This window comes from Cronobacter turicensis, assembly GCF_041222865.1.
Lineage (GTDB): Bacteria > Pseudomonadota > Gammaproteobacteria > Enterobacterales > Enterobacteriaceae > Cronobacter > Cronobacter turicensis.
In genome coordinates this window covers 798605-856275 of sequence record NZ_CP165997.1, presented here as the reverse complement: position 1 = coordinate 856275, position 57671 = coordinate 798605, and the positions used below count along the sequence as shown (strand labels likewise).

Annotated in this window: 50 protein-coding genes and 2 tRNA genes (2 of these 52 running past the window's edge); 17 read left to right on the top strand and 35 right to left on the bottom strand. The window is 57.0% G+C overall.

Translation table 11 applies throughout. The features are described from left to right. Positions 1-260: the 3' portion of a cysteine desulfurase sulfur acceptor subunit CsdE gene (csdE, locus tag AB8W27_RS04130; RefSeq protein ID WP_015742320.1), read on the top strand. It extends 184 nt beyond the left edge of the window; only the last 260 of its 444 coding nucleotides appear in the window; its start codon lies beyond the left edge, outside the window; its stop codon occupies positions 258-260. Here the strand turns inward: csdE and tcdA are convergent, their stop codons facing one another. Both tcdA and mltA read right to left on the bottom strand, forming a co-directional pair. Continuing rightward, positions 261-1070, bottom strand: a complete 810-nt coding sequence (gene tcdA, locus AB8W27_RS04125) for a tRNA cyclic N6-threonylcarbamoyladenosine(37) synthase TcdA (protein ID WP_041923880.1) — start codon at positions 1068-1070, stop codon at positions 261-263. A gap of 109 nt (positions 1071-1179) precedes the next feature. Then, positions 1180-2277 (bottom strand): murein transglycosylase A, encoded by a 1098-nt coding sequence (gene mltA, locus AB8W27_RS04120; RefSeq protein WP_015742322.1) that lies wholly within the window; start codon positions 2275-2277, stop codon positions 1180-1182. Positions 2278-2480: 203 nt separating this feature from the next. Between mltA and AB8W27_RS04115 the strand changes: the two genes are divergently transcribed. After that, positions 2481-2557, top strand: a tRNA-Met gene (locus AB8W27_RS04115). Positions 2558-2598: 41 nt separating this feature from the next. Continuing rightward, positions 2599-2675 (top strand) — tRNA-Met (locus AB8W27_RS04110). Positions 2676-2765: 90 nt separating this feature from the next. On the opposite strand, the gene amiC is transcribed toward AB8W27_RS04110, so the two are convergent. Then, complete coding sequence (amiC, locus tag AB8W27_RS04105) at positions 2766-4019, bottom strand: N-acetylmuramoyl-L-alanine amidase AmiC (RefSeq protein WP_015742323.1); 1254 nt, start codon at positions 4017-4019, stop codon at positions 2766-2768. A 236-nt stretch (positions 4020-4255) separates the two neighbouring features. On the opposite strand from amiC, the gene argA reads away from it, so the two are divergent. Continuing rightward, positions 4256-5587, top strand: coding sequence for an amino-acid N-acetyltransferase (argA, locus tag AB8W27_RS04100; protein WP_007763759.1), 1332 nt, complete (start codon positions 4256-4258; stop codon positions 5585-5587). Between the two features lie 39 nt (positions 5588-5626). Here argA and recD read toward each other — a convergent pair whose 3' ends face one another. The 12 genes from recD to rppH form a co-directional block, all read right to left on the bottom strand. Beyond that, entirely contained in the window at positions 5627-7462 is a 1836-nt protein-coding gene (gene recD, locus AB8W27_RS04095; protein ID WP_015742326.1) for an exodeoxyribonuclease V subunit alpha, read from the bottom strand. Then, a complete protein-coding gene (recB, locus tag AB8W27_RS04090; protein ID WP_015742327.1) occupies positions 7459-11001 on the bottom strand; it encodes an exodeoxyribonuclease V subunit beta in 3543 nt (1180 codons plus the stop codon). The genes recD and recB overlap by 4 nt, the downstream gene beginning before the upstream one ends. After that, on the bottom strand, positions 10998-13886 hold the full coding sequence (ptrA, locus tag AB8W27_RS04085; protein ID WP_041923881.1) for a pitrilysin: 2889 nt from the start codon (positions 13884-13886) through the stop codon (positions 10998-11000). The genes recB and ptrA overlap by 4 nt, the downstream gene beginning before the upstream one ends. Positions 13887-13988: 102 nt before the next feature. Then, positions 13989-17360 (bottom strand): exodeoxyribonuclease V subunit gamma, encoded by a 3372-nt coding sequence (gene recC, locus AB8W27_RS04080; RefSeq protein WP_015742329.1) that lies wholly within the window; start codon positions 17358-17360, stop codon positions 13989-13991. A gap of 12 nt (positions 17361-17372) precedes the next feature. Continuing rightward, positions 17373-17705, bottom strand: a complete 333-nt coding sequence (locus AB8W27_RS04075) for a prepilin-type N-terminal cleavage/methylation domain-containing protein (protein ID WP_015742330.1) — start codon at positions 17703-17705, stop codon at positions 17373-17375. Beyond that, complete coding sequence (locus AB8W27_RS04070) at positions 17690-18091, bottom strand: DUF2509 family protein (RefSeq protein ID WP_015742331.1); 402 nt, start codon at positions 18089-18091, stop codon at positions 17690-17692. The genes AB8W27_RS04075 and AB8W27_RS04070 overlap by 16 nt, the downstream gene beginning before the upstream one ends. Before the next feature lie 17 nt (positions 18092-18108). Next, positions 18109-18672, bottom strand: coding sequence for a prepilin peptidase-dependent protein (locus tag AB8W27_RS04065; protein WP_015742332.1), 564 nt, complete (start codon positions 18670-18672; stop codon positions 18109-18111). Continuing rightward, the gene (locus AB8W27_RS04060) at positions 18663-19136 is read right to left on the bottom strand and encodes a prepilin peptidase-dependent protein (RefSeq protein ID WP_015742333.1); all 474 of its coding nucleotides are present in this window, start codon (positions 19134-19136) and stop codon (positions 18663-18665) included. Before AB8W27_RS04060 ends, AB8W27_RS04065 begins: the two co-directional genes overlap by 10 nt. 180 nt (positions 19137-19316) lie before the next feature. Beyond that, positions 19317-20111 (bottom strand): thymidylate synthase, encoded by a 795-nt coding sequence (gene thyA, locus AB8W27_RS04055; RefSeq protein WP_015742334.1) that lies wholly within the window; start codon positions 20109-20111, stop codon positions 19317-19319. Between the two features lie 6 nt (positions 20112-20117). Continuing rightward, positions 20118-20993, bottom strand: a complete 876-nt coding sequence (gene lgt / locus AB8W27_RS04050; RefSeq protein WP_007763790.1) for a prolipoprotein diacylglyceryl transferase — start codon at positions 20991-20993, stop codon at positions 20118-20120. Between the two features lie 164 nt (positions 20994-21157). After that, positions 21158-23404, bottom strand: coding sequence for a phosphoenolpyruvate--protein phosphotransferase (ptsP, locus tag AB8W27_RS04045; protein WP_041923882.1), 2247 nt, complete (start codon positions 23402-23404; stop codon positions 21158-21160). 12 nt (positions 23405-23416) lie between these two features. Further along, complete coding sequence (rppH, locus tag AB8W27_RS04040; RefSeq protein WP_007724422.1) at positions 23417-23950, bottom strand: RNA pyrophosphohydrolase; 534 nt, start codon at positions 23948-23950, stop codon at positions 23417-23419. A gap of 683 nt (positions 23951-24633) precedes the next feature. Here rppH and mutH point away from each other — a divergent pair. The 4 genes from mutH (at position 24634) to AB8W27_RS04020 (ending at position 27635) form a co-directional block, all read left to right on the top strand. After that, on the top strand, positions 24634-25320 hold the full coding sequence (gene mutH, locus AB8W27_RS04035; RefSeq protein ID WP_041923883.1) for a DNA mismatch repair endonuclease MutH: 687 nt from the start codon (positions 24634-24636) through the stop codon (positions 25318-25320). 77 nt (positions 25321-25397) lie between these two features. Beyond that, positions 25398-26111 (top strand): TerC family protein, encoded by a 714-nt coding sequence (locus AB8W27_RS04030; protein WP_015742338.1) that lies wholly within the window; start codon positions 25398-25400, stop codon positions 26109-26111. A gap of 128 nt (positions 26112-26239) precedes the next feature. Then, positions 26240-26458 (top strand): YgdI/YgdR family lipoprotein, encoded by a 219-nt coding sequence (locus AB8W27_RS04025; protein ID WP_007763807.1) that lies wholly within the window; start codon positions 26240-26242, stop codon positions 26456-26458. 136 nt (positions 26459-26594) lie between these two features. After that, positions 26595-27635, top strand: coding sequence for an NADP(H)-dependent aldo-keto reductase (locus AB8W27_RS04020; protein WP_015742339.1), 1041 nt, complete (start codon positions 26595-26597; stop codon positions 27633-27635). A gap of 56 nt (positions 27636-27691) precedes the next feature. Here AB8W27_RS04020 and lplT read toward each other — a convergent pair whose 3' ends face one another. Both lplT and aas read right to left on the bottom strand, forming a co-directional pair. Next, a complete protein-coding gene (lplT, locus tag AB8W27_RS04015; protein WP_015742340.1) occupies positions 27692-28885 on the bottom strand; it encodes a lysophospholipid transporter LplT in 1194 nt (397 codons plus the stop codon). Continuing rightward, positions 28878-31037 carry a bifunctional acyl-ACP--phospholipid O-acyltransferase/long-chain-fatty-acid--ACP ligase gene (gene aas / locus AB8W27_RS04010; protein ID WP_041923884.1) on the bottom strand — a complete coding sequence of 720 codons (2160 nt, stop codon included), beginning with the start codon at positions 31035-31037 and terminating at the stop codon, positions 28878-28880. Before aas ends, lplT begins: the two co-directional genes overlap by 8 nt. A 496-nt stretch (positions 31038-31533) precedes the next feature. Here aas and galR point away from each other — a divergent pair, with 496 nt between their 5' ends. Continuing rightward, positions 31534-32550 (top strand): HTH-type transcriptional regulator GalR, encoded by a 1017-nt coding sequence (gene galR, locus AB8W27_RS04005; protein ID WP_007700864.1) that lies wholly within the window; start codon positions 31534-31536, stop codon positions 32548-32550. Here the strand turns inward: galR and AB8W27_RS04000 are convergent. The 5 genes from AB8W27_RS04000 to AB8W27_RS03980 all read right to left on the bottom strand — a co-directional run bounded on the left by AB8W27_RS04000 (position 32511) and on the right by AB8W27_RS03980 (position 36919). Next, a complete protein-coding gene (locus tag AB8W27_RS04000; RefSeq protein ID WP_015742342.1) occupies positions 32511-32987 on the bottom strand; it encodes a GNAT family N-acetyltransferase in 477 nt (158 codons plus the stop codon). The genes galR and AB8W27_RS04000 overlap by 40 nt on opposite strands. After that, positions 32984-33757, bottom strand: a complete 774-nt coding sequence (locus AB8W27_RS03995) for an FCD domain-containing protein (protein WP_004385941.1) — start codon at positions 33755-33757, stop codon at positions 32984-32986. Before AB8W27_RS03995 ends, AB8W27_RS04000 begins: the two co-directional genes overlap by 4 nt. A 61-nt stretch (positions 33758-33818) precedes the next feature. After that, complete coding sequence (locus AB8W27_RS03990; protein ID WP_041923885.1) at positions 33819-34136, bottom strand: PTS sugar transporter subunit IIB; 318 nt, start codon at positions 34134-34136, stop codon at positions 33819-33821. Positions 34137-34146: 10 nt separating this feature from the next. Then, positions 34147-35574, bottom strand: coding sequence for a glycoside hydrolase family 1 protein (locus AB8W27_RS03985; RefSeq protein WP_041924201.1), 1428 nt, complete (start codon positions 35572-35574; stop codon positions 34147-34149). A 7-nt stretch (positions 35575-35581) separates the two neighbouring features. After that, positions 35582-36919: a PTS sugar transporter subunit IIC gene (locus AB8W27_RS03980; RefSeq protein ID WP_041923886.1), complete on the bottom strand. Its 1338-nt coding sequence runs from the start codon at positions 36917-36919 to the stop codon at positions 35582-35584. Between the two features lie 274 nt (positions 36920-37193). Between AB8W27_RS03980 and AB8W27_RS03975 the strand changes: the two genes are divergently transcribed. Then, entirely contained in the window at positions 37194-38231 is a 1038-nt protein-coding gene (locus tag AB8W27_RS03975) for a LacI family DNA-binding transcriptional regulator (RefSeq protein ID WP_032806772.1), read from the top strand. On the opposite strand, the gene lysA is transcribed toward AB8W27_RS03975, so the two are convergent. After that, positions 38208-39470, bottom strand: coding sequence for a diaminopimelate decarboxylase (gene lysA / locus AB8W27_RS03970; RefSeq protein WP_015742348.1), 1263 nt, complete (start codon positions 39468-39470; stop codon positions 38208-38210). The genes AB8W27_RS03975 and lysA overlap by 24 nt on opposite strands. Positions 39471-39760: 290 nt before the next feature. Between lysA and AB8W27_RS03965 the strand changes: the two genes are divergently transcribed. Beyond that, positions 39761-40699, top strand: coding sequence for a LysR family transcriptional regulator (locus tag AB8W27_RS03965; protein ID WP_041923887.1), 939 nt, complete (start codon positions 39761-39763; stop codon positions 40697-40699). Here AB8W27_RS03965 and AB8W27_RS03960 read toward each other — a convergent pair. Continuing rightward, positions 40668-41378: an aspartate/glutamate racemase gene (locus tag AB8W27_RS03960; protein WP_015742350.1), complete on the bottom strand. Its 711-nt coding sequence runs from the start codon at positions 41376-41378 to the stop codon at positions 40668-40670. The two genes, AB8W27_RS03965 and AB8W27_RS03960, sit on opposite strands and share 32 nt — an antisense overlap. 151 nt (positions 41379-41529) lie before the next feature. On the opposite strand from AB8W27_RS03960, the gene AB8W27_RS03955 reads away from it, so the two are divergent. Next, positions 41530-41853, top strand: a complete 324-nt coding sequence (locus tag AB8W27_RS03955) for a cupin domain-containing protein (RefSeq protein WP_015742351.1) — start codon at positions 41530-41532, stop codon at positions 41851-41853. Between the two features lie 56 nt (positions 41854-41909). Here the strand turns inward: AB8W27_RS03955 and wzz(fepE) are convergent, their stop codons facing one another. After that, positions 41910-43043, bottom strand: a complete 1134-nt coding sequence (gene wzz(fepE), locus AB8W27_RS03950) for an LPS O-antigen length regulator Wzz(fepE) (RefSeq protein WP_015742352.1) — start codon at positions 43041-43043, stop codon at positions 41910-41912. Between the two features lie 609 nt (positions 43044-43652). On the opposite strand from wzz(fepE), the gene AB8W27_RS03945 reads away from it, so the two are divergent. Genes AB8W27_RS03945 through AB8W27_RS03930 form a run of 4 tightly spaced genes read left to right on the top strand, consistent with a single transcriptional unit; the run spans position 43653 to position 47893 of the window. Next, positions 43653-44543, top strand: coding sequence for a carbohydrate ABC transporter permease (locus AB8W27_RS03945; RefSeq protein WP_007700813.1), 891 nt, complete (start codon positions 43653-43655; stop codon positions 44541-44543). Continuing rightward, the gene (locus tag AB8W27_RS03940; RefSeq protein WP_007763840.1) at positions 44536-45450 is read left to right on the top strand and encodes a carbohydrate ABC transporter permease; all 915 of its coding nucleotides are present in this window, start codon (positions 44536-44538) and stop codon (positions 45448-45450) included. Before AB8W27_RS03945 ends, AB8W27_RS03940 begins: the two co-directional genes overlap by 8 nt. Positions 45451-45462: 12 nt before the next feature. After that, the gene (locus AB8W27_RS03935; RefSeq protein WP_015742354.1) at positions 45463-46590 is read left to right on the top strand and encodes an ABC transporter ATP-binding protein; all 1128 of its coding nucleotides are present in this window, start codon (positions 45463-45465) and stop codon (positions 46588-46590) included. 13 nt (positions 46591-46603) lie between these two features. Then, positions 46604-47893, top strand: a complete 1290-nt coding sequence (locus AB8W27_RS03930; protein WP_041923888.1) for an ABC transporter substrate-binding protein — start codon at positions 46604-46606, stop codon at positions 47891-47893. 188 nt (positions 47894-48081) lie between these two features. Here AB8W27_RS03930 and kduD read toward each other — a convergent pair whose 3' ends face one another. Further along, a complete protein-coding gene (gene kduD, locus AB8W27_RS03925) occupies positions 48082-48843 on the bottom strand; it encodes a 2-dehydro-3-deoxy-D-gluconate 5-dehydrogenase KduD (protein WP_041923889.1) in 762 nt (253 codons plus the stop codon). 607 nt (positions 48844-49450) lie between these two features. Between kduD and AB8W27_RS03920 the strand changes: the two genes are divergently transcribed. Then, entirely contained in the window at positions 49451-50629 is a 1179-nt protein-coding gene (locus AB8W27_RS03920; RefSeq protein ID WP_015742357.1) for an oligogalacturonate lyase family protein, read from the top strand. 258 nt (positions 50630-50887) lie between these two features. On the opposite strand, the gene AB8W27_RS03915 is transcribed toward AB8W27_RS03920, so the two are convergent. The 9 genes from AB8W27_RS03915 to AB8W27_RS03875 all read right to left on the bottom strand — a co-directional run. Beyond that, positions 50888-51568: an oligogalacturonate-specific porin KdgM family protein gene (locus AB8W27_RS03915; protein ID WP_015742358.1), complete on the bottom strand. Its 681-nt coding sequence runs from the start codon at positions 51566-51568 to the stop codon at positions 50888-50890. 386 nt (positions 51569-51954) lie between these two features. Continuing rightward, a complete protein-coding gene (locus AB8W27_RS03910; protein ID WP_041923890.1) occupies positions 51955-53133 on the bottom strand; it encodes an acetyl-CoA C-acetyltransferase in 1179 nt (392 codons plus the stop codon). Positions 53134-53281: 148 nt separating this feature from the next. Then, positions 53282-53941, bottom strand: coding sequence for a helix-turn-helix domain-containing protein (locus tag AB8W27_RS03905; protein ID WP_015742362.1), 660 nt, complete (start codon positions 53939-53941; stop codon positions 53282-53284). Between the two features lie 122 nt (positions 53942-54063). Then, positions 54064-54684 (bottom strand): LysE family translocator, encoded by a 621-nt coding sequence (locus AB8W27_RS03900; protein ID WP_007763859.1) that lies wholly within the window; start codon positions 54682-54684, stop codon positions 54064-54066. A 199-nt stretch (positions 54685-54883) separates the two neighbouring features. After that, positions 54884-55081: a hypothetical protein gene (locus tag AB8W27_RS03895; protein ID WP_071820314.1), complete on the bottom strand. Its 198-nt coding sequence runs from the start codon at positions 55079-55081 to the stop codon at positions 54884-54886. Then, positions 55068-55751 carry a hypothetical protein gene (locus AB8W27_RS03890; protein ID WP_015742364.1) on the bottom strand — a complete coding sequence of 228 codons (684 nt, stop codon included), beginning with the start codon at positions 55749-55751 and terminating at the stop codon, positions 55068-55070. Before AB8W27_RS03890 ends, AB8W27_RS03895 begins: the two co-directional genes overlap by 14 nt. After that, positions 55751-56416, bottom strand: coding sequence for a DUF2612 domain-containing protein (locus AB8W27_RS03885; RefSeq protein ID WP_015742365.1), 666 nt, complete (start codon positions 56414-56416; stop codon positions 55751-55753). The genes AB8W27_RS03890 and AB8W27_RS03885 overlap by 1 nt, the downstream gene beginning before the upstream one ends. Then, positions 56413-57612 carry a baseplate J/gp47 family protein gene (locus tag AB8W27_RS03880; protein WP_041923891.1) on the bottom strand — a complete coding sequence of 400 codons (1200 nt, stop codon included), beginning with the start codon at positions 57610-57612 and terminating at the stop codon, positions 56413-56415. Before AB8W27_RS03880 ends, AB8W27_RS03885 begins: the two co-directional genes overlap by 4 nt. After that, a protein-coding gene (locus tag AB8W27_RS03875) for a hypothetical protein (RefSeq protein ID WP_015742367.1) crosses the window boundary here: on the bottom strand, positions 57612-57671 show its 3' portion. 294 nt of this gene lie beyond the right edge of the window; the window shows 60 of its 354 coding nt (coding positions 295-354); its start codon lies beyond the right edge, outside the window; the stop codon is at positions 57612-57614. The genes AB8W27_RS03880 and AB8W27_RS03875 overlap by 1 nt, the downstream gene beginning before the upstream one ends.

Here is a 57671-nt window from a genome sequence, read left to right as displayed (position 1 = left end):
AAAACCGGGTCTGGCTCGGGTATGAAAAACGCCCCGACGGCGGATTGCACTTCTATGGCGACAGCGAGGGGCGTATCGTGCGCGGGTTGCTGGCGGTATTACTCACCGCCGTGGAAGGCAAAACGCCGCAGGAGCTTCAGGAGAGCTCGCCGCTGGCGTTATTTGACGAGTTAGGGCTGCGCGCCCAGCTTAGCGCATCGCGCAGCCAGGGCCTGGCGGCGCTGGCGCAGGCGGTACAGGACGCCGCCCGCAACGCCTGATTACACGGCGCTGCGCGCCGCTTTCGCCATCATTTTCTTCAGCGCATGCGACACCGCCACAAAACCAAACGTGGCGGTCACCATTGTTGCCGCGCCAAAGCCTGAGGCGCAATCCATGCGTTTCGGCCCTTCCGCCGTGCTTTTCATCGCGCATACCGAACCGTCAGCCTGGGGATACACCAGCGCCTCGGTGGAGAAAACGCAATCCACCCCAAGCTTCCCTTTGCTGTTTTTCACCACGCCAAAATCGCTTTTCAGCCGCTCGCGCAGTTTCGCAGCCAGCGGGTCCTGAATCGTTTTGGCGAGATCGACCACCTGAATCTGCGTCGGATCGGTCTGCCCGCCCGCGCCGCCGGTAGTCACCAGCGGGATTTTGTTGCGGCGGCAGTAAGCAATCAGCGCCGCTTTTGGCCGCACGCTGTCGATAGCGTCGATGACATAGCTAAACCCGGCGTTCATGTATTGCGCCACATTTTCGATAGTGACGAAATCATCTACCACGGTAATGCGGCACTCCGGGTTGATCTGGCGAATACGTTCGGCCATCACCTCCGATTTCGCCTGCCCTACCGTGTCGCGCAGCGCATGGATCTGACGATTGGTATTGGTGACGCACACGTCATCCATATCGATAAGCGTAATCGCGCCGATACCGGTGCGCGCCAGCGCTTCCGCGGCCCATGAGCCGACGCCGCCAATGCCCACCACGCAGACATGCGCGTCGGCAAAGAGCTGCAACGCCGCTTCGCCATATAAACGAGCCGTGCCGCCAAAGCGGCTGCGCCAGGCGTCTGTGATAACTACAGCCATAAAACCTCAGATGTAAAAAGGGTGAGAGTTCTCCCTCACCCTTGCTCAGTAATCCGCAGGCCCGGCTGGCGTAACGCCGCCGGGCGACAGGATGCTCAGAATAGCATAATCAGCCGCTGAACACGTTGCCGGCGCCCGGCGCGGTTTTCAGCACCCAGACGCGGCCATAGTGATTATACCAGCCTGCGCGGTGACCGGCGTCCGCCCCGATCCCCTGATAAATATCGAAATGCTGGCCTTTAATCGCGCCGCCGACATCCAGCGCCACCATCAGCCTGAGCTCATATTGTCCGTTGAACTTACCGTTATTGTCCAGCAGCGGCACTTCCGCCAGCAGCGTGGTGCCGGCCGGAATAATCGAGCGGTCAGACGCCACCGACGCGCGGCCAATCAGCGGCACGCCGCTTGCACCTTTCACCGGCGCGTAGTTTTGCGGTTTAAAGAAGACAAAAGACGGGTTCTCTTCCAGCAGCGCGCGCACGTCCTGCTCGCTGTGAGTTTCGCCCCAGTGGCGAATCGCCTGCATCGACATATCTTCACGCTTCACTTCGCCGCGATCGATAAGCACCTTGCCGATGCTGCGGTACGGATGACCGTTTTTCCCGGAATAAGCGAAGAAGTTCAGCGGACGACCGTCGCCGAAATCGATATAGCCGCTGCCCTGCACATCCATAATGAAGTTATCCATCAGCGAATTGCTGTACGCGAGCACATAGCTGTCGCTGAGCGCGCCGGAATAAATCTCGGCGCGCGACGGCAGACGCCCGCGTTTGGGCGGCATGCGGTAAATCGGGTACTGGAACTCGCCCTGACGGGTATAGCGCGCCTGCACCACCGGCGTGTAATAGCCAGTGAACTGGACGTTACCGTAATTATCCGCCCCTTCCATCTGCCAGGCGTCAATGCCGAACTGACGCAGCGAGCGGGTATCGCCACCAGCGCGCAGCCACTCCTGCACGGCGTTATACACGTTGCTTTGAGAGCTAAAAAGACGTGGCGAGGCGCTGCGAATAGCCGCGACTTGTTCGGAGAAATCTCCGGCGTTAATCGGCGCGCCAACGGCGTCCGGCTGGTTTACCAACGAAAACGGCTGCGTAAACTTGCCGTCTTTATATTGCTGACCGCGATCGGTCGGTTTGGAGGAACAGGCGGAAAGCAGAGCGATCATCGCCCCTGCCGCCAGATATTTTGCCCAACGTCCTTTCATGACTCTCTCCGCAATTGCGCTGTCCGCAGGCGAAGATAGCAAACCGGCGGGCGCAAGGAAACGCATAAGCCCCTTCAGACAGGCATCGGGATTAAAGAATCATCAAGGCGGATAATATTTCGACAAGCTGACGCCGATTCAGCTTATTGTTTTAAAAAAAGGTTGCATCGAAAGCTCAGCAGAGTATAGTGCGCTTCCACGGACGCGGGGTGGAGCAGCCTGGTAGCTCGTCGGGCTCATAACCCGAAGGTCGTCGGTTCAAATCCGGCCCCCGCAACCAATTAACGCGCACGGCGCGACAATGTGAAGAAGTAAGACGGACGCGGGGTGGAGCAGCCTGGTAGCTCGTCGGGCTCATAACCCGAAGGTCGTCGGTTCAAATCCGGCCCCCGCAACCAATAAAATGAACACCCTGACGGGTGTTTTTTTATGTCCGCTATTCAGCCATTCCCCTGTACTATTCTGTCCCGGCAAGGCAAAAAGGCGCGTTATCCGCGCCTTGCCAGCGTCCCGCCATCGGCGAAGTAAGCTTTGATCCCTGCGAGAATCGACTCCGCCACTTCCTGCTGGAATGTCGCGGTGCGAAGCTTACGCTCTTCCTCTTCATTACTGATAAACGCGGTTTCCACCAGAATGGACGGAATATCCGGCGCTTTCAGCACGGCGAAGCCCGCCTGATCCACTTTATTCTTATGCAGCTTGTTTACCCGTCCAAGACGCCCTAACACCTCTTTGCCGAATTTCAGGCTGTCAGAGATAGTCAGCGACTGCACCATATCAAACATGGTGTGATCGAGGTAAACGTCCCCGCTTTTACTCACGCCTCCCATCAGGTCAGCGGCGTTCTGGGTTTGCGCCAGATATTTCGCAGCCGTACTGGTTGCGCCTTTGGTCGAGAGCGCAAAGACGGAAGAACCGCGCGCGGCGCGGCTGGTAAAGGCATCCGCGTGAATAGACACAAACAGATCGGCGCGCTGCTTCTGCGCCTTGGCCACGCGCACTTTAAGCGGAATAAAGATATCTTCGTTGCGCGTCATGAACGCCTTCATATTGGCTTCACGTTCAATCAGCGCGCGCAGGCGGCGAGCGATTTGCAGCACCACATCTTTCTCACGCGTCTTATTTTTGCCAATCGCGCCAGGGTCTTCGCCGCCGTGGCCGGGGTCAATCATAATGACAATCGGACGATCGCGCCCCGCTTTGCCCGGCTGCGGCCCGCTGGTGGCGGGCGGCACCTGTTTATCCAGCTCGCCCTTGTTGTAATCCTCAAGCAGCGCCAGCAGCGGATCCTGATCGTTTGTCCCGTTGGCCGGGTAGAGATCGATAACCAGACGTTCGCGGAACTCGGCGACCGGCGCCAGCGCAAACAGATGCGGCGTGACGTTTTTCTTCAGCTCAAACACCATGCGCACGGTTTTTGGATCAAACTGACCGACGCGGGCGGATTTAATAAAGGGATCGTCGACGCGGATCTGGTTGCCCACGCCTTTCAGGACCGCGTTCAGGTTGACGCCTTCGAGATCCACCACGATGCGTTCCGGGTTGCTCAGCGCAAACTGGCGATACTTCAGCACACGGTTAGATTCCAGCGTCACGCGGGTATAGGCGGAAGCCGGCCAGACGCGCACCGCGATAACCTGGCCCGACGCAGCCAGGCCCGCCTGACTGACGCTCAATAACCACATCGCCCCCGCGCCCTGTAACAGCTGGCGACGACTAAAAAGATGACTGGAACCTGACATGCCACTCCCGAGCTTTAATGCGAATAACTCAACATACGACCAAAATGGCCAAAATGGCCAAAAACTTTAGCGAATGGTATCGAAACTGTCATCTATAAAAGGGTAAACAAATACCTTTGGCGGCGTACGTTCGCGGTAATGACGCGCCGCCGCCATAAAATTGCCACTTGCGCATGGGATAATAAAAGAATAAAAATACACAAATTACGAATAATCATTCACTGAGAGGTTTTGCCGTGGTGAAGGAGCGTCGAACTGAACTGGTCCAGGGATTCCGCCATTCTGTTCCCTATATTAATGCCCATCGGGGCAAAACGTTTGTCATCATGCTTGGCGGCGAAGCCATTGAGCATGAAAATTTTTCCAGTATCGTCAACGATATAGGCCTTCTTCACAGCCTCGGCATCCGCCTGGTGGTCGTCTATGGCGCGCGTCCGCAAATCGACGCCAACCTTGCCGAACACCACCATGAGCCGATTTATCACAAGCACACCCGCGTCACCGACGCTAAAACGCTGGAGCTGGTAAAACAGGCGGCAGGCCTGTTGCAGCTGGACATCACGGCCCGTTTGTCGATGAGCCTTGGCAATACGCCGTTGCAGGGCGCGCATATTAATGTGGTAAGCGGCAACTTTATCATCGCGCAGCCGCTTGGCGTGGATGACGGCGTCGATTACTGCCACAGCGGGCGTATTCGCCGCATTGATGAAGACGCCATTCACCGCCAGCTCGACAGCGGCGCTATCGTGCTGCTCGGGCCGGTGGCGGTCTCGGTGACAGGCGAAAGCTTTAACCTGACCTCAGAAGAAGTCGCCACCCAGCTTGCCATTAAGCTCAAGGCCGAGAAAATGATCGGTTTCTGCTCGTCGCAGGGCGTAATGAGCGATGACGGCGATATTATTTCCGAGCTGTTTCCGAACGAGGCGCAGGCGCGTCTCGACACGCTGGAAGCCGTCGGCGACTACCACTCCGGCACCGTGCGCTTTCTGCGCGGCGCAGTCAAAGCCTGTCGCAGCGGCGTGCGTCGTTGCCACCTCATCAGCTACCAGGAAGATGGCGCGCTGTTGCAGGAACTGTTCTCCCGCGACGGTATCGGTACGCAGATCGTGATGGAAAGCGCCGAGCAGATCCGCCGCGCCACCATTAATGATATCGGCGGTATTCTGGAACTTATCCGCCCGCTTGAGCAACAGGGTATCCTGGTACGCCGCTCGCGCGAACAGCTGGAAATGGAAATTGATAAGTTTACGATTATCCAGCGCGATAACCTGACCATCGCCTGCGCCGCGCTCTACCCGTTCCCGGAAGAGAAAATCGGTGAAATGGCCTGTGTAGCGGTGCATCCGGATTACCGCAGCTCGGCGCGCGGCGAAGTGCTGTTGCAGCGCATCGCAACCCAGGCCAAACAGATGGGCTTATCCAAACTCTTTGTGCTCACCACGCGCAGCATTCACTGGTTCCAGGAGCGCGGTTTCGCGCCGGTGGATATCGACCTGCTGCCCGAAAGTAAAAAGCAGATGTACAACTACCAGCGTCGCTCTAAGGTGTTGATGGCCGATTTAACCTGATATTCCTCACCGTGCGGTCGGGCCGTTGCCGGGCCGCGCTTACTGCTCAAAACAGGCCATCAGGCCGCTGCGCCGTTCCGTTCGGGTCGCGATAGCCATCTCCAGCACCCGTTCATCCGCATACAGCGACAACCGCCGCCGCGCGCGGGTAATCGCCGTATAGACCAGCTCACGCGTCACTACCGGCGCAAACTGCCCCGGCAGGAGCAGCGCCGCATGGTCGAATTCCGAGCCCTGCGACTTATGCACCGTCATCGCCCACGCGGTATCGTTATCCGGCAAACGGCTCGGCACCACGGGCTTTAACTTACCGCCGGGCATCGGGAACCAGACGCGCAGGCCGTCGCCCCGATCCAGCGCCACGCCGATATCGCCGTTAAACAGCCCCAGCGCGCTGTCGTTGCGTGAAATCATCACCGGACGTCCTTCATACCAGCGCGATAGCGGCGTGCGGCGGATCAGTCGCCGCTGCGCCAGCGCATGCTCCACGCGCTCGTTAAGCCCGGCGACGCCGAATGGCCCTTCGCGCAGCGCACAGAGCATCTGAAATTCGCTGAAGGCCGCAAGAATGGCCTCCGGCTCGGCGCGCTCGCGCACCAGCGTTAAAAACCGCTCATAGCCCGCCAGGGTTTCGTCGATCATCTGCGCGTAGTCGTCGTTGCCTGCCAGCGTTTTGCAGGCGATATCCTCAAAGCCGCGACTGAACGTCGCGCTGGCGGCGCGATGATCGCTGCGGTTGACGGCAAACGCGAGCTGCCCGATGCCGGAATCGCTGCCAAAGCGATAGCTTTTCTGCAGCAGGCACAGGCAGTCGCGCAGCGCCCCTGCCGGATGCGGCTCGCCGCCGCCAATGTTACACCCCGTGATGCGGCCAAGCTCGGCGGCGCGTTCCGCAGTGAAACCGTGGTTCACGTAGTGGCAGATATCGCCAAGCACTGCGCCCGCCTCTACGGAGGCCAGCTGATCGCGATCGCCTAAAAAAATCACCCGCGCGTGTTCCGGCAGCGCCGCGATAAGCCGCGCCATCATCGGCAGGTCTATCATCGAGGCTTCATCCACCACCAGGACATCCAGATGCAGCGGATTGCCCTCATGATAGCGCAGCCGCTGACTGCCCGGCTGTGCGCCCAGCAGGCGGTGCAGCGTGCTGGCTTCTTCCGGCAGCGCGTTTTTCTGCGCGTCGCTCAGCGGCAAACGGCGCAGCGCGGCGCCAAGCGATTCCGTCAGGCGCGCCGCCGCTTTACCGGTAGGCGCCGCCAGACGAATACGCGGCAGCTTTTCATCGCAGAGTTGAACCATGGCCGCCAGTAGTTTCGCCACCGTAGTGGTTTTCCCGGTTCCCGGCCCGCCAGAAATCACCGCGATGCGTCGGGTCAGCGCGACCGCCGCCGCGACTTTCTGCCAGTCCACTTCATCGCCTGGCGGGCCAAAAAGCGCCGCCAGCACGCTGCTCAGGCGCGCCTCTTCCAGTTCAATACGGTGGTTGCACTCACGGAAAAACGACGCGACCGCCATCTCATGACGCCACATACGGTTCAGGTACAGACGATCGCCGATAAGCTTCAGCGGCGTCGGCGCATCGTCCTCGCTGACCGCGGGCGAATTCAGCAGCAGAGAGCGCCAGTCGTCCGGGTTGCCCGCGGCCTCAAACAGCCTCTGCGCCATTTCATCGTGACGCCCGGCGAAGCAGTGCGCCACACACAGCCGGGAGACCGGCAGGCAGACATGCCCTTCCCCGGCGTCGCGGCTGACCAGCGCGGCGGCGAGCATCACCGCGGGTTCTTCATCGCTTGCCACCATCATCGCAAACTGGGCATCCAGCGGGCGCAGGAGCTTTTGCACGACGGCCTGCTGGATCAGTTGATGCATTTTCATGACGCTTTCTCCTCCGCGCCGGCAAACAGCGCATCCATCGCGGTGACCAGCGCCTGCGCAGGGCGCGTGGTAAAGATGCCCTGACGGGCGTCCTCTTTCGTTACGCCGCGCAAAAACAGGTAAATCACGCCACCGAAGTGGCGCTGATAATCATAATCCGGCAGGCGATGGCGCAAATATCGGTGCAGCGCCAGTGTGTACAGCTGATATTGCAGATCGTAGCGGTGCGTCTGCATCGCCTGCGACATCGCCTCAAAGGTATAAGCCTGAGGGCTGTCGCCCAGCCAGTTGGATTTATAATCCAGCAGGTAGTAACGCCCCTGCCAGCGGAAAACCAGATCGATAAAGCCTTTCAGCATGCCGCGCACCTGACGGAAATCGAGCGGCGGGCATTGTGCGGAAAGCGGGTCATGCTCGCGGATTAACGCATCCAGCGCATCAGGACGCAGCGCGGCGTCAATCGGTACGTAAAACTCCAGTTCGACCTGTTTGTCTCTGGCGCCAAGCTGATTCAGCGACACGCCGGTCTCGTTGAGCGGCACGCTCAGCACGTCATCAATCCAGCGGCTCAGTACCGGCTGCCAGGCGTCATCGAAGCCACCCAGTTGCAACTGCTGCGACATCCACTCCGGCGACACCGGCTGGGTGAAGTCGAGCGTTTCAAAGAGACTGTGCAGAAAGGTGCCGGGCGACGCGCCGCGCGGAAATGTATGCGGCGACATTACCGGCTCGTCGGGCACGTCCCGCGCGCCTGCGCCGTCCAGATCCAGCTTCGGCAGCAGATCCAGCGCGCGAGCCGCGCCGTGTTGCTGCAAGCCTGAATAACTGGTGACGCGCCATTCATCGACGATGCGTCGTTGCAGTTCGCGCGCGGCAAGCATCGGCGGAGCCGACTCCGGCGCCATCCACGGCGTATTGTCCGGCTCGCCGGGGATCGCCAGCGCCAGATGTTCATCGCACAATGCCTCGATACAGCGACGCAGGCCGTTCGCATCCAGCGCTTCGCCTTTTTGAATCAGTCTGCCGAGCGCGCTGCGGTGCAGATCGGTTTCTCCCTCTTTCGCGCCGCGACGGCGAAACAGCGGCGCTACGCCGAGGCTGCAATGCCAGATGGAGCGCGTCAGCGCCACATAGAGCAGGCGTAAATCCTCCGCCAGCCGCTCCATCTCCGCCAGTTCCAGACTCTCTTCGGCATTGCTGAGATCAAGCATCGGCGCGAACGTCTCGCGATCGTGATAAAAGGCCTGCCGCTGCTCGCGGAAGTCAGCGATAAAGGGCAGCCAGACCAGTGGATATTCCAGACCTTTCGATTTATGAATGGTCACCACCTGAACCAGATGTTTGTCGCTTTCCAGACGCAACTGCTGACTGGAGGCGCTGGCGTCCGGCTCGGCGATATGCTGGGCTAACCAGCGCACCAGCGCGTATTCGCTGTCGGCTTGCGCGGAAGCCTCCTGAAGCAATTCGCTCAGGTGGAGAATATCCGTCAGCCTGCGCTCGCCGCCGGGCGTGGCGAGCAGGTTTTCCGCCACCTGCCGGTGCGTCATCAGGGCGCGCAGCATCGGCATGACGCCGCGCCGCAGCCAGATCTGCCGGTAGCCGTCGAACTCTTCTACCAGCGCGTCCCAGGCGTTTTCATTTTCATTGAGCGCCTCAATCGCAGGCGCATCCAGCCCCAGCATACTTGCCGCCAGCGCGCTGCGAAGTCTCGTCTCCACCTCCGGCGCCAGTACGGCCTGCAACAGCCAGAGCATCTCCAGCGCCTCCTGAGTGGCGAAGACGCTGTCGCGGTTAGAGAGATAAACAGAGGGAATGTTGAGCGCGTTCAGCGCCTCGCGGACCAGATTCGCTTCGATGCGGTTACGTACCAGCACCGTGATGTCTGACGCCTGAACCGGCCTTGCCCGGTCTTCGCGCCACAACAGCGCTTCACCTTTCATGCCCGCGCTTAACCAGTCGCGGATCTGCCCGGCGCAGACGCGCGCCATGGTTTGTTGGTAATCACTTACTCCTGCGCCATCGCCTTCCATGAGCCAAAGCGTCATGGCGGGCTGGGTTTTCCCGGCGAAAGTAAAACGCAGCGACTGGTTACGCGCGGCAGGCTTTACCGCGAGGAACGGGATATCGCGAAACATAAACGCGTTATCCATCTGGCTGAACATGCGGTTCACGCTCTCTACCATGCCCGGCGCCGAACGCCAGTTAGTATCAAGCGTGTAGTGAGCGTTTACTTCGCCGCGGGCTCGCATGTAGGTAAAGATATCCGCGCCGCGAAACGCGTAAATCGCCTGTTTCGGATCGCCGATAAGCAGCAACGTGGTCTCATGCTGGCCCAGCCAGATACGGCGGAAAATACGGTACTGCTGCGGGTCGGTATCCTGAAATTCATCGATCATCGCCGCCGGATAACGCGCGCGGATCGCCGTCGCCAGCGCCTCTCCGCCAGGCTGATTCAGCGCCTCGTCGAGGCGGCTTAGCATGTCGTCAAAGCCCAGCTCGCCACGGCGACGCTTCTCCTGCGCGACGGTGTAGCGGATTTCCGCCATCGCTCTGGCGATCAGTAAATCGCGAATGGTAAATGGCTCCGCCAGCAGGGCATCGATAGCATCAAACACCGCATGGCGCGGCGCATCGCCTTTTTTGGTCTTCTCAAGCAGCGTGCTCTGGGCAAATTTTTCAAGCGCGGACGGCAGTTGCCAGGAAGTAGTTTCTTCCTGCGCCCAGGCGGCTACCTGGTCAAGCCATGCAGGCAGGTAACGGCTGCTGTAGCTGCGCTTATCGACGCCCGAATTTTGAATCAGCGCCGCCAGGTCAGCGGCATTTTCACGCCACTGCGCTTTAACCTCGTCAATACGCGCAATCGCGTTTTCATAGCGCGACTCAATCGTTTCGTCATCCGGCGGCGGGGTTTTTATCTTCGGCGCTTCGCCATGCAAAAAACTGTTTACATCACGCAGCAGCGACTCTGGACCATCCCACTGCTCACAGACCACGCGCGCCAGCGGCTTGGCCAGCGGGTAACAGTGACGACGCCAGAAATCGGCGCAGGCCTGATAACGGAGCAGCGATTCGTCTTCGATTAACTGCTGCTCGAATGGCATCCCGGATTCAAACGCGTTCAGGCTCAGCATCCGCTGGCAGAAACCGTGAATGGTAAAGATGGCCGCCTCGTCTATCTGTCGCTCCGCCAGCATCAGCGTGCGGGCCGCCAGTGCTTTATCCGGAATTTCGTCCAGCAGCCGCTGGTAGAGCGGATCGTCGGTTCGCTCTCGCAGGCAGGCCACACGTAGCTCGTGAATATTGCTGCGGATACGTCCGCGCAGCTCTTCCGTCGCGGCCTCGGTAAAGGTCACGACCAGTAGCTCTTCGACGGTTAACGGGCGCGGGTGAGCCGCCTCGCCGCCCAGCCCTAACAGCAGACGCAGATACAGCGCTGCGATGGTATAGGTTTTCCCGGTGCCGGCAGAGGCTTCTATCAACCGCTCGCCCGTTAAGGGCAAGCGGAGGGGATCAAGGGACGCTGCGGGCTCATCGGTCATTGCGTATCACTCAGAAGCGGTAAAGATTGTTGCAGGTCGCTGACGCTTTGATATACAGGCCATCCTTCAGGCGCCGCATAATGCGCCTGCGGGTTCTGGCTGCCGGAGACCTGCGAGAGGATCGTCATGCCCTGTCGGGCAAGCACAGCCTGATGGAAAAAGTCGGCCAGTTTTTGCGGCGTCAGCTGTCTGATTTCGGCCACAACTTTATCACGAGAATCGAAATTTAAATTATCCCGATCGAAGTCTTTACTGACCTGCGAGGCTTCTTCGCCCAGCGTCTGCGGGGCCTGTTGCATGTCGTTGATGATACTTTGCTGAATATGCGCAAAATCCTGCGCGTTCAGCGTGCGAAGCCGCGACTCGACCTCCGGGAAGAAAGCCTGATAGCGCTTCCAGAGGAAATTCGGCTGCTTTTCACTGCTTTGCAGCAGGAACCCAATTCCCCACTGACGCCCTACCGGCATCGGGAAGGCGAAGACCGCGTAACCTAACTGTTCCTGCGTGCGCAGTTGGTTATAAAACCAGGGCGAAACAATCTGCCCAAGCATGGCGCTACAGGCGGAGCTGGTCGCCTCGTTATAGCCGACAGGCACAAACAGCGCGGCCAGCGCGGAATCGGTGCTGCTGCCTGCTTTGTTAAAAATGGCCTGCTGCGTTTTCTCAACGCTGACATCCCGGGTGCGCGTCCAGCTTTTCCCTTTAAGCCCCAGCTGGCGTACCGCATCCTGGGTGAAATTTTTCACCTGCTCGGGGGCCAGGTTGCCGACCACGAGAAACTCCGCGCGAGCATGGGTTTTCAGGCTCTCGCGATAAGCGAGGATGTCCTTAAGCGTTATTTCCGGCAACAAGGCGCGGCGCGCTTCACGCTGGAAATACGGCACCTGTGACACCATTTGTACCGGCATGATGGCCTGATCGTAAGCTTTGCCCTGTTCCGCCGACGCCAGCATCTGCTTATACCAGGATTTCGCCTGCGCCAGTTGATCCTCGGTGGGCTCATAGCTGAAATAGCCGTCCAGCAGGGTCAGGAACAGCTTACGTAAATGCTGGGTGTAGCCATTCGCGCTAATCATCAGCCCGCTGTTGGCGCTGCTGGAGAAACTAATGCCGCCGACGGACGCCTGATTACTCAATTGATCAAGCGCAATCCCGGCCAGGTAATCGTTCAGCGCGAACAACACCTGGTTTTTCGCGCTATTCATCGCCTGCTCATTACGCAGCACCAGCGTGATATCCGCTCTCGGCTCGTTGGCGAAATAGCGGCTTGGCATATAGAGCACGCGCAGTTCAGGATCCTGAACCAGCAGTTTAGGGTGCGCATACGGCTTCTGCGGTTTAATCAGGCTGAAATCACTCGGAATATAGGGGTTTGGCTCAGGCAGCGTGAGCGCAATCTTCTGCCCAAGGGTCTGCCACTGTTTTAGCGTTGCCGCCGGGATTTTCTCAACCTGATAAGGCGCGCCAACAAAGTAAGCCGTTTTGTTGTGAGGCTCGTCAGGGCTGATATACCAGATACGCGCGTTTTCTGGCGTCATCATGGCAAGGCGCGCTTTCACCGCCTCAGGATCAAACCGGTCGGCAATATTCACGACATCAAGCGTATGCTCAACGGGCACGCGCAGCATGCTGTCCGCCAGCCACTCGACATAGTTCATGTCCCGCGTGATAGAGGGATAGCGGAAATCGAGATCCAGCACATGAGACAGCTCGGTGAAATAGCGTTTGTCGATGCCGTTGTCGCGCAGCATCTGGAGATAACGGAAGATGGCCGCCACGACGTTGTCGCGATGCGCGAGTCCTTTATCCGTCAGCGAGACGGAAATAACCATCACGCCGCTGTTCCCGGCGACAACCGGATCGGAATCTGCCCTGACGCTTTCGGCAAGTCCTTCTTTTTGCAGCCAGTCTGATAACGTGCCAGGGCTGCGGCTGCCTATCATATAGCCGATGAGTTCGTCGGTTTTGCTACGGAATTTATCGCTGTTGTTATCAATGCGAAACTCCACGCGCAGCGCCTTAAGCGGCTGTACCGGGACATAGTGAATAAAAATCCCCTGCTGTGCTGGCGTAACGACAGGCGTGGTGATCTCTGGCGCCGTCAGATTTTTATTCGGCACGCGCCCCCAGGTGTCGGCAGCCATGCGGGCTAGTTCCGGCAACGGGCGATTGCTGTACACCACCGCTTTCATGATGTTGGCGGAGTAATACTTATCCCGGAACCCCACCAGCGCCTGATGCAGCGGGCTGCCCGGTTTGTCACGCAGCGTCTCCAGATTGCCGCCAGAGAAACGCGCGCCCGGATGCGCCGGGTTCAGCGTTTCGGCGCTTACCTGCGCCATACGCATGCCATCACGCGCCCGCGCCATGGTTAATTCGGCATTCACAGCGTTACGTTCACGTTCAGCGTAGGTTTTATCCAGCTTTGGCGCGGCTATCGCATCCGCGAGCCTGTCCATCGCCCCGTCGAGCGCATCATTCTCTACTTCAAGATACCAGGCGGTGCGGTAAGGCGCCGTGCTGGCGTTATGGCTGCCGCCGTGGAGCTTCAGGTATTCCGCCAGGCTGTCGGGCTCGGGGTATTTTTGCGAGCCCATGAGCGTCATGTGCTCAAGATAGTGCGCGAGCCCCAGATGATCGTCGGGATCTTCCAGCGACCCCACCGGCAGCACCAGCGCGGAGAGCGACTTTACGGCTTGAGGATCGCAGACCAGTAAAACCACCATCCCGTTGTCGAGACGGATAGCCTGGTATTCCCGGTTATCACGATCGCTTTTGCGGATCGTTTCTTTCAGCGGTTGCCAGCCAGTGTCGGCCTGAGACAAGGGGGCCCAGAAGGCCATGCAGATCAACAGCGCTTTGTACCAGTTACGACATCCAGGCATCAATAAACCTCTCATGACTGCTTCTACTATTCATCATTAACAAGCGGCGCGCGACCACGTCCTTCTCATGAGAACGTTGGATTAGCCGTCGCGCTTAATGGATCAGGACTGGTGATGGCGGAACAGCGGCAACAAATAACGCTGCGCCTCGCGGATGATGGCCTCGTAATACTCAGGCTCAAGGTTGCGCCACAGACGCTGATACCAGATATCCATCCCTTCGCCTTCCACCATCTGGTTACCCGTCCAGGCCTGAATCAACTTATTACGCGCTTTCTGCTGGGTTTCTTCATCCCACAGAATGGCGTCGTTCTTCACGTCATAGCACGCTTTCAACCACTCGCCGCCGCTCTGGGGCAATAAAATCAACGGCTCGCGCATACCCTGCTGATAGCCTTCGACAAGCTCACGCAAATAGTGTTCCGCCTGTTCACGCGGCACAGGCGGAAAGCGCCAGCAGCTGTCTTTTCGACCAAAAAGACGGCTGGTTCCTTCACCACCGCAGGCACAGTAGACCAGATGCTCAAGCCAAAGTTGCATTCCATGTTCAACACGCAGTATGGAAGGCCGCCAGCGTAACAGGCCATCCTGCTGAACATGCTGCAGCCAGCCGGTCATTTCGACATTCCCAAGCGCAAGCGCAATCTCCCGGCTTTCGCCGCTGTCGCGCTCGGCGAGCACGCGCTCGGCCAGGGTCTGCATTTCCTGCAACTGGCTTTCCCAGAACAGCTCGCCAAACGCGCCGTAGGGTAGCTCCCCTGCCGCACGGTATCGGCGGTAGAGCGCCTCAGGATCTTGCTGTTCCACCAGCGTATTCAGTAGCTGCTGGTTCATGTGGTAGCGGCCAAGGCTGTCCAGTGTAAAAGGCTCGGCGTCCGGTAGTTCGCTTTCTTCCGTTCGGAAGTTGACCTTCAGCCGTAACTGGAAAAATGCCCGCACCGGGTGGCGCCAGAAGCGCTGAAACTGCTCAAATGGCAACTCCTCAAGCGTGACGGGGGCAAGCGGTTTGATAAATTCCGGGTGCGCCTCACCCTGCTCGCTGGCCGCAGGCAGCCACTCGCGGGCGTAGCTCTGGATTTCTCTGTCGGGCTGGAAGTTTTCCGCATCGAAAGGCGTACGTGGGTACAGCTGCATCAGATGGGCTTTCACCCTTCGCGCGCTCTCATCGCAGTTAAGCGCCTCGTCGCCCGGCAGGTAATGGCTCTGGGCAAGATAATCCACCAGCTCCTGTACCAGCACTGAGGGATACTTTTCACTGTTATCCTGTACCGAGCGGCCGATATAGCTGATATAGAGTTGTTGCTGAGCGGAAATCAGGGCTTCCAGGAAGAGATAGCGATCGTCGTCGCGTCGGCTGCGATCTCCGCGCTGCGGCTTCTGGCTCATCAGGTCGAACCCTAACGGCGCCAGCGTACGCGGATAAACGCCGTCGTTCATGCCGAGCAAGCATACAACCTTAAAAGGAATAGAACGCATCGGCATTAGCGTACAGAAGTTCACCGGCCCGGCGAGGAAACGCTGGCTAATGCGCTCCTGGTCGAGCATTTTCGCCAGTTCATCACGCAATAAATTGAGCGGTACTTCATCTTCATAGTGGGCGCCAATGCCCTGCTCAATAATGGCCTGCCACTGCTGTTCAATCAGCGCCAGCGCAGCTTCGGTTTCGGCATCGGGTGCGAAGAAGCTGTCCAGCATCTCCCGACAGACCGGCAGCCATTCCGCCAGCGGCCGCGACTGTGACAGCCCTTTGCGCCACAGATTAAGCTGCATTAAAAGTTCAGCAAGATGGCCGACCAGCTCGGCAATCAGCCCGCTGGATTCATCATACGGCAGCACCGACTGCCATTCGCCAAGATGGCTTTCCATGGCGTAGCCCAGCAGCATACGGGTGAGGCCGAACTGCCAGGTGTGCTGACCGGTTGCCGGCAGCGCCAGTTCACGCACGTTGTCATCATCAATGCCCCAACGCACGCCGGACTCATTGACCCACTGGCGCAGAAAACGCAGCCCCTCTTCGCTGATGTTGAAGCGAGCGGAAAGCGACGGCACTTCCAGCAGCGCCAGAACGTCTTCCGAGACAAAACGGCTGTCTGGCAGCGAGAGTAACGTAATGAAGGCCTGGAGTGCGGGGTGCGCCTGGCGGGCTCGCCGGTCAGAGATGGCGAACGGCAGGTAACGCTCCTGGCTCGCGCTGCCAAACACGGCCTGAATAAACGGACTATAGCTGTCGATATCCGCTACCATCACGATAATATCGCGCGGTGTTAGTTGTGAGTCCGCCTCAAGCATTTGCAGAAGCTGGTCATGAAGGATTTCGACTTCGCGCTGCGGGCTGTGGCAGACGTGTACGCTTATGCTGCGATCGTTCGGATCCAGTTCGCGTTTCCCGTCGCTGCGCTCAAACTCTTCAAGCGTCACGCCCGCCAGCGCCTGATTGCGCAGCTCCAGCAGGTCAAATTGCAGACTGTGCAACAGGTTATCGGGTTCGAGCTCGACAAACACATCCATTTCTTCAAAGCGTTCAAGGCCCGAAAGCAGGTAAGTGTAGTCACGGCCTAATTTGCCCCAGGACGCGAGCAGCGGGTTACCCACCTCCTGCTCGCCGTCATCATTAAACAGAGCGGAGGCTGTTTCGCTGTCTTTAAAGAGCGGTGCCGTCCCCTCTCGCGCATGCAGTTTACGCTTACGACTTAACAGCCGCGCCAGGAAAGCCGGATCTTGTATATCGCCCCAGTAATAGCGGCACGGGTTAGTAAAGAGAAGATGCACATCAATATGTTTACCCAGCGCCTGTAACGCCTGTAAATAGACGGGCGGCAGCGCCGAGATCCCGCAAATAAACACGCGGGCGGGCAACCCTTCCGGGCAGCTTTGCGCATTCTCAAGCGTGCGAATAAAGCGCTGATAAAGATTAGCGCGATGCCACTGCGGCTGCCCCAGCTCAGCGGTGTGTTCAACCAGCGCCCGCCAGAGCGGCGCCTGCCAGCGCTGCGGATCGCCAAGACCATCGACAACATCTCCGGCCTCCCAGCGTGTTAACCATTCAGGGCGATACACCAGATATTGATCGTAGAGATCCGCCACGCGCGAGGCGAGCTGGAACAGCTTACGTTTGTCCTCATCATCGTGAAGATAGTGACGCAGCATGTCGAAGTCAGGCGAAGCGAGCATGCCAGGCAGAAGCTTCATGAGTTTCCAGCTCATGTTCTGTTTGGTAAACGCGCTCTCCTGAGGGATATCACGCAGCACACGCACAAACATGTCCCAGATGAAGCTTGCCGGAAGCGGAAATTCAATATTCGCGGCGATGCCGAATTTCTGTGCCAGGCTCATCTGCAACCATTGCGCCATACCGGTGCTCTGCACCAGGACGATTTCAGGCTCAAAAGGATCGGGAAGCGGCTGTTGTTCAACAATGAACTCCATAATCGCCTCCAGCACATCAAGCCGGTTGGAGTGATAAACCCGTAACATAGTGACTCCTGACTACTGCTCTTCTGAGGGGCAATGTAAACGTTTTAACTGCCCTTGCCTGCCCCCGGGGCTCGACACAATAACCGAAATGCTGACACATCCCGCCCCGGAAGTCTCCACCCGCGTCGCTTTCCAGCCGTCAGGCAAGGGCGGCGGGCTGATTTCTGCCTGCTGGCTCGCAAAACGCCAGAGCTGTCGATAATGCCACTGGTTAAGAAACCCTTGCGCCAGTACCTGGTAGTACCCTGTTAACGCCCCGATGATGATGATGAACAACACCAGCGAAACCAGCACTTCCGGCAGGCTAAACCCAGCCTGACGCTGACGGATTACGGAAGCTGGCATTGCTTCGCCTCCGCGAGCGGACAAAAGTCGCTCCAGCCATGCGGCATAAAACGTAGCCGCTCTCCGTCAGCCTGCGCCCAGCGCCAGAGCGTGAGAGAGGACGTGTTTTCCTGCACGCCCTGCGCTGCGACCAGCAGATACGATTGCATTTGCCTGACGCAGGCGCGACCGTTCACCTCAGGCAGCGTCTGGCATTGCCACTGCGGCGTAAACTGCCAGTGCTGGCGTTGCAACAGCGCCAGCGCTGAGAGCGCGTCGTTAAACGCTTTGATAGCCGCGCTCTCGTTTGCCGCGCGACCAAAACGACTGTCCAGTTGCTGCTGCAATCCCCCCAGCATCAGACTACCTAACAGCAGCAGAGCCAGAACCATAGCAATGGTCGACATGCCTTTCTCCCTGGCATTCATAAATTAAACCCGCTGACGCTATGTTCAACGGCCACTGGGTCCCCGTGATAGCGAAGCATCGTTGCACGTAATGCCACGGTAAACAGTGGGGCAAAACCGGGCCGCCGTTTTTCCTGAATCTGAAACCTGTCGATACGCACCATGGCGGGGTTAGTCATTTTTTCCCATCCTTTACCCTCACAGGACGTGGCGCCCCGTTGCGTCTCCAGGCTGCCGTCGCGTAAGCGATACCCGGTCTGCTCCGCCTCCGAAGAAGGCGCGCCTTCAAAGCGTCCATTGCTGTTCGCATCCCACTGCACCAGCAAGCAGTTCCCTTCGCTATTGAGTTCCAGCGCGAGGCTCTGGCAACCGCCGTAGCAATATCCAGCCCGCTGTATCTGTTTTCCTATCGTAAATGCCAGTTGCCACAGCTCCTCCTGGAGCAAGGTTTGTTGCGCCTGACGCAGTACGCCGAGCTGCAACGCAGGGAGCAGTCTGGCCGCGCCGATTAACAACACGCTGCTTATGCCAAGCGCAATCAGCACCTCAAGCAGAGAAAATCCTTTCTCTTTTACACGCATGATGTTCCTTCCCCCGGCTCGCATAACCGGATACGTCCCCAGACCGAAATAATGATCCGCCACTCAGCTGCCTGGCTTTTCAAAATGATATGCCCGGGCCAGGCCGTATTACGTAGGCCAAAAAAGGCCAGCCCTGGCGTCATCTCGCCAATCTCCACCTCTGACCAGGGTGGTGAAAACTGATCCTTAGCGCCTTTCCGGCACGCCTGCTCAACATTCGTCTGCGTTCCGAGGCACCAGCCCTCAGGGCCGCGCTGTAACCAGAGTTTGTGATCGACGTTACGCCAGTTAGCGTCCTCCCTGAGCTGCTCAAGAAAATCCCGCGTTTGCTGCGCGGTCTGCCATAAACGTTGCTGGTTTTGCCAGCGCTGCCAGCCATAAACGCCTGCTGCGCTCATGCTGATAACGATGACCAGCACTACCATGACTTCAATCAGGCTATAGCCCTGCTGTTTTCTTTTCATGGCGCAAGTGTGCCACTGCCGGTAAACGTGACCAGCGCCTGTCAGCGAAACCGGAAGACATCTCGAAAGAAATAGGCATATTTGCATGGGCTTGCAGAAAGGCTGGAAGACGTGCCGAAGAATGAATAACGGGCATAAAAAAACCGACGCGGAGAAGCGTCGGTTATGGCAGGGTAAGCGTTAAATCGCGACGGGCGCTTTAATGGCCGGATGGGGATCGTAACCTTCGATTTCGAAATCTTCGAAGCGGTAATCGAAGAGCGAATCCGGCTTACGCTTGATAATCAGCTTCGGTAACGGACGCGGCTCGCGAGTGAGCTGCAAACGAGCCTGCTCCAGGTGATTGCTGTAGAGGTGCGTATCACCGCCGGTCCAGACGAAATCGCCAGGTTCGAGGTCACACTGCTGCGCCATCATATGCACCAGAAGCGCGTAGCTTGCGATGTTAAACGGCAGGCCGAGGAACACGTCGCAGGAACGCTGGTAGAGCTGGCAAGAAAGCTTGCCGTTCGCTACGTAGAACTGGAAAAACGCGTGGCAAGGCGCCAGCGCCATTTTATCCAGCTCGCCGACGTTCCAGGCGGAAACAATGATACGGCGCGAGTCCGGATCGTTTTTTAGCTGGTTAATGACGGTTTCAAGCTGGTCGATATGACGGCCATCGGGGGCCGTCCAGGAGCGCCACTGCTTGCCGTAAACCGGGCCCAGATCGCCGTTCTCATCTGCCCATTCGTCCCAAATGGTGACGTTGTTTTCATGTAAATAAGCGACATTGGTATCGCCTTTCAGAAACCAGAGCAGCTCATGGATGATGGAGCGTAAATGACAACGTTTAGTGGTAACCAGCGGGAAGCCTTCCTGCAAGTTAAAACGCATCTGGTGGCCGAAAATAGAGAGCGTCCCGGTGCCGGTACGGTCATCTTTTTGTGCTCCCTCATGGAGCACTTTGTTCATCAGTTCAAGATACTGTTTCATGGCGTCTCACGAAAGTTGCTGCTGTGGGCGGCGGCGATAAGCCCAGACCATCATGGCTGCGCCCGCGACGATCATCGGAATGGAGAGGATTTGCCCCATGCTGATGTACTGCACCCACTCGCCGGTAAACTGCGCGTCCGGCTGGCGGAAAAATTCAACGATGATACGGAATGCGCCGTAACCAATCAGGAACAGGCCGGAGACAGCGCCCATCGGCCGCGGTTTACGGATAAACAGGTTCAGAATGATAAACAGCACGATGCCTTCCAGGAACAGCTCATAAAGCTGCGACGGATGGCGAGGCAGTACGCCGTAGGTATTAAACAGAGACTGCCATTCCGGGTGCGAGGCCAGCAGGCTGATATCTTCGCTACGCGAGCCCGGGAAAAGCATAGCGTACGGAAAGCTCGGATCTACGCGCCCCCACAGCTCACCATTAATAAAGTTACCCAGACGGCCAGCGCCAAGCCCGAACGGGATCAACGGCGCGATAAAATCCGACACCTGGAAGAAGTTACGTTTAGTGCGTTTCGCAAACCAGATCATCACGCAGATAACGCCGATGAGCCCGCCGTGGAAAGACATCCCGCCATCCCAGACGCGGAACAGGTAGAGCGGATTTTCGAGGAACAGCGGCAGGTTGTAAAACAGGACATAACCGATGCGGCCGCCAAGGAAGACGCCGAGGAAGCCCGCATAGAGCAGGTTTTCAACTTCGTTTTTCGTCCAGCCGCTGCCGGGGCGATTAGCGCGACGAACGGCGAGCCACATGGCGAATACAAAGCCCACAAGATACATCAGCCCGTACCAGTGAAGCGAAACCGGCCCAAGGGAGAAGATTACCGGATCAAAATCGGGAAAATGCAGATAGCCACTATTCATCTGTCACCAAAACCTGTTGTTATCCCGCTGAAAGTGGACAGCGGGTGAGATGCTGCGCCCTTTTCCGGACGCTCCTGAGGCAGCGGATCATAGCATAAAGCCCAGCGTGGGCGAGGACACGAAGTTGTAAAAGATATGTAAGAGCACGACCTGTTATCGCCGCGCTACAGGCCGCCGCGAATCAGGCCGCCCATGCCGCGGCGCTCCATAAATGCCGCGACCTGATGGCGTACTTCGGTGGCGGATTGCGATTCGAGGCTGCGTCCGCTGAGCGTTTCGGCTTCTTCCAGCGTGATATGTCGCAGCAGATACTTCACGCGCGCGACCGAGCGGCCGTTCATTGAGAGATGGTGATAGCCCATGCCGACCAGCAGCGCGACGCACATCGGGTCGCCTGCCATTTCGCCGCACAGGCAGAGGTCGATGCCGAGCCGTTGCGCCTCAAGGGCGATCATTTTCAGCGCGCGCAGCATAGCCGGGTGGAGACTGTCATAGAGGCTGGCGACGCGCGTGTTATTGCGATCTACCGCCAGCAGGTATTGGGTAAGGTCGTTGGTGCCGACGGAAATAAAATCAACGCGGCTTGCCAGGTGAGGCAGCATGAAGAGCATTGACGGAACTTCCACCATCACGCCGAGCCGGGGTTTAGGGATCTCGTAGCCAAGCATCTCTTCCATTTCGCGGCCGGCGCGATCGATAAGCCGACGCGCCTCATCCACTTCATCGATGCTCGTGATCATCGGCAACAGAATGCTGAGATTACCGGTCGCGGCATTGGCGCGTAGCATGGCGCGCACCTGGATCAAAAAGATCTCCGGCTGATCGAGCGTAATGCGGATACCGCGCCAGCCGAGACACGGGTTTTCTTCGCTGATGGGCATATAGGGCAGTTGTTTATCCGCACCGACATCGAGCGTACGCAGCGTCACCGGCTTGTCGTTAAACATCTGCAACATGCCCTGGTACTGCGCCACCTGCTCTTCTTCGGAGGGAAAACCGCTTTGCAGCATAAACGGGATTTCGGTGCGGTAGAGGCCGATACCGTCGATACGGCTGCCCAGTTTCTCTTCATGCTCCGGGCTCAGGCCCGCATTCAGCATGACCTGTACCCGTTCGCCGCTTTTCAGACAGGCGGGCTGCTCGACATAATCTTCGGCGATCCGGCTAAGTTCGTTTTCTTCGCTAATCAGCCGCTGATATTCATGAAACAGCACCGGGCTTGGGTCGACCAGCAATTCGCCGCGATAACCATCCACCACCAGCATACGGTGATGCAGCACAGCAGGCTGGATATCCGCGCCCATGACCGTCGGGATACCCATCGCGCGCACCATGATAGCGGCATGAGAGTTGGCGGCGCCGTCGCGCACGACAACGCCCATCAGCCGGTCCTGCGGCAGCTCGGCGAGCGTCGCGGCGGAAAGCTCATCCGCCACCAGCACAAAACGCTCCGGCCAGGTATTTGGGCTCTGGATGTTATCGTCGAGATGGAACAGCAGGCGCTGTCCGAGCGTGCGCAGATCGCCGGCGCGCTCTTTCATATAGCCATCGGTCAGCGCGGCAAACTGCTCGGCGAATTTCTCGATAACCTTTTTGACCGCCCACTCGGCGACTGAACCTTTATCCACCTCGTCGTAGAGTTCGCGACGCAGCCGCGCGTCGGACAACAGGTGCGAGTAGAGATCGAAAATCGCCGCCGTCTCTTTCTGCGCGCCTGCGGCGAAGCGTTTGCTGTAGCGGCGGAATTCGCCAGCGGCTTCTTCGAGCGCGGTGGTCAGGCGTTCGCGCTCAAGCCCGGTATCGAGCGTTGAGGCTTCATACACCTGCTCCATGAGCGGCAGCGTGGCGTCCATCCAGCCCTGCGCAATCGCCACGCCCGGCGAGGCCGGGAGCGCGCGGATACGCGTCTGACGGTACTGGCCAAACAGCGCGGTAAGCTGAGATTGCGACAGGATAGCCGCCATCTGGGTGGCGAGCGTCACCAGGAAGGATTCTTCGCTCTCGTCATACTGGCGCAGCTCGCGCTGCTGAACGACTAAAACGCCAAGCAGCTGGCGGCGTTGAATAATCGGCACACCGAGAAAGGCGCGAAAACGCTCTTCGCGCACAGCGGGAATGTATTTAAAGCTCGGGTGTTTTTGCGCGTCCGCGAGGTTAATCGGCTCGGCGAGACGTCCGACAAGCCCGACGATGCCTTCGTCAAAGGCCAGCGTCACGGTACGCCCGCGCGGCTTTTTCAGCCCCTTGGTTGCCATGAGGTAATAGCAACGCCGGTCATGGTCGGCGAGATAAACCGAACAAACTTCGGTATCCATCGCAAGACAGATATCCGTAACGAGAATATCCAGCGCCTCGTTGAGGCGCGGGGCGCTGGCCACTTTCTCGACTATTTCTCGCAACCGGGTGAGCATAATTTGCGTGGCTTAACCTCTTTTACGTCGCCAGGCAGGCGAAGGATTACGCTGCGGTGGCGCGCTCTCCTGCATCGGCATCACAACGCTTGCGAACTCCTTCATGACCCGACGATATACATCGCGCTTAAAAGAGACCACCTGGCGCACCGGATACCAGAAGCTCACCCACCGCCAGCCGTCAAATTCTGGCGTACTGCTGGTTTGCATGTTGATATCGGCGTCGTTGCTCATTAACTGCAGAAGAAACCACTTTTGTTTCTGGCCGATACATACCGGCTTTGTGTCCCAACGCACCAAACGTTTTGGTAATTTGTAACGTAACCAGTTTCGGGTTGTGGCAAGGATGCGCACATCTTTTCGTTGTAAACCGACCTCTTCGAAAAGCTCGCGGTACATCGCCTGCTCCGCCGACTCGCCAGGATTAATGCCGCCTTGCGGGAATTGCCAGGAGTGCTGACCAAAACGTCTGGCCCACATTACCTGCCCCTGACGATTACAGATCACGATACCAACATTCGGGCGGTAGCCATCATCATCGATCACCGGACTACCTCAAAATAAACCTGGATAGTAACGATTGTTTCATACTCCTCATTGACGGTAAACCACTCTGTTAGCGGGTGCGCACAGGAATAACATTTGAATAACTCACAAAAATATGCGGGGTTATAAACAGGGGAAGCGGCAGAAGCCCGCTTTTATTCACTTTTTCTGTGGATATCTTTGTGAAGAAGTGTCTTATTTCCCAGGGAAAACCCAAAACAACTTATCATCAAGGATAATTCTTATAGAGAAAATTTTATTTCTATTCAAACGATTAAAATTAAAAAAGCGTGATATTCACCCTGCAATGTGACGATCATCACACTCACGATCCTTACTCTGACGAAAGATCGACCAGCGTCGTTTTTATCCACAGATTATGCCAATAACTTAGTCACAATTTGCTGAAAAAGACGGTTTTCCCCGTCCGTCAAGGCTGTAAATCGAAACAGTAGTAGGGGATTTACACAGTTATCCCATTTTTCTGTGGATAAACTGGTGTAAGATCCTGTTTATTGTCGGTGACCATAATTGAACAACCTCATTTTCCGCCGCGCAGGAAATCTTTTTTTAGAATAAAAAGCATTTTAAATCATAGGATTGTCTCGTTTGCTAACAAGCAGGTAAACTCTTTCCACAAGCACGCTTTTTGCTGTTCATTTTTTAAACAAAAGGTAATAGTTATGGCATTCCTCGCTCCTCTTACTCAACCGCCCGTCGATGAAGCGCAGTTGCTGCATCAGGCGCAGCAGTTAGCGGGGCTGACGCTTGGCGAGCTGGCGGCGCTGGCGGGGCTCGAAACGCCTCCCGATTTGCGTCGCGATAAAGGCTGGATCGGCGTACTGCTGGAGCGCTGGCTCGGTGCGAGCGCAGGCAGTAAACCGGAACAAGACTTCGCCGCGCTTGGCGTGGAGCTAAAAACGATCCCGATAGACAGCCAGGGGCGCCCGCTTGAGACCACGTTTGTGTGCGTCGCCCCGCTGACCGGCAATACGGGCGTGACATGGGAAACCAGCCACGTGCGTCATAAGCTCCGGCGCGTGTTGTGGGTGCCGGTGGAGGGCGAGCGTGAAATTCCGCTGGCCGTGCGACGCGTTGGGGCGCCGCTGCTCTGGAGCCCGTCGCCGCAGGAAGACGATCAGCTGCGTCGCGACTGGGAAGAGTTGATGGACTTGATTGTGCTCGGGCAGGTGGAGCGCATTACCGCGCGTCACGGAGAGGTGTTGCAGCTGCGTCCAAAAGCCGCCAACAGCAAAGCGTTGACGCCCGCGTTTGGCGCGCATGGCGAGCCGATACTGACGCTGCCGCGCGGCTTTTACCTGAAGAAAAACTTTACCGCCGCCCTGCTGGCGCGTCATTTTTTGTTATGAACGCCTTAAATTTTTGTCAACAGCCATGCGCAGACGCATATAATTAGCGTTTTGTTTCTTTGAGCAGGACTTTTTGAATGTTGTTTGCATGGATAACAGATCCCAACGCCTGGCTGGCGCTCGGTACGCTGACGCTGCTGGAGATTGTGCTTGGGATCGACAATATCATTTTTCTCTCTCTGGTCGTGGCGAAACTGCCGAAGTCTCAGCAGGCGCTGGCCCGTAAAATGGGCCTCGGCGCGGCGATGATTATGCGCCTCGCGCTGCTGGCGTCGATCGCCTGGGTCGTGAGGCTCACTAACCCGCTGTTTACCGTGTTCGATCAGGCTATCTCGATGCGGGATCTGATCCTGCTGCTGGGCGGCCTGTTCCTTATCTGGAAAGCCAGTAAAGAGATCCACGAAACGATCGAAGGCGAAGAAGAAGGCCTGAAAACTAATGTGCACTCTTTCTTTGGCGCCATCTTCCAGATCATGCTGCTGGATATTATCTTCAGCCTGGATTCAGTTATTACCGCAGTCGGTCTCTCCGATCATCTGTTTATTATGATGGCGGCGGTGGTTATCGCCGTGGGTGTGATGATGTTCGCGGCACGCCCTATCGGCGAGTTTGTCGAGCGACATCCGTCCGTGAAGATGCTGGCGCTCTCTTTCCTGATCCTGGTGGGCTTCACCCTGATGCTGGAGAGCTTCGATATTCACGTGCCGAAAGGCTACATTTACTTCGCGATGTTTTTCTCCATCGCCGTGGAAAGCCTCAATCTGCTGCGCAACAAGAAAAAACCGCTGTAATACGGACGCTCCTTCGGGGGCGTTTTTATTTATTCCCCAGTGCTTTTAAGAATTTGCTGCTTTTTCACGCCGCCTCGCTGCTTTTTACTAGACTCTACGTGGACCCCTTCCTGATGAGGCGAAAAACAATGAAAAAATGGGCTGTAGCAATTTCTGCCGTCGGATTGGCCTTCGCGGTTTCAGGCTGTAGCAGTGATTACGTCATGGCGACCAAAGATGGCCGGATGATCCTGACTGAAGGCAAACCGCAGGTCGATGACGAAACCGGGCTGGTCAGCTATCGCGACCCACAGGGTAACGAGATGCAGATTAACCGCGACCAGGTTTCGCAAATCATTGAGCGTTAAATAAAAGGTCAGCATCGCGCTGACCTTTTGGTTTTTTCTCCCTTCCCTCTTTTCCTTTTGTCTCCCCTCTGCCATGTTTATATTCCTTTGTCAGGAATGGCCTGACGCGGACTGAACAACAGAAGGTAGGCCGGCTATGCATTATCACCGTATCCCTCATAGCTCACTTGAAGTCAGCACGCTGGGGCTGGGAACCATGACCTTTGGTGAACAAAACAGCGAGGCCGACGCCCATGAACAGCTCGATTACGCGGTAAGCCAGGGCATAAACCTCATTGATGTCGCCGAAATGTATCCCGTCCCGCCGCGCCCCGAAACGCAGGGCCTGACGGAAACCTATGTCGGCAACTGGCTGAAGAAACGCGCGAACCGCGAGAAGCTGGTGATCGCCTCCAAAGTCAGCGGCCCGAGCCGCAATAGCGACAGCGGAATCCGCCCTAACCAGACGCTGGATCGTAAAAATATCCGCGACGCGCTCGACGCCAGCCTGAAACGTTTACAGACTGATTATCTCGATCTCTATCAGGTGCACTGGCCGCAGCGCCCGACCAACTGCTTTGGCAAGCTGGGCTATACCTGGAGCGACAGCGCGCCGGTCGTCACGCTGCTGGAAACCCTGGAAGCGCTGGCGGAATTCCAGCGTGCCGGGAAAATCCGCTATATCGGCGTCTCGAATGAAACCGCCTTTGGCGTGATGCGCTACCTGCATCTGGCGGATAAACACGATCTGCCGCGCATCGTCACTATCCAGAACCCGTATAGCTTACTGAACCGTAGCTTTGAAGTAGGTCTGGCCGAAGTGAGCCAGTTTGAGGGCGTGGAGCTGCTCGCCTATTCCGCGCTGGCATTCGGCACGCTGACCGGTAAATACCTGAACGGCGCGAAGCCCGCTGGCGCGCGCAATACGCTCTTCAGCCGTTTTACGCGCTACAGCAGCGAGCAGTCGCAAAAAGCGGTGGCGGCGTATGTCGATGTGGCGAAACGTCACGGGCTCGATCCGGCGCAGATGGCGCTGGCGTTCGTGCGCCAGCAGCAGTTTGTGGCGAGCACGCTGCTTGGCGCGACAACGATGGAACAGTTGAAAACCAACGTCGAAAGCCTGCATGTGACGCTTAACGAAGACGTGCTGGCGGAGCTGGAAGCGGTGCATCAGGTCTATACCTACCCGGCGCCGTAAGCGCTGCTTCATCATCAGCAGTCGATGTAAAAAGACCCGCCGGAGCGGGTCTTTTTTTACTGCTTACGTCGCCACAGCCAGAGCCCGGCGATAGCCAGCGCGAAAATCGCGCCGAAGCCGACGCCAATCCCCACCACCGGCAGCGAGAGTTTCACCGCCAGCGAATAGAGCCCCAGCATCAGCAACATCGCGGTATTCTCGCCGAGGTTTTGCACCGCAATCGCATTGCCAGCGCCAACGGAACGCTTACCGCGCTCCTGCAACAGCGCGTTGAGCGGCACCACGAAGAACCCGCCGAAAAAGCCTATCAGCAGCAGCAACAGATAAGCTGGCAGCGCCGCCTGCTGGAGCGAGAAGAAGATAACCGCGACGCCAATCAGAATGCCCGCAGGCATACAGCGCGACACGCGCTCCAGCGTCACCAGTTTCGCCGCAGCACCCGCGCCCGCCACTATACCGACCGCCACCATCGCGTTCAGGTAGGTCGGCGTGGCGTTATCGGTGATGCCGAGCGCTACCGGCACCCACAGCACCAGCAGAAAACGCAGCGTCACGCCCGCGCCCCAGAACATGCTGGTGCCAACCAGCGAGAAGCGGGTTTCGTCGTTATGCCACAGCGTACGGCAGGCATTAAAGAAGCTGCGCGTCATCGGGCCGAAGCGCCACGACTGACCAGGCCGCGCGGCGCCCAGTTTCGGGATCAGCAGGTTCGCGCCCACCGCGCCCGCGTAGGCCAACGCACAAACGCCAAGCGCTACGCCCACGTGCCAGTCCGCCAGCATACCGCCAGCCATGGAGCCAATCAGGATCGCCGCGATCGTCGACGACTCCATCAGGCCGTTCGCTTTCACCAGACGGTCGCCGGTCGTTATCTCGCCGAGAATGCCGTACTTGGCGGGCGAATACGCCGCCGCGCCAACGCCCACCAGCGTATAACCGGCAAACGGGTTGCCGCCGAAGACGATAAGCACCGCGCCGAGCAGCTTCAGGCCGTTGGCGACCATCATCACTCGCCCTTTGGAGAAACTGTCCGCCACCTGGCCCACGAACGGCGCCAGCAGGATGTAGGCGCAGACGAATACCATCTGCAGCACCGGCTGGCTCCATTCCGGGTAGAGCTGCTGCTTAAGCAGCGCAAGAGTGGCGAACAGCAGCGCATTATCGCCAAACGCCGAGAGAAACTGCGCGGCGATAACCGCCATCATTCCCCGTGAAAACAGCGATCCGTTCTGGATGTGCGAATCAGGCATGGTGGGCCTCTTCTTCGTCGACGATTTTTTTCAGCGTCACGAAATCCGGCTTGCCGCTGCCCAGTAACGGCAGCTGTTTAAGGAAACGGATATCACGCGGCACGGCCAGCTCCGGAACGCCTTTACTGCGCGCCTGCTGCGCCAGTTTCTCGCGGTTCAGCTCCGGATCGGTGGTGAAAAGCACCAGCGCTTCGCCTTTCGCGGCATCGTGTTTAATCGCCGTGGCGTGCATTTTCTCCGGCGAGACCGCCAGCGCCAGGCCTTCGACCATCTCAAGCGACACCATCTCGCCCGCGATTTTGGCAAAGCGTTTGGCGCGCCCCTGGATCTGCACAAAGCCTTGCTCGTCGAAAGCGACGATATCGCCCGTGTCATACCAGCCTGGCTCGCTGACGCCCTGCGGGTTTTCCGCCGCCGGCGCTTCCAGCACGCCCGGGTTTTCCACGCGCAGATAGCCTTTCATGATGTTCGGGCCTTTCAGCTGCAAACGCCCGCCCTGCTCAATGCCCGGCACTTCCACCAGACGCGCGTCCATCGCCGGCAGAATACGCCCGACGGTGCCCGGCTTCGCCGCCATCGGCACGTTAATAGACACCACCGGCGCGCATTCGGTCACGCCATAGCCTTCCAGAATGCGCAGGCCGAATTTATCCTGCCAGATTTGTTTGGTGCTCTCTTGCAGCTTCTCGGCACCGGCTACGACATAGCGCACCAGATGGAAATCGTACGGATGCGCGAAGCGTGCATAGTGCCCGAGGAAGGTCGACGTGCCGAAAATCACCGTACAGTTGCGGTCATACACCAGCTCCGGCACCACGCGGTAGTGCAGCGGGCTTGGGTAGAGGAACACTTCCGCGCCGGTCAGCAGCGGCGTGAACAGCCCAACCGTCAGACCAAAAGAGTGGAACAGCGGCAGCGCCGACATAAATTTGTCGTCGGCGGTGAAATCCGCGATGGTGCGGATCTGCTCAACGTTCGCGAGCAGGCTCTTATGGCTGTGCACCACGCCTTTCGGGTTGCCTTCTGAACCTGAGGTAAAGAGGATCAGCGCCGCGTCTTCCGGCTGCTGCTCCACCTGCGCCAGGCGCGGCATTAGCAGATGCGCGAAGATCCACGCTTTGTCCTTCGCCGTGACTTCGCCTTTCAGATCTTCCAGGAAGACCCAGCGCACGGAAGTGATTTGCTCCGGCAGATGCCAGAGCTTGCCTTTATCCAGGAACTGGCGCGAGGTGAAAATGGTTTTGATCTGCGCGGCCGTAATCGCGCTGGTCAGCCCCTGCACGCCAGCGGTGTAGTTCATCATCGCCGGAATTCGCCCGCGCATAACCGCGCCGAAAATCACCGCGGCGCTGATGCTGGCGTTCGGTAACATCAGGCCGATGGCCTCGCGCGGCGCGCTGTATTTATCAAGAATGCGCCCCACGAACAGCGTTTTCATCATCAGGCTGCGGTAGGTGTCCGGCGTGAAGTTGATATCTTCCAGACAATTTTTGCCCTCGCCGTAGCGCTTTTGCGCGTTGATGAGCGCTTCAAACAGCGTTTCGCGCGGGCGCGCCGCCATGCGCGCTTCCATCATGACCTGATGCAGCATTTCGCCCGCCATTTTGCGGCGGTCGCGCGCTTTCGGCGCGTCAGGCATCGGGATGCTGGTCGGCGGCAGGATATGAATGGAAATACGGGGGAACACGCGGCGTTTCACCAGCCCCTTCAGGCGGCTGAAAAACGTGAGCTCCGCGCCTTCGATACGCACCGGGATGACCGTGGCTTGCGATTTCGCCGCCACAAAGCCCGCGCCTTCGTAGATTTTCATCAGCGAGCCGCTGATGGAGATACGCCCCTCCGGGAAAATCACCACCGGACGCCCCTCGCCGACCAGACGCACCAGCTGTTTAACTGACATCGGCTTGGTCGGGTCGAGTGGTACGAAATCGATAAGCGGCTTCAGCGCGCGCATATACCACTGCTGGCTGATAGAGGTGTAGACCGCGAATACCGGGCGGACAGGCAAGAAAAGCGCCATCAGCGCGCCATCAAGGAACGAAACGTGATTTGGCGTGATCAGAACGCGCTGCTGAGTCAGCGGCCCGGTATCTCCGTATACCTGGATGCGAAAGAGCAAACGGAACAGCCAACGAAAGAATTTTAAAACCATATCAACGCCCTTTGTTTTCCTTTAGCGAGGGTTAAGTATAGTTATCGCAGATTACACGACTCGGCGAAGAGGGGCGACAGGAGAAATTGGCAGGCCGGGCGTGATGAATAGATGTGGTGATAAAATTCACGGGCGCAATAGTGTTTGCCGGGCGGAAAAGAGGCAAAAAAAAACCTGCGCATCCGCGCAGGTTGGTGTAAGTGTTGTGATCAGCTAAGACGCTGACTTCACCTATCAATACCTCTGGGATCTCAAATGTAGCAACCCGCGAGCGCTACCCGCCAGCCAGCAATCGCAACAGCCCTTCGCAAAGTGTAACTAAAGGTTTTATCTGAAATTATTTGGCTTTTTCTCGTTACATCCGCGGGCACGCGCTCCTTAATTCATTACCTGGCTTTTGTGAGCAAGCGCCCGCTCACCCGGCATGTGGCTTGAAGTGGCTGCGCTTTTCCGTAACACTTACCGTAGTGTAAACGCTTACCCCTGAAGGTACTGAATGCCGACTATTAAGGATGTTGCGCGGCTTGCGGGAGTGTCTGTTGCTACAGTCTCCCGCGTTATTAACGACTCCCCCAAAGCCAGTGACGCCTCCCGCCAGGCGGTGCTGAGCGCCATGGAACAGCTCAACTATCACCCTAACGCCAACGCCCGGGCGCTGGCCCAGCAAACCACGGAAACCATAGGCCTGGTGGTGGGCGACGTCTCGGATCCGTTCTTCGGAGCGATGGTGAAAGCGGTCGAACAGGTGGCCTACCACACCGGGAATTTCCTGCTTATCGGTAACGGCTACCACAGTGAACAGAAAGAGCGTCAGGCAATTGAGCAACTGATTCGCCACCGCTGCGCGGCGCTGGTGGTGCACGCCAAAACCATTCCTGACGAAGATCTCATTCCACTGATGAAGCAGATCCCCGGCATGGTATTGATAAACCGTATTCTGCCGGGCTTTGAAGCACGCTGCGTGGCGCTCGACGACCGCTACGGCGCCTGGCTTGCCACACGGCATTTGATTCAGCAGGGCCATACGCGCATCGGGTATCTCTGTTCAAATCATGCGATTTCGGATGCCGAGGATCGTTTACAGGGCTACTACGACGCGCTGCGCGAACATGACTTACCCTGCAACGACCGGCTGGTCGCCTGGGCTGAGCCGGATGAAAGCGGCGGCGAACAGGCGATGACTGAGCTGCTCGGTCAGGGGAAACAGTTTACCGCCGTGGCCTGTTATAACGATTCGATGGCGGCGGGCGCGATGGGCGTACTGAACGATAACGGCATCGCGGTGCCGCAGGAGATTTCGCTGATTGGATTTGATGACGTGCTGGTGTCGCGCTATGTGCGCCCGCGGTTGACGACCATCCGCTACCCGATCGTCACCATGGCGACCCAGGCGGCGGAACTCGCGTTAGCGCTGGCGGATAACCTCCCGCCGCCGGAAATTACCAATATCTTTACCCCGACGCTGGTGCGCCGTCACTCGGTGGTGGCGCCCGCCGAAACGGATAAATCGTAGCGATAGAGATGCACGGTCTGGTCAGGATAGTCCAGACCGTCGCCGATATACGCCCAGCCGAAACGCTCGTAGTAATCCCGGCAGGCGGAGTAGAGAAACAGCTCCTGAAAACCGTGCTGGCGCGCGTAGTCCATCACCGCGCGCTGTAACGCTCCGCCAAGCCCCTTGCCGCGCTGCGCCTCGTCGATATAGAGCGCCGCCAGCCACGGAAAAAGATCCTGACGGCTTATCAAATCACAGCGCCACAGCCCCACGGTGCCGAGCAGCCGTTCGCCGTCGATCGCCACAAACGTCAGCGGCAGTTGTCCTGCCGTCTGGCTGTGCGTCACAATGCTTGCAAAAAACGCGCGCGGCATTGATGCCCCGAACGCCTGCCAGAGCCAGTCAGTCACTTGCTCCGCATGCTGCGGGGCCTGATACAACGGCACGATAGTCATTGCAGTTTTCCCTGGAAAATCGGCACCGACTCAAACAGATAGCCGTCGAAATCGGGCGCATCGGCATCGGAAAGCTCCATCAGGCTGTTTTTCACATTCTCCAGATGCTGCCACATCGCCTGCCAGGCGCCCATCACGTCGCGACGGCGCAGCGCCGCGAGGATCGTCTGGTAATCGCCAAGCCATTTAAGGCGATGCGCGCGGGTTTCGATATGGGCGCGCAGTTGCTGCCAGAGCGGGCTGCTGTCCATGTGATGCCAGATGCTTTCGACCGTCGCCAGCAGCATCTGGTTTTGCGACGCGCCCGCCAGCACCAGATGAAACAGCTTGTTGTTGTCCTGCGTGGTGTCGTTCATGGCGATAGCGCGCTGTTCCTGCTCCAGTATCCGCCGCAGATTGTCGATATCCGCTTTGGTGGCCATCTTCGCGGCGAACGCGGCGATGTTGCTCTCCAGCAGTTGCCGCGCCTGAAGCATTTCAAACGGGCCGATATCGCTTGAAAAAAAGCGCTCTTCTTCGGCTTCGTGCTCTGCCGGAATGCGCATCACATACACCCCGGAGCCCTGGCGAATATCCACCGTGCCCTGCAACTCCAGCATCAGCAGCGCTTCGCGCACAATGGTGCGGCTGACGCCATATTTCTCGGCGATATTGCGCTCCGGCGGAAGACGGGAGCCGACCGGGTAGTGGCCCTGGATAATTTGCGCGCGCAGATCCTCACCAATCTCCTGATACTGCTTTTTCTCCGGCGGAACGACTGCCTTCTCCACGTGATCACCTGTGCTCTGAATGGACCCAATTTCGCGTGCCGCAAGGCGGCTTCGCGGCGCGTTAGATTACCAGAGATAACGCCTGATCGAGAACTTTCGCGCCGTTAAGCGTGCCATAAGCGACAGAATCAATGACCGCGATCGGGATCTGGTGCTCGTCGGTCAATTTTTTATTTTCCGCAAGCTTAAAGCGCACCTGCGGCCCCAGCAGCACCGCCTGAATGTCGCTGCCGTGCTGTTCTAATTCATCGCGCAGATTCTGCTCGGGGATGGCGTAGATTTTCAGGTCAAGCCCGCGCTCGACGGCGGTTTTTTCCATTTTCGTGACCACCAGCGATGTAGACATGCCGGCGGAACAGCACAGTACGATACGTTTCATCAGCGGTTCCTTATTTCCATTCATCATCAATCGTGAGGGTCAGGGTGCGCGACTCGCGCAGGCGCCTGTACCAGTGCAGCGATTTTTTCGCGCGTCTGGCGCGCTGGCGCTCAAGGTCAATCTCGACCAGGCCATAGCGGTTTTTAAAGGCGTTCATCGGCGAGACGTTGTCGGTAAACGCCCACAGCATATAGCCCTGACAGTTCGCGCCCGCCTCGCGCGCCAGCAGCGTCTGGTACAGGTGCTCGCCGATAAACCCGATACGGTAGTCATCTTCAATTACGCCGTCGGCGTTGCGAAACTGCGCTTCGTTTTCAACGCCCATCCCGCTCTCCGCGACAAACCACGGAATATTGCCGTACTCATTTTTGAGCCGCATCGCCATGTCGTAAATGATGCGCGGGTAGATCTCCCAGCCGCGCGATGTGTTCATTCGTCGCCCCGGCAGCTCGAACGGCTCGTAGTAATACGCCGGATGGAACGGCGTTTGTGGATGCCAGGCGCGCGACGGCGCTTTGACGCGATGCGGGTAGTAAAGGTTGATGCCAAGTTCATCCACGGTGTTGTCGCGAATGATCGCAAGCTCCTCTTCGCTGTACTCCCACGCCACGCCGTGTTCCTCAAGCAATTGCACCAGCTCAGGCGGATACATGCCCTTCACTAAGGGGTCCAGGAATACGCGGTTATAGAAGAGATCGTAGCGTTCGGCGGCGTTGACATCGTGCGGCGCCCGCGAGCGCGGATAAGTCACCTCCGGGTTCAGAATAGCCCCCACGCTGCCCGCGTAGCCTTTCTCGCGAAACAGGCGGACCACTTTCGCGGTAGCGAGCGTTTTATGGTGGTTCCACTGCATCCAGGTCGCGGTGTTCTGCTCATATGGCCAGCGCAGCGCGTCGAGATAGACACGCGTCTGCACCACAATCGGCTCGTTGAAGGTAAACCAGCGCGACACTTTCTGGTGGTAGCGCTCAAAGACTTTTTCGGCGTAGCGCACAAACAGCTCGACCACTTTTTTAGACGACCAGCCGCCGTAAGTTTCAAAGAGATAGCCCGGCAACTCGTAATGCTCAAGGCAGATCATCGGTTCGACGCCTGCCGCCCTGATCGCGTCCAGAAAACGGTCGTAATACGCCGCGTACTCTTCATCGACGATGCCTTTTTCATAATCGGTGAAAAAGCGCGACCAGTTAATCGACGTGCGGTAGTGCGTCAGCCCCGCCTGTTTCATCAGCGCCACGTCTTCTTCGTAGCGGTTGATAAGGTCGGTCGCGCCCGCCGGTCCGTAGCCGTCGTGCCACACATGGCGATCGTTTTGATACCAGAGATCAAGCCAGGAGTCCTGGCCCGGTTTTTTACCGCTCCATCCTTCGGTCTGCCAGGCCGACGAGGCCGCGCCGAGAATGAAATCCTGCGGAATGGCGAGAGTTTTTTCGCTCATGCGGCCCTCATACGTTTTTCGCGGTTTCAACGCGGGTGGCTTCTGCCTGCGCCTGCTCCGCGCGGCGTGACGCAATTTTCACAAACGGCAGATAGATAAGAATGGACACCAGAATACAGACCAGCTGCGTGACGACCGCGCCCATCGAGCCTGCGGTGGAGAGCCAGGCGTTAATCAGCGGCGGCGTGGTCCAGGGCACCATGACGACGGCTTTCCCGGCGAAACCCATGACCGTTGCGAAATAGCCAATCGAGCCCGTTACCAGCGGCGTGATGATAAAGGGCACCGCCAGGATCGGGTTGAGCATAATCGGCATCCCGAAAATCACCGGTTCGTTGATGTTGAAAATGCCAGGGCCAAACGAGAGCTTGGCTATCTCTTTCATCTCTTTGCGTTTGGTGGCGATCATCACCGCGATCAGCAGGCCAATGGTCAGCCCGGAGCCGCCGATGCTCATATACACATCCCAGAACGGCATAGTGATGATGTTCGGCACCTCTTTGCCCTGCTCAAAGGCGCTCATGTTGACGGTAATCGCGCCGAGCAGCAGCGGTTCGCGGATGGGCTTAATCATCTGGTTGCCGTGAATGCCGATCACCCAGAAGAGCTGGGCGACAAACATCAGCAGCAGAATACCCGGCAGGCTCTGCACCACGCGCTCCAGCGGCTGCTGCACCACCTGATAAACCGCGTCGTAGAGATACATGCCGGTCACCTGATGGAACACAAAACCGAACGTGGCGATCGCGGTAGTCGTGATGATCGCCGGGATCAGCGCTGAGAACGACGCCGAGACGTTCGGCGGCACGGTATCGGGCATTTTAATTTTCAGCCCGTCGCGATGCTCAAGCCAGGTGTAGATCTCAACGGACAGAATGGCGATAAACATCCCAAGGAACAGGCTACGGGTGTCGGAGAACTGGCGCAGCAGCACATCTTTCACCAGGTGCATTTCGCCATCCACCAGCATTTCGACCGTGGTCGGCGTCACGCAGATAAAGCAGATCACCGCCAGCAGGCCGGGGAAAAGCGTCTTGATGCCGTTGATACGCCCAAGTTCGATGCCGATTAAAAACACCGCGCCAATGTTTAAGAAATTCAGCGTCGCGTAGTTAATGGCGCTGGTGATGGGCTTGAGCGCCGAGAGAAATGCCAGCGACTGGAAACTCGCCAGTCCGTTTTTCGGATCCAGCACCATGTTGGAGATCAGTACCGAAAAAGCGCCGACGATGATCACGGGCATCAGCGTAATAAACGACGCCTTGATGGCCATGATATAGCGGTAACTGTTGAATTTTGTTGCGAAACTGCCCAGAGAATCGATCAACTTTTCCTGGAACGCCATAGGGTGTGCCCTCTTTGAATGTGGCTTTTTTATCGGAAAGGTTACCGCTGAATACCTTTTTTGGTATGCCAAAAAATAGGATCGCCCGGCGTAATTATCTGTGACGTTTCTCCCACAAACGGCCATTGGTATTCCAAATATTCAAAATAGCCCTATTTGGCATACCAGAATCAGCTGGCATCTGAACGACCGCCAGACGCGCGGGGCGGCCCGGTTGCCGCCCGGCTTGTGTGTTAAACTCCATCGAATCACGACGACAACGGGAGCGAAGGAAATGGTGACAATGCGGGATGTTTCAGTTCGGGCAGGCGTTTCCAAAGCGACCGTTTCACGCGTGCTCAATAACACGGGTCAGGTGAAAGAGAGCACCCGCGCGCAGGTTTTTCGGGCAATGGAAGAACTGGGATACCGCCCTAACCTGCTGGCCCGATCGCTGGCGCACCGCACCAGTAACAGCATTGGTCTGGTGGTATCGAGCTTTAACGGCTTCTACTTCGGGCGTCTGTTGCAGCAGGCGTCGCGCCAGACCGAGGCGCATGGCAAGCAGCTTATCGTCACTGACGGCCACGACACGCCCGCCCGTGAGCTGGAAGCCGTGCAGATGCTGGCAGACCGGCAGTGCGACGCTATCGTCCTCTACACCCGCCATATGAGCGAAACCGCGATTATGGAGCTGATTGATAACACCGCCGTGCCGCTGGTGATTATCAACCGCGACGTCAGCCAGGCGCGCGAGCGCTGCGTCTTTTTCGAACAGCAGGACGCGGCCTTTCAGGCGGTGGAATATCTGATTGCACAGGGGCACAGGGAGATCGCCTGCATTACGGTGTCGCTCGCCACGCCCACCGGCCAGGCGCGTCTGCTGGGCTACCGCCGCGCGCTGGAAAAACACGGCATCGCAGGGAACGAGGCGCTGATTAAAAACGGCGATTCCAGCATGAGCGGCGGCCATGCGCGCTGCCAGGAGCTGCTGGAGCGCGGCGTGCGCTTCAGCGCGCTGTTCGCCTGCAACGACGACATGGCGCTGGGCGCGTCGAAAGCGCTCTACCAGGCGGGCCTGCGTATCCCTGAAGATGTGTCGTTGTTTGGCTTCGACGACGCGCCGAGCGCCGCCTGGCTTGAGCCGGGGCTCTCGACGGTCTGTCTGCCGATCGAAGATATGATAACCACCGCGATTGAGAGCGCGGTGCGGCTGGCGCGCGACGAACCGCTCGCCGCGATCCCGCCGTTTACCGGCACCCTGGTGTTGCGGGATTCCGTCGCGCCCGGCCCTTACGCCGTCGCGCCGTTAAAAACGCTCAAGCGCCAGTAATTCGTCGATCGTCTGACGACGGCGAATGGTGCGCGCCTCGCCGTTTTCCAGCAGCACTTCCGGCAGGAGCGGACGGCTGTTGTAGTTTGATGACATCGACGCGCCATACGCGCCGGTATCGTGCAGCACCAGATAATCGCCCGGACGCACCGCCGGCAGCGCGCGGGTCTCCACTTTGCCGCCCTCTTGCTGCGTAAACACATCGCCCGATTCGCACAGCGGCCCGGCAACGACGGTGTCCAGCCTCGGCGCGTCGCGCAAATCGCGCCCATCCGCCGCCAGCGCGGAAATATGGTGATAGCTGCCGTACATCGACGGGCGCATCAGATCGTTAAAGCCCGCGTCGATCAGCACGAAATGGCGCGATCCCATCTCTTTCACGCTGCGCACCTGCGCCACCAGCACGCCCGCTTCCGCCACCAGAAAACGCCCCGGCTCGATCTCAAGTTTGATCGGGTGACCAAAGTGCTCAGCGATCTGCTCGCGGGCGCGGTTCCACAGGCCGAAATAGTGGCCGGTATCGATGGTTTCGTCGCCCTCGCGGTAAGGAATGGAGAGCCCGCCGCCGGCGGAGATCGCCTCCAGATCCTGCCCGAACTCAATCACCTGACTTACCATCGCGCCGCATACGCGCTCCAGATGCCCGTAATCGACGCCCGAGCCGATATGCATGTGCATTCCGATAAGCTTCAGTTGATAGCGCTGCATTACCGCCAGCGCGGCCGGGAGATCGCTGTACCAGATACCGTGTTTGCTGTTCTCGCCGCCGGTGTTGGTTTTCTGGCTGTGGCCGTGACCAAAGCCCGGATTGATGCGCAGCCAGACGCGATGCCCCGGCGACACCGCGCCGAGCTGCTCCAGCATGTCCACCGAGCCCGCGTTGACCGGCACGCCCAGTTCATGCACGCGGGCGAGAGTCGCCTCATCCAGCACATCCGCCGTAAACACGATGTCATCCGGGTTCTGGCGCGGATCGTAGCCCGCGGCGATAGCGCGTTCGATCTCGCCGAGCGACACGGAATCCACTTTAACGCCCGCCTCGCGCATCAGGCGCAGGATATGAATATTCGAGCAGGCTTTCTGCGCAAAACGAATGACATCGAACTGACGCAGGCGGTCGATTTGCGTGCGGATGATCTGCGCGTCATAAACCCAGACCGGGCCGCCGTACTGCGCAGGCAGCGGCAGCAGCGTGTCGGCGTTAAGGGCGCTGTCGGTGTGATAAAGCGAACGTGGCATGGCGAGACTCCTTTAAGCGAATAACGCTATTACGCCACAGCCGTTAGCGAAGAAAAAATATCGTTTTCTCTGGAGTCTATGCAAAAATGATATGGTTTTTGGATGCCGTGAATTAACCTGTAGGGCGGGTAAGCGCAGCAAACTCGCCACTGGCGACGTATCTGTCCTTGTAGGGCGGGTAAGCGCAGCAAACTCGCCACTGGCGACGTATCTGTCCTTGTAGGGCGGGTAAGCGCAGCGCACCCGCTGGATCGCCAGCGGCGCCTGTTCACACAACCAGGGGTTCACCTATGTCTGGCGTCACGCTCCGCCATATCGAAATTTTTCACGCGGTCATGACTGCGGGCAATCTCACGGAAGCGGCGGCGCTCCTTCGCACCTCGCAACCTACCGTCAGCCGCGAGCTGGCGCGCTTTGAAAAACTGATTGGCCTGTCGCTGTTTACCCGCACCCGCGGACGGCTGCATCCCACCGTGCAGGGGCTGCGCCTGTTTGAAGAAGTCCAGCGCTCCTGGTACGGGCTCGACCGCATCATCAGCGCCGCCGAAAGCCTGCGCCAGTTCCGCCAGGGCGAGCTCTCCATCGCCTGTCTGCCGGTTTTCTCGCAGTCGCTGTTGCCGTTGCTGCTCAAGCCGTTTCTGGATAACTACCCGGAAGTGAGCCTCAATATCGTGCCGCAGGAGTCGCCGCTGCTTGAAGAGTGGCTCTCCGCCCAGCGTCACGATTTGGGCATTACGGAAAATACCGCCGCGCCCGCCGGCACCGAGCGCCTGACGCTGCTGACGTTAAATGAAGTGTGCGTGCTGCCCGCAGGCCATCCACTGGCCGATAAACCACAGCTTACGCCGCACGATTTCGCGGGGGAAAACTACATCAGCCTGTCGCGTACCGACAGCTACCGGCAACTGCTTGATTCGCTCTTTCAGGAGCATAACGTGCAACGGCGCATGGTGCTGGAAACCCATAGCGCAGCGTCGGTTTGCGCGATGGTGCGCGCGGGCGTCGGCGTTTCGATAGTGAACCCGCTGACGGCGCTGGATTACGCGGCGACGGGCATCGTGGTGCGCCGCTTTAGCGTGGCGGTGCCCTTCACAGTGAGCCTCATCCGCCCCCTGCACCGCCCTGCTTCCGCCCTGGTCGAAACCTTCAGCCGACATTTACAGCAGCAGATGACCGGGCTCGGCGACACGCTGGAGGCTATGCTGGCGAGTCCTGGTCGCCCAGCATAAAGTTCACCGCATCGGCGGCATGCAGCGCGGCGGTATCGAATACCGGCACAGGACAATCCTGCGCGCCGAGCAACAGGCCGATTTCGGTACAGCCGAAAATCACGCCCTGCGCGCCCTGCTCCGCCAGGCGCTCAATCTGCTGCTGGTAGTAGCGTTTTGATTCAGCGGTAATTTTGCCAAGGCACAGCTCGTCGAAAATAATCTGGTTAATGCGCGCCCGCGCAGATTCATTCGGAATAAGCGACGTCACGCCGAACCCCTGCGCCAGCCGCGCGCGGTAGAAATCCTGCTCCATGGTGTAACGGGTGCCGAGCAGCGCGACCTGGCGTAGCCCGGCCTGCGCAATCGCACGTCCCGTGGCGTCGGCGATATGCAAAAACGGCAGCGCGCAGCGCGCTTCAATCTGGTGCGCCACTTTATGCATCGTATTGGTACACAGCACAATCGCCTGCGCACCGGCGCGCTCTAAACCGAGCGCCGCCTGTGCCAGCATGTCGCCCGCCTTATCCCATTCGCCGCTCGCCTGACAGGCTTCGATGTCGTGAAAATCGACGCTGTGCAACAGCAGCTGCGCGGAGTGCAGCCCGCCGAGACGGTCACGGACGCCTTCATTAATTAACCGGTAGTAAGGGATAGTTGATTCCCAGCTCATGCCGCCGAGCAAGCCCACTGTTTTCATCGTTGCCTCCTTTTGCGCTTTCCCGGTTATAACATGCCCGTGGGGCGGAACAAATGTGATCCGCCCGCCATTTCCCGGCGCGCCGCGTTCTCTTCTTTTTCTCGCCAGGATAGATTAAATGAAACAACGTTTCACAAATCAGAGGCACGGCATGTTTATCTATCATAAAGACACGACGCTTGAAGATGTAGGCGATGGCGTAACGCGCCGCATTCTGGCCTACGGCGGTAAAATGATGGCGGTAGAAGTCAACTTTGACGCCGGTGCGGTCGGCCCGATGCACTGCCACCCGCATGAGCAACTCACTTATGTGCTTTCCGGCGAATTCGAATTCACCATCGGCGAAGAAACCCGCCGCGTGAGCGCGGGCGACACGCTCTATAAACAGCCGAACATCATGCACGGCTGCGTCTGTATTGCGCCCGGCACGTTGCTCGACACCTTCACGCCGGTGCGCGAGGATTTCCTCAAATAAACCGCGCCCATAAAAAAAGCCGCCCGATGAGGCGGCTTTTTTACACGCGAAAAGTATCACGGCAGCAGGGTATCAGCGCCCGCCGGGTGGACCTGACGCTGCGCAATGACATCGCGCACCAGCACCAGCGCACAGGCGATAATAAAGCCCATTAGCGTTGCCAGGATAAGCACCAGCGCTTTACCCGGCCCGTCGCTTTTTACCGGCAGCGAAGGTGCCATCTGATAGTGGAACGGCTGGAAATCCACGTCGGCCAGGTTAAGCTTTTTCAGCTCCGCCAGACGGTACTCCCGATTCTGAATGGCGGCGTTCAGCGCCGTGACATCAGTAATCGAGCGCTCAATGGCAAGCTTTTGCGCAAGCCCGTCAGCGCCAAGCGCAATCGAGTAATCCGGATCGTCTTTCACCGCCTGTCCGTTGCTGTACACCGGCTTTTTAATACCGGCGGCATTCGCGACCTGCAACGAATAATTCAGACGCTGAATCGCGATTTTATGCTCGTTAGCCAGCGTGTTGCGGTCAATCATCAGGCGGCTCTCTTCCGATTTCACTTTCAGTTCAATGGTCGTGCGCAGATTCTCAAGCACTTGCCGTTGTACCGCCAGCGCCGCGTAATTGATGTATTCCTTTAGCACGCGCTGCGCGTCCTGCGCTTTCGGCGCGGTAAAGCTCAGCGTCCAGGAGCTGTAAGGCGAAGCCGTCGGCGCTTTCGGGTTATCGTTGGAGGTCATTTTAATGCGCTGCGCCACCAGCGTAACGGCGCGCTCCAGGCTTTCGGTATCGCTTTGCGCTTCTTTCACCTGCGCCTGCACCCACGGCGAGGTGCGCAGGAATTTCTCCTGAAGCGCGCGCGAATCGAATTTTTTCAGGAACATATTTTCAAGCGACGCGGCGTCAATCGCGGCATCGACATCCAGCACCTGAAGATCCACCAGCACGCGCTGCAACTCTATCAACTGGCGCGTTTCCGGAATGGAAACCACAGCCTCGCTGGTCCATTTCTGCGGCAGCAAAAAGGCGAGCGCCAGGCCCATCACGATAAACAGCGCCGTGATCGAGAGGATCATCTTACGGGCTTTGAACAATACTGCGACCAGCGCAAACAGATCTAACTCGGCGCGCGGGTGATCCAGGAGCGGATAATCCGGCGCGGAGGCAAGCGGATTATTTTTAATATCTATCGATGACATAGTGAGTGAGTTACGTTTAATTGAGCTGCTGATGAAGTCGAAATTATTTGCGTGGAAACAATATGCGTGCGAATTGTTTCACCGGTCAAATACATAAATCTTAGAAAGTGAACGGCCGCACATACCTATCCCTTTGACAAAATTGGAAAAGTTGTGCAAAACAGAGAAACATATCCTTGTTGTAAGGAGAGATACTACGTCCGTAATCATCATTATTACGAATAATCCTAATCCAGGGCAAACACTAATTGAGCCACCTACCAGAAGTTGTGTCGCCTCCCTCCCCCTGAAAATGGCGCTGCTTCAAAAAACCGGAACAGCGTTTCGACCACGATCACATTTCCACCATTTATAGAATGACGGCGAAATAAATAGCAATAAAATAAATTAAAACGCTGTTTTAGAAACAAGAAACAACGGTTCAATAAATAATAACGTCGCGATCTTCATCACGTTACGGTCGCTTGTTTTCTTGGCAAGACATTATTTGCATAGCGATGGCAAGGCCGCCCGGCCACGCGATTCCGGGCCTGGCCCGTTCGCTGTCGCGGTTTACTGCACGCGAAATCCGATCCGATTAATGAACCCTTGAATGCCAGGTAGGTATGTATGAATGAAAACAAGCTTCTGGGTCTGGCCTGGATATCACCCTATATCATTGGGTTGATAGTCTTTACAGCCTTCCCTTTTGTTTCCTCTTTCGCGCTCAGCTTTACCGAGTACGACTTGATGAATCCGCCGGTGTTTAACGGTATTGAAAATTACCGCTATATGCTGATGGATGACGATCTTTTCTGGAAATCGATGGGCGTTACGTTCGCCTACGTTTTCCTTACCATCCCGTTAAAGCTCGCGTTTGCGCTCGGTATCGCGTTTGTTCTCAATTTTAAACTGCGCGGCATCGGCTTTTTCCGCACCGCCTATTACATTCCGTCGATTCTCGGCAGCTCTGTGGCTATCGCCGTGTTATGGCGCGCGCTGTTCGCCATCGACGGCCTGCTGAACAGCTTTATCGGCGTGTTTGGACTGGACCCGGTGAACTGGCTTGGCGAGCCGTCGCTGGCGCTGATGTCCGTCACGCTGCTGCGCGTCTGGCAGTTTGGTTCCGCGATGGTGATTTTCCTGGCCGCGCTGCAAAACGTGCCGCAATCGCAGTATGAAGCGGCGATGATTGACGGCGCGTCGAAGTGGCAGATGTTTATCAAGGTGACGGTGCCGCTGATTACGCCGGTCATTTTCTTTAACTTCATCATGCAGACCACCCAGGCGTTCCAGGAGTTTACCGGCCCGTACGTGATTACCGGCGGCGGCCCGACGTATTACACCTATCTCTTCTCGCTCTATATCTACGACACCGCCTTTAAATATTTCGATATGGGTTACGGCGCGGCGCTCGCGTGGGTGCTGTTCCTGGTCGTGGCGCTCTTCGCCTCTATCGCCTTTAAATCCTCGAAATACTGGGTCTTCTACTCTGCCGATAAGGGAGGCAAAAATGGCTGATATCCAACAGGGGCAACTGGCTCCCCGTCCGGCCATGAGCGCGGGCGACCGTGAAGTGGCGCGCACGCTGCGGCGCGAAAAAGTCAGCCGCGTCGTGCGTTACGTGATTTTGCTGTTCGTCGGCCTGTTGATGCTCTACCCGCTGGCGTGGATGTTCTCGGCGTCGTTTAAGCCCAACCATGAGATTTTCACCACGCTCGGCCTGTGGCCGACGCATGCGACCTGGGATGGCTTTATTAACGGCTGGAAAACCGGCACCGAATACAACTTCGGCCACTACATGATGAACACCTTCAAGTACGTGATCCCGAAAGTGGTGCTGACGGTTATCTCCTCCACCATCGTGGCGTACGGTTTCGCGCGCTTTGAGATCCCGTGGAAGAAATTCTGGTTCGCCACGCTTATCGCCACCATGTTGCTGCCGAGCACCGTACTCTTGATCCCGCAGTACCTGATGTTCCGCGAAATGGGGATGCTCAACAGCTATCTGCCGCTCTGGCTGCCGATGGCCTTTGCCACCCAGGGATTCTTCGTCTTTATGCTGATTCAGTTCCTGCGCGGCGTGCCGCGTGACATGGAAGAAGCGGCGCAAATCGACGGCTGCAACTCCTTCCAGGTGCTGTGGTATGTGGTGGTGCCGATCCTCAAGCCCGCCATGATTTCGGTCGCGCTGTTCCAGTTTATGTGGTCGATGAACGACTTTATCGGGCCGCTGATTTACGTCTACAGCGTCGACAAATACCCGATAGCCCTGGCGCTCAAAATGTCCATCGACGTGACCGAAGGCGCGCCGTGGAACGAAATCCTGGCAATGGCGAGCATCTCCATTCTGCCGTCCATCATCGTCTTTTTCCTGGCCCAGCGTTACTTCGTACAGGGCGTGGCCAGCAGCGGAATCAAAGGTTAACAGGGGAATATCATGGCTGAAGTTATTTTCAATAAGTTAGAAAAAGTCTATTCCAACGGCTTTAAAGCGGTTCATGGTATCGACCTGAAAATCGCCGACGGTGAATTTATGGTGATTGTCGGTCCTTCCGGCTGCGCCAAATCGACCACGCTGCGTATGCTCGCGGGCCTGGAAACTATCAGCGGCGGCGAAGTGCGCATCGGCGAGAAGCTGGTAAATAACCTGGCGCCAAAAGAACGCGGTATCGCGATGGTGTTCCAGAACTACGCGCTCTATCCGCATATGACGGTGCGCGAGAACCTGGCGTTCGGCCTGAAGCTCAGCAAACTGCCGAAAGATCAGATCAACCGTCAGGTAGATGAAGCCGCGAAAATCCTTGAGCTGGAAGAGCTGCTCGACCGCCTGCCGCGCCAGCTCTCCGGCGGCCAGGCGCAGCGCGTGGCGGTAGGCCGCGCGATTGTGAAAAAGCCGGATGTGTTTCTGTTCGACGAGCCGCTTTCTAACCTCGACGCCAAACTGCGCGCCTCGATGCGTATCCGTATTTCCGATTTGCATAAGCAGCTGAAAAAGAGCGGCAAACCGGCCACCACGGTCTACGTGACGCACGATCAGACCGAAGCGATGACCATGGGCGACCGCATCTGCGTGATGAAGCTTGGTCATATTATGCAGGTGGACACGCCGGATAACCTTTATCACTACCCGAAAAACATGTTCGTGGCGGGTTTTATCGGCGCGCCGGAGATGAACATCAAGCCCGGCAAACTGGTGGAAGAGGCAGGGCAACTGCTGATTTGCATCGGCGACGATCGCCTGGCGCTGACGCCGCGCCAGCAGGACAAAGTGGCCGCGTACGCCGGGCAGCAAGTGTATTTCGGCATTCGTCCGGAATATATCTCGATTTCCGATACGCCTTACGCCGAGCCCTGCGGCACCGGTGAGCTGGTCCGCGTGGAGAATATGGGTCATGAATTTTTCGTCTACCTGAAGGTAGCGGATTTCGAGATGACCTGCCGCATCCCTTCCGATGAAGCTAAGCCGATGATTGATAAGGGCCTTCACCGCAAGGTGTATTTTAAGTTCGACATGAATAAGTGTCATCTTTTTGACGCCAAAACAGAACAGAACCTCTCTCTCTGACAGGAGTCTTATAATGAAAAAAGCCCTCGTTAGCACAGCATTAGCTTCTACCCTTGCCCTCTGCGCGTTTCCATCGCATTCGGCGGAAAACGTCGAGCTGCGGATGTCCTGGTGGGGCGGCAATGGCCGCCACCAGGTCACGCTGAAAGCGCTGGAGGAGTTTCACAAACAGCACCCGGAGATAAGCGTTAAGCCGGAATACACTGGCTGGGACGGCCATCTGTCGCGTCTTACCACGCAAATCGCGGGCGGCACCGAGCCGGACGTGATGCAGACCAACTGGAACTGGCTGCCGATTTTCTCGAAAAACGGCGACGGCTTTTACGACCTGAATCAGGTCAAAGAGATTATCGATCTGAGCCAGTTCGACCCGAAAGAGCTGAAATCCACTACCGTCAACGGCAAGCTGAACGGCATTCCGATCTCCGTTACCGCCCGCGTGTTCTATTACAACAACGAAACCTGGAAGAAAGCGGGCGTCGACTACCCGAAAACCTGGGATGCGCTGATGGCTGCGGGTAAAACGTTTGAGTCGAAACTCGGCAAGCAATATTACCCGGTGGTGCTGGAGCATCAGGATGTGCTGGCGCTGCTCAACTCGTACATGGTGCAGAAATACAATATTTCAGCGGTGGATGAGAAAACCAAAAAGTTCGCGTACAGCAAGGAGCAGTGGGTTGAGTTCTTTGGGATGTATAAGAAGCTCATCGACAGCCACGTGATGCCGGACACCAAATATTATGCCTCGTTTGGTAAGAGCAACATGTATGAGATGAAACCGTGGATCCAGGGCGAGTGGGGAGGCACTTATATGTGGAACTCCACCATCACCAAATACTCCGATAACCTGAAGCCGCCAGCGAAGCTGGAGCTTGGCGCGTACCCGATGCTGCCGGACGCGAAAGATGCGGGCCTGTTCTTTAAACCGGCGCAGATGCTCTCCATCGGTAAATCGACCAAACACCCGAAAGAGGCCGCGCAGCTGATTAACTTCCTGCTGAACAGCAAAGAAGGCGTGGCGGCGCTGGGCCTTGAGCGCGGCGTGCCGTTGAGCAAAGCCGCGGTGGCGCAGCTCACCGAAGCGGGCGTGATCAAAGACGAGGATCCGTCGGTGTCCGGTCTGAAGCTGGCGCAGTCGCTGCCGACCACGCTTGCTATCTCGCCATATTTTGACGATCCGCAGATCGTGTCGCAGTTCGGCACCGCGCTGCAGTATATCGACTATGGCCAGAAATCTGTTGAAGAAGCCGCCGCGGAATTCCAGCGTCAGGCGGAGCGCATCCTGAAACGCGCGATGCGTTAAGGGCGGTTTTTCTGCTGTTACCCTGCCCTTACGGGCGGGGTTTGTAAACGGCGGGTGCGCTACGCTTACCCGCCCTACGAACGGAAAGGGTTGCGCGTTTTTGTAGGGTAGGTAAGCGCAGCGCGCCTACCGTGTCCTCCAATAAAAAAGCCTCCACATGGGAGGCTTTTTTTACCTGCACATCACGCTTAACGCGCCAGCCAGCCGCCATCGACCGCCACCGTATAGCCGTTAATGTAATCCGATGCGCTGGACGCCAGGAACACCACTGGCCCCATCAGGTCGCTCGGCAGGCCCCAACGGCCCGCCGGAATACGATCCAGGATCTCAGCGCTACGCTGCTCGTCGGCACGCAGCTGTTGGGTGTTATTGGTCGCCATATACCCCGGCGCGATGGCGTTCACGTTGATATTGTGTTTCGCCCATTCGTTCGCCATCAGGCGGGTAATGCCCATTACGCCGCTCTTAGAGGCGGTGTAAGACGGTACGCGAATGCCGCCCTGGAAGGACAACATCGAGGCGATATTAATAATTTTGCCGCCGTTGCCCTGGGCGATGAACTGCTTCGCCACGGTCTGAGACATAAAAAACACGCTCTTGATGTTCAGGTTCATCACGTCGTCCCAGTCCTGCTCGCTGAAGTTAATCGCGTCTTCACGGCGGATCAGGCCTGCGTTGTTTACCAGCACGTCGACATGACCGAATTCCGCGACAGCGCGTTCAATAAGCTCAGGAATAGCGTCGATTTTACGCAAATCGGCCGTCAGGCTCAGAAAACGACGGCCCAGCGCGGTTACGCGCTCAATGGTTTCCGTCGGCTCGACAATATTAATACCCACGATATCGCAGCCCGCTTCCGCGAGGCCCTGCGCCATACCCTGACCAAGACCGGTATCGCAGCCAGTTACGATCGCGACTTTACCCTCAAGAGAAAATGCATCCAGAATCATGTGTGTTTCCTTGTAATCGAGCCTGCCTGCGACAGGCGTGACCGTGATAAGACTGTCCGCTGCTTATGTCCTCTCTTAACCACCTGATTTCGATGTCATAAAACGCCCAGCACCGATGCCCGGCACGGGTCGTTTTACGCCATCTCACGATGACCACGCGTTAAAAAAAACATAAAAAAACACTTCAAACAGCAAAACAGCGTTTCGTTTTCAAGATATAACTCATCTTAAACTTAGCGAAACACGTTTTCAATTATAAATAAAACATTGTTTCATTTTTATGGGTAAGTCTTACCAGAATTGATATTCTGGTCACGTTTGGCTGAAGGCATGTGGAGACGCTTGTTCACACCTCTCTAAATTAGTATTTCAAAATCAAAAAGATAAAAACCAACAACAGCGATCAAATAAATCCTGTACGACATTTTTTAGATGCCGGGAAACCGTGGCATCAGGGCTCAAATTGTCCAGAAATGGTCTTTTTTTTGAAAAGGTTGAGCAGAAATGCGCCCACAGTCACACACAATGAAACACTGTTTTGATAATTTATAATTCTGTTTTCGAAATTTAATCAGCGAACGCCAGCCGGCAACGTAAGGAGCACAGTATGGCCAAAGGCATGCGGGTGAAACTTCAGTATCAGGTGAGCATCGATCCAGATACCGGAGCGGAAGTAACCCGTTTAACCCCACCGGAAGTGACCTGTCACCGCAACTATTTCTATCAGAAATGCTTTTTTAACGATGGCAGCCACCTGCTGTTTGCCGGCGAATTTGACGGGCACTGGAACTATTACCTGTTGAACCTTGAACAGGCCGAGGCGGTACAGCTCACCGAAGGCGCGGGCGACAACACCTTTGGCGGCTTCCTGTCGCCGGACGACAAGTACCTCTATTACGTGAAAAACGATCGCGTACTGCGTGAAGTCAACCTCACCACGCTTGCCGAGCGCGACGTCTACCGCGTGCCGGAAGAGTGGGTCGGCTACGGTACCTGGGTCGCCAACAGCGACTGCACCAAACTGGTCGGGATCGAAATCGCCAAAAGCGACTATGTGCCGCTGAGCGACTGGAAAATCTTCCATGATTTCTTCCATAAAGGGCCGCACTGCCGCCTGCTTCGCGTTGATTTACAAACCGGCGCGAGCGAAACCATTCATGAAGAGAAAATCTGGCTGGGGCACCCGATTTATCGTCCGTTCGACGATAATACCGTCGCGTTCTGTCACGAAGGGCCGCACGATCTGGTCGACGCCCGTATGTGGATGGTGAACGAAGACGGCAGCAACGTGCGTAAGGTGAAAGACCATGCCGAGGGCGAAAGCTGTACGCATGAATTCTGGGTGCCGGACGGCTCCGCACTGGTCTATGTCTCTTATCTCAAAGGCAAACAGGGCCGCACCATTTATCGCTACCTGCCGGACAGCGGCGTGAATGAAGAACTGATGCCGATACCGGCCTGCTCGCACCTGATGAGTAATTTCGACGGTACGTTGCTGGTGGGCGACGGTTCCGGCACGCCGGTAGATGTGAAAGACACCGGCGGCTATACCATTGATAACGATCCTTACCTGTATGTGTTTGATGTCGCCCAGAAATCCTATTACCGCGCGGCGCGTCACGATACCTCCTGGGAGACCTTTGCCGGTAGTCGTCAGGTCACGCATCCGCACCCCTCCTTCAGCCCGGACGGCAACGCCATTCTTTTCAGCACCGATAAAGACGGCAAACCGGCGGTCTATCTTGCAAAACTGCCCGAACACCGTGAAATGCTGCGAGTGTCATAATAAAAAAGTCCTGTTTCCGTCACTGGCCTTGCCCTCCTCTCCTGGAGGGCTTTTTTATTGCCGCGCCGCATTTACCGTGACCGTTATTTCGTGGATAAGAATAAGCGCAGAAAAAACATCGGCAATAATTTTCACAGGGCATAAAAAAACCGCCCCTGCATGGGCGGTGTGCTTATTCTCAGGAGCACGCTATCAGGAAACAGCAGAACAGGAATTACGCCCCCGCCGTCGCGGGGGCAGAGTGAGGGTAAGGTATTATCAGAAGCTATATGCCACGCCGACACGTAAACGGGTCTGGCGCTCATCGGTTTCTTTTACGCCAATATTTCCCACTTCAAAATATGGCGACCAGTTTTTATCAATTTTATAAGCCAGTTTGGCGTTATATTCGTTGGAATACTTTTTACCGTTATTACGGGTGAAGCCTTCTTCGCTCTGCGCGTATACGTAATTCAGCTCGGTACGCCAGTCGCCCAGCGCAAAGCCCACCCAGGCGTCGCCGCGGTTAACTTTATCGTCATCATCTTTGCCTTCCGGCACGCGGGTATATTCGTAACGATAGCGGGCCGCGACATAGAAACCATTCTCAAAGCTGTACTGCACATGGATGTTGGGCTTATAAATCGTTTTACTGTCAACGCTTTCGATGGTAAACGCCGGGGTAATGGCGATGGCGTCGGTCGCTTTCCAGCGCCAGCTAATCTGATCTTCATGGCCGTTACCGACCACTTCATTAAACGGACGCGACTGATCGTCGCCGCCGGTTTTCCATTTCGCCTCAACGGAAAAACCGAAACCATTATCAAAACGATGTGAAACGGCAACGCGATCGGCGTTAGTGCCGCTGTCAATGTACTCGTGACGTAAATCCACGGTAACTGCTTGTGACGCGAATGAGGACCCACAGAGGACAGCCAATGCCAGTGCTTTCTTAAACATAGAATACCCCTAATAAAATGGCGTTTCGTTTTTATGAAACTGCATTTTATTTTTTAGGTAATATTATTTTAGTGATCCGGATCGTAATACCCTGTTTCAAAAATAACGAAAACAAATCGCGTGATTCAGCTCAATAAAAAACCATCCAGAGGCCTGAAAATGATGTTTTGAATCACAGTTTAATTTTTGCAAAAACGTAATAACGCGCTTATTTTCAGCATCGCCATGAGAATTAACTCAAATCAAGAAATAGTAAACCAGGAAATAGATGAACTGGATATAATCCATATTAAGGGATTATTAGCAGCAAAAGCAAAGGCGCGTGACGGGATTACCCGGCAACGCGCTCATAAATGAAGAGGAAAGAAAGGAAAAGCAATGAAGGGCTAATCGCGCTCTATCGCCAGCGCCACGCCCTGCCCGCCGCCGATGCAAAGCGTGGCAAGCCCTTTACGGGCCTCGCGTTTCACCATTTCATGCACCAGCGAGACCAGGATCCGGCAGCCGGACGCGCCAATAGGATGCCCGAGCGCAATCGCGCCGCCGTTGACGTTAACTTTGCGCTCGTCCCACTCCAGCAGTTTACCGACCGACAGCGTCTGCGCCGCGAACGCCTCGTTCGCTTCGATAAGATCGACATCATTAAGCTGCCAGCCCGCACGCTCAAGGCAGCGGCGAGTAGCATACACGGGCGCGATGCCCATCAGAGCCGGATCGACGCCAACACTTGCGAAGGCGCGAATACGCGCCAGCACCGGCAGCCCCATCTCCTGCGCCTTGCTGGCGCTCATCATCAGCACCGCCGCCGCGCCGTCATTGATTGACGACGCGTTACCTGCCGTGACGCTCCCGAGCCTGTCAAAGGCAGGCGACAGACGCGCCAGCCCTTCCGCGCTGGTGTCGGCGCGCGGCTGCTCGTCGGTATCCACCACCAGTGGCGCGCCCTGCCTCTGCTCAATCACCACCGGCACGATCTCGTCACGAAACCGCCCGCTGTCGACGGCCGCGCGCGCTTTATGCTGAGACGCGAGCGCATATGCGTCCTGATGTTCACGGCTGATGTTATATTCACGCGCCAGGTTTTCCGCGGTGACGCCCATATGGTAATCGTTAAACGCATCCCACAGCCCGTCATGCACCAGGCTGTCGATAATATGACTGTCAGCAGGCGCGCTGCTGCGCCCTTCCGTCAGCACATGCGGGGCGCGGCTCATGTTCTCCTGGCCGCCGGCGATCACCACATCCGCCTCGCCGCACTGAATCGCCTGCGTCGCCAGATGAAGCGCCTTCAGCCCGGAGCCACACACATCGTTAATGGTAATCGCCGACACGGACCACGGCAGGCCGCTGTTCAGCGCAGTCTGCCGCGCCGGGTTCTGGCCTGCGCCCGCCGTCAGCACCTGACCCAGGATCACTTCATCGACATCCTGCGGATTAAGCCCGGTGCGCGCCAGCAGCGCCTCAATAACCACAGCGCCGAGCTCCACCGCCGAGCGACGCGCGAGCTGCCCCTGAAAGCAGCCAATGGGCGTGCGTGCGGCCCCCACAATTACCACATCTTTCATTGTTATCTCCGGGAAGTGAACCGGGACATAGTAGCCGCTTGTTATAAAATCATTTCGTGAATGTTTAAAAATTGGTGAGGGGTATCACAAGGAATCTGCGCCGCACGCCAACGGGTGTCGGCACAGATCGGGAAAACAGAAAGACGGGTTAATAACGTTCAGGGAGTTTATTGATGGATTTAAGACGCCCGCGGGAAATATCGATATAACCTCCCTTTCTCAAATCGCTAAACACCTTGAGAATATAGCTCTGAGAAAGATTCGTTTTACCGCGAATAAAATCGCAGGCGTTAATCTCGTCACGCTCCGGCTCCTTCTTCGCTTCCAGCTCTATTAAGCAGTTGCGGATAAGCGTATAGGACTGCCGCCCCATGAAATGATAACTTTTCCAGTACAGCACGTCGTAGTACCAGGAGACGACCAGTAGCAGCTCGCGCCAGAGCTGACGGGCCTCGATAATGGCTTCAAACTCGCTGCGCGCCACCATTCGCGCCTCGCAGGCGGATTCGGCTTTAATCGTAAAATGGCGAGTAAACTGATTATTGTACGTAATGCCAAGCAGCTGAGGACGTGTCGATTCAATCATCGTCAGACTGTCCATGACGCGGTGCATCGACAGGGCGCCCTGCTCTATGACAAAAATATTATCGGGCTGCACGGGAATATGCGCGCCGCTGGCGAAATGGCGCAGCTCGCCGCTATTTTTCAGGGCATTAATAAGATGACTGATGGCCTCTTCGGGCCGTTCGGGGAGCGGATAAGTTTCCATGCTGATAGCACGCACCAGAGATAACGTTACGATCAGCATAGTAAAAACTTTGCTGCGCGCCGCCCCATTTTTTCATAATGAGACGTCGCGTTAATAAAACCATTACAGAAAGACCTTATTTGCGCCGCATGGCACTTAACTACTCTGGCGTTGATGCCCTGTCAGCGTTTACTTAATGCCAGTTTTGCGGCGAACAGCAGGAACACGCTGCCCGTGACGCGATCCATCCATTTCACCACGCCGGGTTTTTTCAGCACCCCAGAGGCATAACGGGTGGCGACAATCAGCGTCAGCGACCAGAGGGTGCCGATGAGCGCATGGATGGCGACCAGCAGAAACGTCCAGACCATCGGCGAATGCCCCGTCGGAATAAACTGCGGCAGGAAGGAGACATAAAACACGCCCATTTTTGGGTTCAGCACATTGCCCAGCATACCGCGCAAAAAGCTGTTGCTGGCGCGCGTTTCATCGCCCTGACGAGTATCAAACGTAGTACGCGGACGCAAAAGAAGCTGAATGCCGAGCCAGCAGAGATACCCTGCGCCGCACCATTTCAGGATGGAATAGGCCATTTCGGACACGGCAAACAGCGCCCCCAGACCAAACGCCACCAGCGCGCCCCAGACAAAACAGCCAGCATCAATGCCGAGCGCCGCCTGAAAGGCTTTTTTACCCCCATCCGCCGCCGCAGTCCGTAAAATCAGCGCCGTATCCAGCCCTGGCGTCAGGGTTAACAGCGTAGCCGCAAGGGTATACGCAAGCAGTGCATCAGTGACCGACATGTTTATCCTCCGAAAAGAAAAATCTTATAGAAGAAAAACAGGCCCGGCAATCGTGAGTTTAGTTACGCAGGGGAATGGTAAAGTGAGATGATTGCAAGATTTGTGATTAAATTAGGTATCTTTAAGAAAGGAGTCGAGGGATGGATAAGCAGAATACAATAATAAAATTAAAGCCGCCGATATTCGACGGCTTTGAGTGTTAATTAGCTTGTAAATTTTCAGTGTTATCAACACTGACTAATATCGGCTCACCATTATCATTAACAGTGAGTTGGCTACCTTCTGGGATTTGTAGCGTTTTAAAAAACCAGTGAGTTTCAGGCAACTCCACTGCTCCGCTAACTTCATGTATTCCCGGGATAACCTCGGTTAAAGTAATAGGATTAAACAGGCGCACAATAAACTCTCCATGAAAATGAACTTGCAGAAGGAGTACCATCTGAATTCTGACAGCGAGCTTTAAAACCACTCCTGGTTACCGTGTCATCTAATATACTTGACGTATGAATCTTGGTAGTAATCGCGCCATCCGTTGAGAATCTCTCGGCTACGGAAATAAAACGACTCACATTTTTTAATTCAATGGGATAAATAACCGTAGCGAGTCCATTGACTAATGTAACCCACGCCCCCATCACCTCTATTGCCCCATCAGACCATATAATCCATGAGCCATTGGCATTCGAGCCTCTGTTCACCACATAGCTTGCGTTCCCCAACCCCAGATTTTCCAGCGCTTTTGCCTGCGCGGCGGTGCCGTCACTCTTAATATCGCCGAATGGGTTCTGACGTGAGAGATATTGCTTCGCCAGCCCCTGTTTCAGTAATGCCTGAAAGTCAGGAATATTACCGTTGTCGAGTACGTCGGCACCGGTCTGGTCAGCGACAAATTGCGCCAGCGCGGAGGCGATAAACGACGACTGCCGGATGGCTTTGTTGACCTGAGCAGAAGCGGCTTTACCGCTGGTGAAGCCCTGGCTCAGGGCTGGCAACATTTCCCAGTTCGCCTGAGACGTCACGTTTGCGCCCGCGCCCGTGGCGAACGGTTTAAAATCATTTTTAGCCATTACAGGTTTTTCCCCCATGCTCCATCGTCAAAGCCGACGATGTATTGGTTGTCCATATCAAATCCAAAGAAGCGCGTCCCGACGGACGGCACGAGAATATCGCCAGACCAGACGCCAGCGGCTTTTACCGTTAAGTACCCCATCCGGATTGCAGCGATAAGCTCAAGCGAAACGCTTTCCAGCGAGGTTTCCGGGAAAATCAGCATCGACACAGTCATGTCCTGATGGTCGATAATCTGCATGCCCAGCCCTGACTCCGCCGTTGCGGCATCCAGAATAGCGGGTAGCGAATCGTTCTGACCGTCCCACTGATTGATGGCGATTTTGGCGCGCAGGATCACGCGGTAAGTGTCGTCACTGAGCGCCGTAAATCCGTCGTCCGGATCGAACGGCCCTTGCCAGACGCCGCGGTCATAGCCCGGTCCGTCATCATCCCAACTGAAATAGATATCCTTGATAGGCTCTTTCACGTAGCGGGAGCGGCCAATCCACTGGCCGAGAATGTCGAGCTGGACGCCCGTCGCGCTGTCGATATCAAATGCCTCAACCAGCCCCTGCACCGTTGCGGCGGAATCCACAAAGTGGCGGGTGGCGAGATCGACGCTGTCGAAAAAACGCGGCTTCGTGGCGTGATAATTAGTGATAAGTTCAGTGTATTTACTCATGTCGTGGCCACTATGGTGATGTTGTCAGGTGTGCAATACGCCGCCTCGTCATAAGCGATATCAATATTGGCCGCCGCGAGCGTGTTGGTCGTGCGGCCTAACGTCAGAGCGGCGATATCGTAGTAACGCGCATTTCCACCGCTCACCACGCCAAGGTTGGCTGGTGAGTAAACGCGGCTTAACAGCACGTCATCACCAATGGAGAGTGAATTGATGTACCCCGCCACGGCCGCTTTGATCTGCGCGCCGATTTCCGTGGTGTACCCCATAAACGCCTTGAGGCGGATATTGACCTGCACGGAAATAAGCGTGGGGCGGGAAAAGCGAATAACGTGCGGATAGCCATAAAGATCTGCCACGTTTACCGCCAGCGTGCCTGCAGTCGCCACGCCCTGTCCTTTTTTGCCCCGGATCACCTGGGCAATGTCATTGATATCGCCGCCTTCGACAATGGCGCAAATCGCGTGCGGCGGCAGGCCGTTGGCGTCAGGATCTCCGGCGTCGTTTTCATACAGCTTATGGCGACTCACGCCATGAATATTGGCGATAGCGCCGTCGAGCGCATCGAACGGCGTCAGTGATGACAGCGCCACGCTTTGGGTTTGTCTTTTACGCAGTTGCGCATCCGTTTCGGCAGCGACGCCAACAACGGCTGCCTGCGGATTCGTCACTGACATCCAACCCCGCGTGGGTGTGGCTATCTGACTGACTGTGCCCGCCAGGGCGGCGACGGGCCCTGACTCGGTACAGGTGGCTGTAAACAGGCCGTTCCCGCTCACTGGAATCGTGATTGTTTGCGCCAGCGCCCACTGCGTGCCGTTGACATCGCGAATCAAGCCCGTCCCGATAATCGTTCCCGGCTCGCCGGTTATCAGCACGTCCACCGTGGAATGTGTCGCGCCATGGCGGCGAATGCCGTTGATTTTGACACGGGACGAGAGCCCCTCCCCCATGGCGGTCGTGGGCGAGAAGGCGTTATAAACAGCAAGCGCTGCGTTGTTGTCATCGTGAATGGCGAGCGAGAGGAGTGCGACCAGTTGGCCGTCTTTACTGTCTGGCTCAAGATAAGCATCTTCGCCGTAAATCTGGCGAAAATAGCCAGTAAGAGTCGACAGGATGGTCTGATAATCAGGCGCGACCGGGCCCTCCGGGGTGACCTGCATGGCCAGCCCCAGCGTATCGATATTAAGCGGCATTACGCCTCCGCGGTCAGTGTAGTGGTGCCGTAGACGGTGTCGATTTCGGCGAAGAATGA

What these genes read in the sequence shown, in the direction of transcription:
- tcdA (WP_041923880.1), bottom strand. Translation starts at nt 1,070, where the DNA reads ATGGCTGTAGTTATCACAGACGCCTGGCGCAGCCGCTTTGGCGGCACG.
- mltA (WP_015742322.1), bottom strand. Translation starts at nt 2,277, where the DNA reads ATGAAAGGACGTTGGGCAAAATATCTGGCGGCAGGGGCGATGATCGCT.
- amiC (WP_015742323.1), bottom strand. Translation starts at nt 4,019, where the DNA reads ATGTCAGGTTCCAGTCATCTTTTTAGTCGTCGCCAGCTGTTACAGGGC.
- recD (WP_015742326.1), bottom strand. Translation starts at nt 7,462, where the DNA reads ATGAAAATGCATCAACTGATCCAGCAGGCCGTCGTGCAAAAGCTCCTG.
- recB (WP_015742327.1), bottom strand. Translation starts at nt 11,001, where the DNA reads ATGACCGATGAGCCCGCAGCGTCCCTTGATCCCCTCCGCTTGCCCTTA.
- ptrA (WP_041923881.1), bottom strand. Translation starts at nt 13,886, where the DNA reads ATGCCTGGATGTCGTAACTGGTACAAAGCGCTGTTGATCTGCATGGCC.
- recC (WP_015742329.1), bottom strand. Translation starts at nt 17,360, where the DNA reads ATGTTACGGGTTTATCACTCCAACCGGCTTGATGTGCTGGAGGCGATT.
- AB8W27_RS04075 (WP_015742330.1), bottom strand. Translation starts at nt 17,705, where the DNA reads ATGCCAGCTTCCGTAATCCGTCAGCGTCAGGCTGGGTTTAGCCTGCCG.
- AB8W27_RS04070 (WP_015742331.1), bottom strand. Translation starts at nt 18,091, where the DNA reads ATGTCGACCATTGCTATGGTTCTGGCTCTGCTGCTGTTAGGTAGTCTG.
- AB8W27_RS04065 (WP_015742332.1), bottom strand. Translation starts at nt 18,672, where the DNA reads ATGCGTGTAAAAGAGAAAGGATTTTCTCTGCTTGAGGTGCTGATTGCG.
- AB8W27_RS04060 (WP_015742333.1), bottom strand. Translation starts at nt 19,136, where the DNA reads ATGAAAAGAAAACAGCAGGGCTATAGCCTGATTGAAGTCATGGTAGTG.
- thyA (WP_015742334.1), bottom strand. Translation starts at nt 20,111, where the DNA reads ATGAAACAGTATCTTGAACTGATGAACAAAGTGCTCCATGAGGGAGCA.
- lgt (WP_007763790.1), bottom strand. Translation starts at nt 20,993, where the DNA reads ATGAATAGTGGCTATCTGCATTTTCCCGATTTTGATCCGGTAATCTTC.
- ptsP (WP_041923882.1), bottom strand. Translation starts at nt 23,404, where the DNA reads ATGCTCACCCGGTTGCGAGAAATAGTCGAGAAAGTGGCCAGCGCCCCG.
- mutH (WP_041923883.1), top strand. Translation starts at nt 24,634, where the DNA reads ATGGCATTCCTCGCTCCTCTTACTCAACCGCCCGTCGATGAAGCGCAG.
- AB8W27_RS04030 (WP_015742338.1), top strand. Translation starts at nt 25,398, where the DNA reads ATGTTGTTTGCATGGATAACAGATCCCAACGCCTGGCTGGCGCTCGGT.
- AB8W27_RS04025 (WP_007763807.1), top strand. Translation starts at nt 26,240, where the DNA reads ATGAAAAAATGGGCTGTAGCAATTTCTGCCGTCGGATTGGCCTTCGCG.
- AB8W27_RS04020 (WP_015742339.1), top strand. Translation starts at nt 26,595, where the DNA reads ATGCATTATCACCGTATCCCTCATAGCTCACTTGAAGTCAGCACGCTG.
- lplT (WP_015742340.1), bottom strand. Translation starts at nt 28,885, where the DNA reads ATGCCTGATTCGCACATCCAGAACGGATCGCTGTTTTCACGGGGAATG.
- aas (WP_041923884.1), bottom strand. Translation starts at nt 31,037, where the DNA reads ATGGTTTTAAAATTCTTTCGTTGGCTGTTCCGTTTGCTCTTTCGCATC.
- galR (WP_007700864.1), top strand. Translation starts at nt 31,534, where the DNA reads ATGCCGACTATTAAGGATGTTGCGCGGCTTGCGGGAGTGTCTGTTGCT.
- AB8W27_RS04000 (WP_015742342.1), bottom strand. Translation starts at nt 32,987, where the DNA reads ATGACTATCGTGCCGTTGTATCAGGCCCCGCAGCATGCGGAGCAAGTG.
- AB8W27_RS03990 (WP_041923885.1), bottom strand. Translation starts at nt 34,136, where the DNA reads ATGAAACGTATCGTACTGTGCTGTTCCGCCGGCATGTCTACATCGCTG.
- AB8W27_RS03985 (WP_041924201.1), bottom strand. Translation starts at nt 35,574, where the DNA reads ATGAGCGAAAAAACTCTCGCCATTCCGCAGGATTTCATTCTCGGCGCG.
- AB8W27_RS03980 (WP_041923886.1), bottom strand. Translation starts at nt 36,919, where the DNA reads ATGGCGTTCCAGGAAAAGTTGATCGATTCTCTGGGCAGTTTCGCAACA.
- AB8W27_RS03975 (WP_032806772.1), top strand. Translation starts at nt 37,194, where the DNA reads ATGGTGACAATGCGGGATGTTTCAGTTCGGGCAGGCGTTTCCAAAGCG.
- lysA (WP_015742348.1), bottom strand. Translation starts at nt 39,470, where the DNA reads ATGCCACGTTCGCTTTATCACACCGACAGCGCCCTTAACGCCGACACG.
- AB8W27_RS03965 (WP_041923887.1), top strand. Translation starts at nt 39,761, where the DNA reads ATGTCTGGCGTCACGCTCCGCCATATCGAAATTTTTCACGCGGTCATG.
- AB8W27_RS03960 (WP_015742350.1), bottom strand. Translation starts at nt 41,378, where the DNA reads ATGAAAACAGTGGGCTTGCTCGGCGGCATGAGCTGGGAATCAACTATC.
- AB8W27_RS03955 (WP_015742351.1), top strand. Translation starts at nt 41,530, where the DNA reads ATGTTTATCTATCATAAAGACACGACGCTTGAAGATGTAGGCGATGGC.
- AB8W27_RS03945 (WP_007700813.1), top strand. Translation starts at nt 43,653, where the DNA reads ATGAATGAAAACAAGCTTCTGGGTCTGGCCTGGATATCACCCTATATC.
- AB8W27_RS03940 (WP_007763840.1), top strand. Translation starts at nt 44,536, where the DNA reads ATGGCTGATATCCAACAGGGGCAACTGGCTCCCCGTCCGGCCATGAGC.
- AB8W27_RS03935 (WP_015742354.1), top strand. Translation starts at nt 45,463, where the DNA reads ATGGCTGAAGTTATTTTCAATAAGTTAGAAAAAGTCTATTCCAACGGC.
- AB8W27_RS03930 (WP_041923888.1), top strand. Translation starts at nt 46,604, where the DNA reads ATGAAAAAAGCCCTCGTTAGCACAGCATTAGCTTCTACCCTTGCCCTC.
- kduD (WP_041923889.1), bottom strand. Translation starts at nt 48,843, where the DNA reads ATGATTCTGGATGCATTTTCTCTTGAGGGTAAAGTCGCGATCGTAACT.
- AB8W27_RS03920 (WP_015742357.1), top strand. Translation starts at nt 49,451, where the DNA reads ATGGCCAAAGGCATGCGGGTGAAACTTCAGTATCAGGTGAGCATCGAT.
- AB8W27_RS03915 (WP_015742358.1), bottom strand. Translation starts at nt 51,568, where the DNA reads ATGTTTAAGAAAGCACTGGCATTGGCTGTCCTCTGTGGGTCCTCATTC.
- AB8W27_RS03910 (WP_041923890.1), bottom strand. Translation starts at nt 53,133, where the DNA reads ATGAAAGATGTGGTAATTGTGGGGGCCGCACGCACGCCCATTGGCTGC.
- AB8W27_RS03905 (WP_015742362.1), bottom strand. Translation starts at nt 53,941, where the DNA reads ATGCTGATCGTAACGTTATCTCTGGTGCGTGCTATCAGCATGGAAACT.
- AB8W27_RS03900 (WP_007763859.1), bottom strand. Translation starts at nt 54,684, where the DNA reads ATGTCGGTCACTGATGCACTGCTTGCGTATACCCTTGCGGCTACGCTG.
- AB8W27_RS03890 (WP_015742364.1), bottom strand. Translation starts at nt 55,751, where the DNA reads ATGGCTAAAAATGATTTTAAACCGTTCGCCACGGGCGCGGGCGCAAAC.
- AB8W27_RS03885 (WP_015742365.1), bottom strand. Translation starts at nt 56,416, where the DNA reads ATGAGTAAATACACTGAACTTATCACTAATTATCACGCCACGAAGCCG.
- AB8W27_RS03880 (WP_041923891.1), bottom strand. Translation starts at nt 57,612, where the DNA reads ATGCCGCTTAATATCGATACGCTGGGGCTGGCCATGCAGGTCACCCCG.